Origin of the sequence: Chryseobacterium sp. FP211-J200, from assembly GCF_001643375.1 — a bacterium.
Lineage (GTDB): Bacteria > Bacteroidota > Bacteroidia > Flavobacteriales > Weeksellaceae > Epilithonimonas > Epilithonimonas ginsengisoli.
The window spans coordinates 57,672-114,456 of record NZ_LSHB01000022.1 but is presented as its reverse complement, the minus strand read 5'-3'; the positions used below and the strand labels follow the sequence as shown (position 1 = coordinate 114,456).

Sequence of the window (56,785 nt, the reverse complement as noted above, 5' to 3'; positions counted from 1 at the left end):
ACCATTTCAGAACCAGGTATACCCCGGTTCGGAACCACCTTTAGCCGGTTGGTTAAGTGGTCTTGGGTGCTTCGGAACCGGCTGCGACCACTTGCATAACCACCTTCAACCATTTCAGAACCAGGTAACCCCCGGTTCGGAACCACCCTTATCCGGTTGGTCAAGTGGTCTTGGGTGCTTCGGAACCAGCTGCAACCACTTGCATAACCACCCTAGACCATTTCAGAACCAGGTAACCCCCGGTTCGGAACCACCCCTCCCCCCCTTCGGAACCACCCCTTTGGGAATTTAAAATACATGGTGTCGCCTTGCCAGAAGCGGATTTAGAATGTTTAATGATTTTAATCTGGAAATTGACATACGTTCAATAAAATATTATCCTCTGCTTATTCACAAATTTAAAATCCCGTAGGGATAACCTGTTAATAGAAAATAGAAAATGCCAGCAATCAAAGCTTCGTAGGAGCGAACTGTGAATTAATATTTAGTAACAGGCCACTCCTACGGAGTTCTTCTCAAATTACAAATCAATTTCTATTAACAGAACGTTCCTACGGAACTAATCAATCGGGAATCTGCACATCCAAATCTTCATATGTATTGAAAATGAAATTTTACAAACGGATTCATAATATAATGATGTTAATTTGAAAACGTTAGGGCTTCAACAAAATATTAACCTCTACTTATCGTAATTTGAAATCCCGTAGGGATAACCTGTTAATAGAAAACAAAAATAGGTAACAATCAAAGCTTCGTAGGAGCGACCTGTTAATCAACATCAATTTCTATTTTTATTAACAGTATGTTCATCAATTCCAAATATTCCCATTTATTGGAATTTAAAATTTGCAAATGGATTAGGCATGTTTAACGATTTAAACCGAAAAAAATTTGGTGTTACAACAAAAAGAAACTTGATCTTTTTGCGACTTAAAACACATTTAAATTCAATTCCAATTTGCGACTTTGCGATAAAAACCACACCATTAATTAATCCAAATTCATATTCCAATTCGATTTAATTTTCCGTAATTTTGTGGGTCTCATTTTTACTATGGCTACAACAACCGACATCGATATCAAGAAATTTCTTTTCGTTAAAAACGCGCACCTTAACAACCTGAAACACATAGATGTTCTCATCCCGAAGAACAAACTGATTGTGATCACAGGCGTCTCGGGAAGTGGAAAATCTTCACTAGCTTTCGACACCATTTATGCCGAAGGACAGAGGCGTTATGTGGAAAGTTTGAGTTCCTATGCGCGTCAGTTTTTGGGGAAATTAGAAAAACCAAAAATTGATGATATCAAAGGTTTGGCGCCGTCGATTGCGATTCAGCAAAAGGTGATCTCTTCCAATCCGCGCTCTACGGTTGGAACTTCTACAGAGATCTACGATTATATGAAATTGTTCTTTGCGCGCGTCGGCAGAACTTATTCCCCGATTTCCGGCGAAGAAGTGAAGAAAGACAGCGTGACGGATGTGATAGATTTCATTAAAAATTCAAAGAAAGATTCGACATTCTTGCTTTTGGCTCCTTTGGCATTTGATGCTGAAGATTTTGCGGAACAATTGAAAACCTTGAAAGTTTCCGGTTTCACAAGATTGGAAGTCAATGGAAATGTTGCTGGAATTGAGGATTTGGAAAGTTTCGGATTTGTGCCTGAGAAAGAGATGAAGATTAATTTGGTCATAGACAGATTCAGTTATGAGGAAGATGAGAGTTTCCTTCAGAGATTGGCGGATTCTATCCAAATGGCTTTCTACGAAGGTCACGGCTACTGTTCTCTGAAAAATACAGACACAGAAAAAGTAAGGGATTTCTCGAATAAATTTGAATTGGACGGCATTGTTTTCAATGAGCCGACTGTTCATTATTTCAGTTTCAACAATCCTTACGGCGCTTGCCCGACTTGTGAAGGTTACGGAAAAGTGATTGGAATTGATGAAGACCTGGTGATTCCGAACAAAAATCTATCGCTTCACGAGGATGCAGTCGCGTCTTGGCGTGGCGAAAGTATGAGCGAATGGAAAAAGGATTTCATCAAAAAGAACAAAGACTTCCCTATTCATAAGCCTTACCACCAATTGACCAAAGAACAGAAACAGTTACTTTGGAGAGGCGACAAAACGAAAACCTTTCCGAGCATCGATAACTTTTTCAAAATGCTGGAGGAAAATCTTTATAAAATCCAGTACCGCGTAATGCTTTCGCGCTACCGTGGGAAAACACTTTGTCCGACTTGCGAAGGCTTAAGATTAAGAGAAGAAACGAGTTGGGTAAAAATCGACGGACACAATATTCAGTCGTTCATCGAATTGCCTTTGGATGAATTTCTCCCCTTAATCAAAACTTTAAAACTCAACGAGCACGACAGAGAAATCGCCAAACGATTGACCTACGAAATCGAAACCCGACTGGAGTTTTTGACGAAAGTTGGTCTGGGCTATTTAACCTTAAACAGAACTTCGAACACACTTTCAGGTGGAGAAAGTCAGAGAATTAATCTGGCAACCAGTTTGGGAAGTTCATTGGTAGGTTCGATTTATATTTTGGATGAGCCAAGTATTGGTTTACATTCAAGAGACACAGAAAATCTGATTGGCGTTTTGAAACAGCTTCGAGACTTAGGAAATACCGTAATTGTTGTAGAACACGATGAAGACGTGATGAAAGCAGCCGACCACATCATTGATATTGGTCCGGAAGCTGGTTATCTCGGTGGTGATTTGGTTTTCAACGGAAGCTATGACGAGATGATGAAATCCGATACGCTGACTGCAAAATATCTGAGTGGCGAAATGGAAATCGAAGTGCCTAAAAAGCGTAGAAAAACTAAAGAATATATCGCAATAAAAGGCGCTCGTCAAAACAATCTGAAGAACATTGACGTGAATGTTCCATTGGAATGCTTGACTGTCATCACAGGTGTTTCCGGAAGTGGAAAATCAACTTTGATGAAGGAAGTGATGACGAACGCGATTCAAATCCAACTCGGAATGGGTGGAAAAAAAGCGGATTATGATTCTGTGGAATTCCCTTCAAAATTGATTCAAAATATCGAATTAATTGACCAAAATCCGATTGGAAAATCGTCCCGTTCCAATCCAGTGACTTACTTGAAAGCCTACGACGACATTCGTGACCTTTTTGCGAAACAAAAATCCGCGAAAGTTCAAGGTTTGAAACCGAAACATTTCTCCTTCAATGTGGATGGCGGACGTTGCGACGAATGTAAAGGCGACGGTGTTATCACAGTTTCAATGCAGTTTATGGCAGACATCGAGCTAGAATGTGAGCATTGCCACGGTACACGTTTCAAGAAAGAAATCCTTGAAATCAAATACGACGAAAAGAACATCTCGGACATCCTTCATATGACGGTTGATGAGGCTTTGGAATTCTTCTCAGAAAACCACGAAGAAAAAATTGCGACCAAAATAAAACCTTTGCAGGACGTTGGTTTGGGTTACCTACAACTCGGCCAATCCTCTTCTACCCTTTCCGGCGGTGAGGCGCAGAGGGTGAAGTTGGCATCATTCCTTGTGAAAGGTGTGACGACCGACAAAACGCTTTTCGTCTTTGATGAACCTTCGACAGGATTGCATTTCCACGACATCAAGAAATTATTGAAATCGCTTCAGGCATTGATAGAATTAGGACATTCGGTTGTTGTAATTGAGCATCAGCCGGATATCATTAAAGTAGCAGATTACATCATCGACATCGGTCCAAATGCCGGAAAATACGGTGGCGAAGTTGTTTTTGCAGGAACGCCGGAGGACTTGGTTAAGGTTAAAGAGTCTGCTACGGCGAAGTATATTGCGGAGAAATTGTAAATAGATTTATCAAAAACTAATAACCAAATATAATTATGACCGTAAAAGAAGCTATTCTAAAAAGTTTAGAAGATTTAATAGTTCCAGTATATAATGTAGAAGTTTACAATCATATTGTTGAAAAAAACTATTACGAATTTTTGAAAGGAAAAACACCCGCTTCTACAGTTTCTGCACAATTGGGAGACTTTATAAGAGATGGAGATTCCAGAATAAAAAGAATAAAAAAATCTAATGGTATTTATCATTATTATTTAACTAAAAATGAACAACAAATTGGAATTGAAATTTTAAATGATGAAAATGAAGTTGATATTTCAAATACAGTTGAACCAAAAATATTGAAGACAAAAGTTTATGAAGAAAGAGATTTGCATAAACTTCTTAGTAGTTATTTAAAAAATACCGAAACCTTTTCTAAAACAATTTTCCACGAACAATCTAATGGAAAAGATAGCAATCAAATTTGGACACATCCAGATATGGTTGGAATTAAGTTCTTGAATTTACAAACCAAAGTCAGTCAGAATTTTCTAAAATCTATCAATCGTGTTGATACTTTTAAATTAAGTTCATACGAATTGAAGAGAGAAATAAACAGTGATAGCGAACTTAAAAAAGCTTATTTCCAAGCAGTTTCCAATTCAAGTTGGGCAAATTACGGCTTTCTGGTTGCTTTTGAATTTAGCGATAGTTTATACGAAGAAATGGCTAGACTTAATCAATCTTTCGGAATTGGAATTATTGAATTAAATGCAAATCCTTATCAAAGTAAAATTATTTTTCCTGCTGTTTTTAGAGATTTAGATTTCAAAACAATTGATAAACTTTGCAAAATGAATAAAGAATTTGAAAATTTTATTGAACAGACAGAAAAACTTTTAACTGCCAGCGAAAAATATATTTCAGGTGCAGAAAAAGAACTTAATGAATTTTGTGATAAATACTTTTCAAATGATTCTGAGATTGAAAAATATTGCAAAGACAAGAATATTCCTTTTGAAAAATAATATGTTCTCAAAAATAATGAATCTACAATCAATCAAAACCGAACAAGATTACAATCAAGCTTTGCAAAGGCTTGAAGATATTTTCGATGCAAAACCAGACACAAAAGATGGTGATGAACTGGAAGCACTAGCCAATTTGATTGAAGAGTACGAAAACGAAAATTTTCCTATTGAAGCTCCAAATGATTAAATATAATAGACTTATCCACAAAAAAATGTGGATAACTACGAAACTTTAACATTCAGTTTACATTTCGTATTGTTTTTCTTTCTAAATTTACATTATAAGATTAAGGAAATCGTTATGAAAACTTACTTATTTTCAATCAGAATCATTCAAACTAAATTTGATATAAAAATCAAAGGATAGCATCGTCAGCTATCCTTTTTTATTGTTGTTTAACTAAAAAAATGAGATGTCTTTATCTACTGAGCCGGCTCCTAAAGGGTCGGTTCTTTTATTTCGTTAAATAAAAAAAGACTGTCTCTTTCGAAACAGTATTCTCCTTTTCACTTTTAAAATCTATTATTTAGCAGCATTTACGCTGATGCCAATTTCAATGTCTTTGCTGATCATCCATTCCGCTGGGTCCGTTTCATCAGTCCCGAATTTGATTCCCCAATCTGTTCTGTTCACAGTAAATTTAGCTTCTACAGCCGCTTTACCTTCAGTGACAGTTACTTTTGCTGGGAAAGAAACGTTCAAAGTTTTTCCTAGCAAAGTCAAGTTTCCGCTTACTGTTTTGTTAGAACCTGCTACAGCATCTTTTGGAAGTTCACCCGCCAAATCCGCCACAGAAGTGATTTTGAAGTCAGAAGTTGGATTTTTGGTCACGTTGAAAAAATCTTCATTTTTCAAGTGTGCTTCCAGGTCAGCCGGTTTCTTGTCAGCTTCGGTCACGGACGCTGGGTCCACTTTCAAAGTCGTCATATCGATTACGAAATCTCCAGAAGTCACTGCGTTGTCCGCAACTGTCAACTCACCAGATTTCAAGTTCAAAGTTCCCCATCTTGGTGCGAAACCACCTTTGTGGAAAGCTTTCCAGTTCACGTTGGACGTTGCCAAATCCACTTTGTAAGCGTCTCCGGTTTTCGCCGCTACTTCTTGCGCATCTTTCACAGTTTCTTTTTTGTCATTACAAGCAGTGAACATTAAGGCTGCTCCTGCAAATGCCAATACGGTTAATTTTTTCATAGAAAATTATTTTGATTAAACTTTTTTAGTGCAGCAAAAATAAGACCTTAAACAGAGAACAGACGTTGATGTACATCAAGAAACGCAGCAATATCAATATTTGGGCAGCTTTATCCGCCTTCCACTCCCAATCTTTTTTGCTCACGGTTTCAGTTAAATTGAACACGAAGTACACGCAAAAAAGGATTTCCGTTCAAGTCGGGCTGCGATTTCGGTGATGAAATTTTAACACATTACTTCTATTTAAAAATAAAAACACTAAAAACCATAAACAATTGATTATCAACAATAATTAATTTAATTATAATTAAAATAAAAATAATCATCGGCATCAAATTTGATTCTAAGTTTTAACTTAATTAACATTTTTTAACAACTTTAAATTCCATTATCTACAATGAAAAAAACTTTTGCGGAAAAATCAAATCTGTTGGTTTTTCTTGGGACTGCTGCCATCATCACTACAGCAGTATTTTTTTTGAAATCCTGTACCAAAAAATCAGAAAAAGAACAGGCACAACTTTCAAAAGACATCAATTCAGAAAAAATCGTCCCCAACTCAGCAAAAGTTATTTCAGCAAAACCCGACGTTCCCGACGACCCGAATAAGCGTTATATCTATTTAACCTTCGATGATGGACCAAACAGAGGAACAAGCAACCTTTTGAAAATCACAAACAAATATCAAATTCCCATCACAGCTTTTGTTGTTGGAAAACACTCGTACGACAGCAAAACCCAATCAAAAGAATTGAAAGAACTGGAAAATGACAAGCTGGTTGAGATTGCCAATCACAGCTACACGCACGCTTTGAACCGATATTCTGAATTCTACAAAAAACCCGAAAATGTAATTCACGATTTTGACAGAGCAAGAGACAGCCTGAAATTCAAAAATAAATACGCCAGAACACCCGGACGAAACATCTGGAGAACTGCAAACATCAATAATACCGACATCAAAACTTCAAAATTAGCAGCAGACGAATTACAACAAGCCGGCTATGTTTTGGTTGGCTGGGATTTGGAATGGAAACCAACGAACGCGATGAAACTGAAAGGCACTCACAAGGAAATGACAAAACGTGTGGACAGCATCTTCTTCAACGATCTGGAAAAGACTTCCCGACATTTGGTTTTTCTGACGCACGACCAATATCTTCAGGACGATGATTCGGTTCGGGAATTGGATTTGTTCATCTCAGATTTGCAAAACAGCAACCGTTTTGAGTTCCGGAAAATCTCGGAATATCCAAATATTAATGATATTTTGAAGTAATTTTTTAAACCACAAAGACACAAAGACTTCACTAAGTTCACTATTGCATAATTCTTAATGTCAACAACAGAAAAAATTATTTGTGTACTTCGTGAAAAAACTTTGTGTCTTTGTCGTTAATCCCTATTCAAACTCTTTGGAAACGCCCAACCCAAACAAAGCAAAATCATAGATTGCCGGGTCAGCTGAATTATATTTTCGAAGAATCAAATCCAATTCTTCTACAGCTTTCCAATCGTTTTGTTTTCGGGTCAAGATACCTAATTTTCTGGAAATATTTGCCGTATGAACATCCAAAGGAACAGATAAAAACTTTGGGTCAATATTTCCCCAGATGCCAAAATCAACGCCTTTTTTATCTTTCCGAACCATCCAGCGCAAAAACATTATCAACCTTTTGGAAGCCGAATTTTTGTAAGGCGAACTCACGTGTTTCTGTCCACGGTGTTTTTGGGAAATGAATTGATTTCGGAATCGTTCAATCGAATGATAGAAATTGGTTTCATCTTCATTGATAAGAAAAGCATCTTCGAGACTTTCAAACTGAGAATAAATACGTCGGAAATTCCTTAGAAAGAAAATAAAATCTTCGTGGTTGAAAGTTCTGTGAATCGCCTTCTGTGGAATTTTATCCAGATCAGACTCTGTGAAATTCATTACAAAATCGTAAGGTGAATTTCCCATCAGTTCCATCATTTTATTCGCGTCATTGATGATAGATTTTCGATTTCCCCAAGCGATACTTGCGGATAAAAAACCAGCAATCTCAATATCCTGCTTCAAAGAAAAGCGATGCGGAATCTGGATTGGGTCATCAGTTATAAAATCCGGTGAATTGTAGAATTCTGCTTTTTCATTGAGCAAATCGAAGATGTCTTTTTCTTTCAAATTCATTCTACAAAAATACGGATTAGTTTTATCGCAAAGTCGCAAGAATTTATTGATAAAAGCACAAAAAAGTCGCAAACTTTCCGACTAGAAAACATTTGCGACTTAAAATAGTATTTTTTAAAAATAAATGCGCCTTTGCGATAAAAATTTAAAGAAAATTACCTCCCAATCACTTCTGTAATTGGACTTCCGATGTTTCCACTTGGGAATTCGATGTGAAGTAAGGCGGAAACGGTTGGCGCAATATCGGTCATATTATAATCTTTATTGCTCTCGCCGTGCTTGATTCCCCAACCCATAAAAATCAATGGAATGTGAGAATCGTAGGAATTCCAAACACTGTGCGTCGTTCCTTTTTTGGCGTAGGTTGGAAGCATACCGTCGTGGGAAACGATTTGGATATCGCCACTTCTCTGCCAGTTATAACCGTTGATAGCTCTGGTTTTTATCGGCTCCGGAATTGCTAACGAACCTATTTTCTTCAAATCAACGGCGTACAAAACTCTTGGGTCTTTGTTCAAATTGTTGATGATCGTGCTTTTGATATCATCTTCGTCCAGGTTTTTTTCTTTAATCAAACTTTGATTTAAGTAAATTTGATAATTGTCGATTCCCAAGATAACTTTTGAACTCGCATATTTATTTTCTAATTCTGCGCCTAGATTTTTTTCCATTCCGTCATCGTAGAAACCACCTAGGATTTTGTTGGCTCTCAAAAAACCTTCTGCATTGGCACCGCCGTGGTCAGCTGACAAGAAAACCAGATAATTGTTCTTCCCAACTTTCTCATCCAACATTTTGAAAAACGTTGCCAAATCTTTGTCCAATCTGATGTAAGTATCTTCCACCTCGATGGAATTTGGGCCGTAAGAATGTCCAACATAATCCGTCGAAGCCAGGTTGATTGCAAGGAAATCTGTCTCAGTTCCTTTTCCTAAAGTATAATTATCCAAAGCCGCCTCAGCAAACTTTAAAGTCAACGTATTTCCGAAAGGCGTGGTTCTGATGACACCTTTTTTCGTTGCGTAATCCGTCAATAGATTTTTGTATGGAAAAACGGGGTCTTTCGCAGTCCCAACCGGATATTCCCATTCCACATTATCGACTGTACTTTCTGTATATTCAGCAATTGGCAAAGATGTTTCCCAGCCGTTCGCCAACAATTTTTCAGGCACTTTCTGACCATTGAAATCTGTTACCCATTTCGGAAGTTCATTCATATAATAAGAACTCGTGATGAAGTTCCCAGATGAATCATCAAACCAAAAAGCGCCAGTTGGATTGTGACCAGCAGGTAAAATAGAAGCTCTGTCTTTCAAAGAAACACCAACCACTTTTGATTTGAAGTTGCTTGCAATTCGCAATTGGTCTGTCATTGTTGTTGACCAAAGGTTTTTCGGAGAGTGACTTCCGATTTTTTTGTTGTCTGAACCAACCGGATTTACGCTGTCATCTGTTGTACAATAGACATTTTTTCCGGTTTCTTTATCTGTCCAGTCGTTCCCCGCAATACCGTGAATGGAAGGAACCGAACCTGTATAAATGGAAGTGTGACCAATCGCCGTAACCGTCGGGATGTACGGAATATGAACATTATTAAGAGAATAACCTTCGCCCAAAAGCCTTTTGAAACCGCCTTTCCCAAACTTTTTTTCGAAGCGGTAGAGATAATCCCAACGCATCTGGTCAACAACCAATCCTACAACTAGTTTTGGTCTTTCTCCTGAATTGATTTTTGTTTTCTGAGCATTTACATTTCCGAATGTAGCAAAAGCTAAAACGAAAATCTGAATTTTTCTGAACATTGAATTTTACTTTTTATTAAGCCCAAATTTACGGCTTTCAAAAGTTTTGGGATGTGAAATTTGTATTAAAGTTTTTTAGATCGCGAAAATTAAACGCAAAGTTCGCAAAGATTTTTTTGAGTTTATTCAAACTATTTTTAAGGTTCGCAAAGACGTAAAACTCATCAAAGATCTTGATTCTAAATAAAATCAAAAAAAAGAACGAGCTAATTCGCCCGTTCTCATTAATTATATAAATTTAAAAAAGCTAACCGACAAAAGCTATTGCCAATCGCTATTTTTTATTTGCTTCCTCCCGAGTTTTTCTCGACATCGGTTTTGGTGTTCTCTTTTACTTTTTGATTTCCGAAACGCTTGACAAATGTGAGCGAGAATCCGTACCAATCCCATTTGTTATAGTTTTGGAAAGTCCCGATCTGACTAAAAGTTGTGGTGTCCATCGTTGGTCTTTTGAAAATATTCATCAATTGCAAACTTGTCTCGATCTGAGAAACCGGGAAAATCTTGGTCACTGAAATATTATGGAAGAAATTGTATTGATTTGCGACCGAGTTTCCATAATTCTGGTTATCAATACTCATCCACGCACTAATGTTGATGTTTTTATTAAACAAATTGGTGTAAGACAAATTGGTAGATCCCGAGAAGAAATTGAGGTAATTATTTGCGCCCTCCAACTTATTTCTGGTATTGAAGTCACTGTTATCTGTGTAAGACCAACCTAAACTTAGATTCACATTCAGTTTATTTTTGATAAAATTCTGATTGGTGTTTGCAGAAAGATAAAATTTTTCCACTTTTCCTTTGAAGTTGTCTGGAAATGAGATGGTTTTTACAAGTCCATTTTGAGTTTCCTGACTATAGCTGGTCCAGTAATCCTGATCCGTAAAAGTGTATCTCGCAGATAGGAAATATTTTTTATGAATCCCAAATTTCAATCCAATTCTGTCACTTGGATTTGGTAAAAGATTGACATTTCCTCTGTAAAAAAATCCATTATTACCAGGCATTTCAAAATCATTAAACTCAGAATACCAAGGTCTCCAAAGATTGTGATTATAAGTTAAACTCAAATCATAATTCGTTGTGAAGGCATATTTCACCAACAAATTTGGTAACAAAGTTCCATAAGATTCTCTCCTTGTTTCATTTCCGTTCTGATGAATTTTGTAGTCGATCAGTTCGTAACGAAGTCCAATTCGGGTTTCCAGTTTTTCAAAAAATGTTTTGCTAAAATTGGCGTAAAGAGAATTTAGATTTTCCGTGTACTGAAATTGATTGACGTTTTCCAACAGACTATTATTAGAGATCACACGATAATCATTTGGAATCACATTATTGTTGAAGTTTGCCTTTCCACCGACTTCAAAACTTCCACCTTTTCCCAAGGGCGATGTGTAATCTACTTTCACAAAATAGTTTCGGTTTTGATTGTAATTTTCAAAATGTCGAAGTTCGCTAATTGTGTTTGTTGCGTTATTTCTCGTAAAATCTGTCGTGCCTTTTTCCGAATCATAATTAATCCCGAGATTGACATCCAAGATCTTATTTTTCTCCTTATCATAATATTTATAGAACAAATTGGTTCCCAAAGTATTACTATTTGTACGACCCAGATTATCTTGAGAAAAAGAATTCAACAAAACATCATTTAGATAATTATTTTCAAAAGAATTGGATTCTGAAGTACGATTTCCTCGGAAATATTCCACAACGAGGCCAATATTATTTTTGTCGTTCAGTTCAAGTTCTGAGGTTGATGACAACGAAGGATTTTTACCAGCGTAAGCACTTTTAGAATCAATCGTGCTTATTGAATTATCTGCGTAAAAAGTATTCTTGCTGGAACTTTCACTAATAAAAACATTATCACTGTAACTTCCTGTAAATGTCTGCGTGAAGTTCTTTTTATGATAATTGAGATTCAAACTTCCATACTGGTTATTTTTCGTATTCTGAGTGTTGGTAAGGGAAATACTGCCTTTCATTCCTTCATCATCTCTTTTTTTCAGAACGATATTAATAACTGCCCCGGTCGCTTCGTATCTTGAAGACGGACTGGTGATGACCTCGATCTTCATTAAGTTATCTGCCGGAATTGTTTTAAGATATTCCTTCAGTTCTTTTCCCGTGAAAACCGATTTTCTGTCATTGATGTAAACCGTCACAGATTCGCCCTCCGCTTTTACATTATCATTGTTATCGATGCTTACCAAAGGTGTCATTCGCACAATATCCCAAGTTGTATTTCCTGCAAGGATAGAACTGTTTGCCACATTGAAAACCGTTCTGTCCGCTTTGCTTTCGACGGTTGGTTTTCTGGCTATCAAGGTTACAGATTCAATTTCTTTGGACTTGATGGTGTCGCTTGTAGATTGTGCGAAAACTAAGGTTCCCGCCAATAATCCCAATGAGGATATGAGTAATTTCATTAACTAGTTTTTGTATTAGACAACCGAATCATTCTAAATGTTACATCCGAATCGAATTTTTATTAAATTTGAAAAAACATAGATCATAATGAATCCGAAAGTTGATGACCATGCAGAAACTCAAAGCTTTGGAAAGATGAGATGAATGCGCTGCGAGCCATTATCCTGAATTGTAAGCTGGCTGAGGATTTCAAATGGGGAAAACCGTGTTATTCTTTCGACGGAAAAAACGTTGTTCTCATTCAAGGTTTCAAAGACTATTTTGCGCTTTTGTTTTTCAAAGGTGGAATTATGAAAGATCCAAAGCAACTCCTCATAAAAATGGGAGAAAACACACAAACCGGAAGACAAATGAGTTTTGAAAATGTTCAGGATATTCTTGATAAAAAAGAAATCATCAAAGATTACATTTTCGATGCCATTGAAATCGAAAAATCTGGTGAGAAGGTTGAAATCAAAAAAGAAGCAACGCCAATTCCGGAAGAATTTCAAATTAAACTTAAAGAAAATCCAAAACTCAATTCTGCTTTCGAAGCTTTGACACCGGGAAGACAACGTGCATATCTGATATATTTTTCTGCGCCGAAACAATCCAAAACCAGAGAATCCAGAATCGAAAAATCCATCCCGAATATTCTGGACGGCAAAGGAATGAACGATTAAAACTTACCACTATGAAAAATAAATTATCATCGCAACTACAAGAAGAATTAATCAAAACTTTGAAAATTCGTTTTGAGAAAAATCCAAATCGTCATGAGAATATCAAATGGGAAAATGTTCAGAAAAAACTGGAATCCAATCCCGAAAAACTCTGGTCACTGCACGAAATGGAAAGAACTGAAGGCGAACCAGATGTTATTTTTTATGATAAAAAAACAGACGAATATTTATTCATTGATTGTTCCGCGGAAAGTCCAAAAGGCAGACGAAGCCTTTGCTATGACAGAAAAGCATTGGATTCCAGAAAGGAAAATAAACCTGCCAATAGTGCAATGGATTTGGCCAATGAAATCGGAATCGAGATTTTGGACGAAGAACAATACAGAGAATTACAGACTTTCGGAAACTTTGATTTGAAAACGTCGAGCTGGGTGAAAACGCCTGATGAAATTCGAAATTTAGGAGGTGCGGTTTTCTGTGACAAGCGTTACAACACCGTTTTCCTTTACCACAATGGCGCAGATTCTTATTACGCAGCAAGAGGTTTTCGAGGTTTTTTGAAAATTTAATTTTCATTAATGAAAAAGCCAATCGAATTTAATTATTCCGATTTTGATTTCGTGAAAAATATTGCGCTTTCATTTCCTGACACCGAGGAAAGTGTTTCTCACGAAGGAACGCCATCTGTCAAAGTTCGTAGAAAACTGATGTGCCGGATTCACGACAATGGCGAATTCATCCCAATCAGAATTGGTTTCGAATCAAGAGATTTTTATATGGAAACCTATCCACAGATTTTTCATTTGCCTGAGCATTTCAAAAATTATCCTTACGTCTGTATGTGGAAGGATTGGCACGACAGGAAATTGGTAACAGAAGTTCTGGAAATCTGCTGGCGTTCTTTAGCTACGAAAAAGCAGATCAAGGATTTCGAGGCTGCAAATTCCTTAGATTAAATTTTTAAGCACAATCCTTGCAAACGCCGGTCAAAACACAATTCACACTTTCCACTTTATAATTTGCTGGCAAAGAAAACTGAACCGGAACAGGCAGACATTCAATCGTCTGGCAAACTGTGCATCTGAAATGAAAATGGTTGTCCGCTAATTTTTTCTCCTCACATTTGATGCAAACGGCGAAATATTGTTTCCCATCTTCCGCTACAATCCTATGGAGAATTCCGTCTTCACAAAACCGATTCAAGACACGATAAATCGTAGCTCTATCGATTTCCATTTTGATTTTTCCTTCGATGGCATCTTGGCTCATCGCCTTTCCAGTGTTTGTCAGTAGATTGAGAACGGCTTCTTTTGCAGGTGTGTTTCTTCTTCTCATTTTTACTAATGCGATTATGTTGCAATAATAGAAATTAATCTTAACTTTGGCAAGAATTAAACAAGAAAATTAATTATAAAAATGGAAAATCAATACGATGTGATTATACTTGGAGGCAGTTACGCAGGACTTTCTGCAGCGATGTCATTGGGAAGGTCATTAAGAAAAGTTTTGGTCATAGACAGTGGAAAACCTTGTAACGAACAAACTCCGCATTCTCATAATTTCCTGACACAGGACGGAAAAACGCCGAAAGAAATTTCAACCATCGCCAAAGAACAAGTCGAAAAATATTCTACAATTGAGTTCTATGAAGGTTTTGCAACATCAGGAATTAAAACAGAAAATGGCTTCGAAATCACTACCGAAAACGGCGACAATTTTGAATCCAAAAAACTGATTTTCGCAACAGGAATTATAGATGAAATTCCGAATATTAAAGGCTTCAAAGAATGCTGGGGAATTTCATTGATCCATTGTCCGTATTGCCACGGTTATGAATTTCAAAATAAGAAAACGGGAATTATTGCCAATGGCGACCGTGGTTTTCACATTGCTTCTTTGGTAAATAATTTGACAGAAGATCTAACGATTTTCACAAGAGGAAAAGCTAATTTCACAGATGAACAATTCGAAAAACTAAAACAAAATAATATCGAAATCATAGAAACCGAAATCGAAGAATTAAGACATCAAAACGGAATGGTCGAAAGCTTGATTTTATCCGATGGCAAAGTTTTGAACTTCGAAGCTGTTTATGGTGCATTTCCATTCAAACAACATTCCGACATCGCTGAATCCTTAGGTTGTGAAATGACGGAAATGGGTCACATCAAAATCGACCAATTTCAGAAAACGAATGTTACAGGACTTTTGGCTTGCGGTGACAATTCTAGTCCGATGCGTTCTGTTGCCAATGCGGTTTATACAGGAAATCTTGCTGGCGCGATGGTGAATGCGGAGTTGGTTGGGGGGAGGTTTTAGATTAAAAGTTTGGTTTACGGTTTTCCGTAAAGTTTTCATATCGAATAGTTTTATATTTGAATAAAAATTTTATGGCTTTAACAAGAACAACTCAGCAAGAAGAAACTCTAATAGTAGAAATGAACTTTGAAGAAACTTTTGCAACAATAAAAAACGCATATTCAACTGTTGGGAAAATTCAAAGTTTTCAAGAAAAATTTGGACGATTAACAGGCTCAATTGGCAGTGGAGTTTTAAATATGAATAAAGCTGATGTTACTATAAATATAAAAAAAATAGGAGACTCAACTTCAGAGATAAAAATAATTGCTTCAGCTCAAGAAGGTTTAATTTCACAGAATACTTGTGGTAAAGCAATAACAAGAACCTTAGATGCAATTGAATAAATTATGGCTACTGGAGACAAACAAAAATTGATTACAGAATTAATACAAACAGTTCTAAATCAAAAGGCTGAAACTAATATTAAATTTGATTGGTTTGTAAATAAACATCTACAAAAAGATTTTTCAATTTATTTTCCAATTATTGAAAATATATTTGAAAAGTTAAAAGGTGACACATTAGGTAGTGACAGCAAAAAAATCAGTAAACTACAATCTGATGCTTACTTTGGTGGAAACCTCAATTTTCTATTTGAATTTGATGAATTCCAACATTTTTCTTCATTTAGAAGACAAACATTTGAATTTTATCCACAAAATTTAAAATTGAATTTCAGTCGTGAACAGTGGATAACATTTTGCGAGATAAACACACTAAGAGCAGACAAGTACAGGCAATCAAAACAAACGAAAGATTTTAGTTTTGTTGGAGGGAGAACTGCTCAAAGAGCTTATTTAGACTGTTTTAGAGATTTATTTCCACAAATAAACGGATTAAATCCAACTTTAAGATTTAATGAATTTGAAGTTAACGGCATAGATAGAAATAATTTAGATAACTGCAAAAAAATCGAAAAATTACTTTTAATAAAGCTTGGATAATTTTTTATATAAAACCAAAAATAACCCGTCCCGAAAAATTTCGGGACGGGTTATTTTTATATCAAACTCTAAAGCTTAAAACTTCAGATCTCCGTTCACGTCTCTTACAGCTTTTGCAGCCTCAGCAAACTTCGCTTTTTCTTCTTCTGTCAATGTGATGTTTACGATTTTCTCAACACCATCTTTTCCAATGATTGCCGGAACACCAAGACAGATGTCGCTTTCGCCATATTCTCCGTCAAGCATCAATGAACAAGGAATCATTTTCTTTTGGTCGCAAAGGATGGATTGAACCATCACAGAAACTGCCGCGCCTGGTGCATACCAAGCTGAAGTTCCCAATAATTTTGTCAAGGTTGCACCTCCAATTTTAGTTTCTTCGATCACGTTAGCTTTTTGCTCATCGCTCAAGAATTCTGAAACTGGAACACCATTTCTTGTAGCTTTGCTGAAAAGTGGCAACATTCCTGTGTCAGAATGCGCTGCGATCACCATTCCATCAACGTCAGAGATTGGAGACTCCAATGCTTCTGCCAATCTGTACTTGAATCTTGCAGAATCCAAAGCACCACCCATTCCGATGATTCTTTCTTTTGGAAGTCCAGATGTTTTGTGAACCAAATAAGCCATTGTATCCATCGGGTTAGAAACCACAATGATGATAACGTCCGGCGAATGTTTTACCAAGTTTTGAGTCACTTCTTTTACGATTCCAGCGTTGATTCCGATCAATTCCTCTCTCGTCATTCCCGGTTTTCTTGGGATTCCAGAAGTGATCACTGCTACTTTGGAACCTGCTGTCTTGGAATAATCTCCAGTTGTTCCGGTAATTTTGGTATCAAAACCGTTAAGAGAAGCCGTTTGCATCAGGTCCATTGCTTTTCCTTCTGCGAAACCTTCTTTGATGTCCACCAAAACAACTTCTGCTGCAAAATCTTTCATTGCGATGTATTCTGCACAACTAGCTCCTACTGCGCCTGCGCCAACTACGGTAACTTTCATATTTGATTATTTAATGTTTAAAATTTTATTTTTGTATTGTTCGTAAATATAATAAAACATACAAAGTCTTGAAGAAATTTAATTCTAATATTTGTCATATTTTAATGAAAGATTGCGGAGAAAGTATGATTATCAGCATTTCGGACAATATAACCTTACCATATGATACAATTTATGACATAATATTAAAAGCCGTTCTTTAATGTGATTCCTATTTCGTAAATTTGCTCTGAAAAAAATTGAAAATATGTCAGAAAACAACATAAAATCTATTGCAGTTCTGACTTCCGGAGGCGATGCTCCCGGGATGAATGCTGCACTTAGAGCTGTTGTACGAACAGCAAATCACTACAATATAGACTGTTACGGTATCCGAGAAGGCTACAATGGTCTTATTGCAGGTGATATCATAAAGATGGGACCTCGTTCTGTCAAAAATATTATCAATCAAGGCGGAACTATTCTGAAGTCTGCCAGATCAAAAGAATTCATGACGCCGGAAGGCAGAAAAAAAGCTTACGACCAGTGTGTTAAATTAGGCGTAGATGCATTGGTATGTATCGGTGGAGACGGAAGTTTCACAGGTGCAAAGGTTTTCAATGAAGAGTATGGAATCAAAGTAATAGGCGTTCCCGGAACCATTGACAACGATATCTTTGGCACAGACAAAACAATCGGTTATGACACTGCCCTTAATACAGCGATGGATTCTATCGACAAGATCCGTGATACAGCAACTTCCCACAACAGAGTTTTCTTTGTAGAAGTAATGGGGCGTGATGCTGGTTTTATTGCTTTGAACAGCGGTATTGCAACTGGTGCTCTCGATATTTTAATTCCGGAAAGAAAAGACAGCTTGGAAGACCTCTTCAACACTTTCAGAACAGCTGAAAAAGTAGGTAAATCATCCAGCATCGTGGTTGTAGCGGAAGGAGAAGAACTTGGAAACATTTATGATCTTGCAAAAGCGACCAAAGGCGAATTTCCTAATTATGACATCCGTGTTACCATCTTGGGACACATCCAAAGAGGTGGATCCCCTAGCTGCGCAGACAGAGTGCTTGCAAGCCACCTAGGTTATGGTGCTGTGATTGGCCTAATGGAAGGACAGAACAAAGTAATGGTCGGAATGCAATCGAATAAAATCGTCTACACACCAATAGAAGAAGCCATCAAAAAACATAACGAAATAGATAAGGACCTATTGAAAATAGCTGAGATTTTGGCTATGTAATTCCTTATTTTTTCGTAAATTTATAATAACAAAAAAACCTTAATATTTTAAATAATATGTCAACAATTAAAGTAGGAATCAACGGATTCGGGAGAATCGGACGTTTGGTATTCAGAGCAATGACTGAAAGAGAAAACATCGAAGTTGTAGGTATCAATGACCTTATCGATGCAGAATACATGGCTTACATGCTAAAGTACGATTCAGTTCACGGAACGTTCAAAGGAGAAGTATCAGTTCAAGGTAACAACCTAGTGGTAAACGGAAAAACAATCCGTGTAACTGCTGAGAAAGATCCTAACAACCTAAAATGGAATGAAGTAGGTGCAGAATATATCGTAGAATCTACAGGTTTATTCTTATCTAAAGAAACTGCACAAGCTCATATCAACGCTGGAGCTAAGAAAGTGATCCTTTCTGCACCACCAAAAGATGACACACCAATGTTTGTAATGGGTGTAAACCACAAAGAATTGACTAGCGACATCGCTATCTTCTCAAACGCATCTTGTACTACAAACTGTCTTGCACCTCTTGCAAAAGTGATCCACGATAACTTTGGTATCGCAGAAGGTCTTATGACAACTGTACACGCTACAACTGCAACTCAGAAAACTGTAGATGGACCATCTGCAAAAGACTGGAGAGGTGGTAGATCGGCATTGAACAACATTATCCCTTCTTCTACAGGTGCTGCAAAAGCGGTAGGAAAAGTGATCCCTTCTCTTAACGGGAAATTGACTGGAATGTCTTTCAGAGTTCCAACTGCTGACGTTTCTGTAGTGGATCTAACTGTAAAATTGGACAAACCAACTTCTTACGAAGAGATCTGTGCAGCTATCAAAACTGCATCTGAAGGTGACCTAAAAGGTATCCTAGGATACACAGAAGATGCTGTAGTTTCTCAGGATTTCGTAAGCGATTCTAGAACTTCTATCTTTGATAAAGAGGCTGGAATCATGTTGAACCCAACTTTCGTGAAATTGGTATCTTGGTACGATAACGAATGGGGCTATTCTAACAAATTGGCAGATATGCTTGTACATTCAGCTTCTTTGTAGTCTGAAGCTTTTTGATAAAATTAAAACCTCTGAGATTTCAGAGGTTTTTTTATTTATTTATTTTTGGCATCAGTGTTATTCAATAATGAATTTGTGACTGTGAATTTTTCCTTTATCATCGGTCAGTTCCAGAATGTAAATTCCTTTTTTAAGATAACTTACATCGATTGTATTATTATCTTTTTTAAATTCTTTCGCAAGTAATCTTTTCCCGGATAAATCATAAATCTCAAATTTAATCAAGTTCAAATCACTTGAGATAAACAACTTTTCGGATGTTGGATTTGGATAGATCTTAACTTTTCTTACATCAATACTATTCGTATCAAGATGGATATCCTCACCTCCGATTATTCTTGTAATTCTATTTCTACCAATCCCATTATACACTGTAAAATCTCCGACCGCAATATATTTTTCGTCTTGAGATATCAATTTGTAAATTGGCTTGTTAGCACCGGTTAAAGTTCTACTAAATGATTCGTCTAAAGTTCCATCTGCGTTGAGTCTTGCAATGTAATTTCGTGTAATGTTATTGTATTTGGTAAAGCTTCCACCAATTAATATTTTACCATTTTCCTGTAAAACGATGCTTTCGACAACCGCATTTGTACCAACAGTCGATACAAAGCTTGCATCTCTACTTCCATCAGCATTGACTCTTGCTATTCTTGTAGAAGTCACGCCATTCAATGTTGTGAAATTACCTCCAATGACAATTTTACCATCGTTTTGAATGAGCATATTGTTTACAATGCCGTTTGCCCCAGTTCCCACTGAGAAAGAACTATCCAGAGTTCCATCGGAATTGATTCTGGCCAATCTATTTCTAGCAATTCCATCATAAGTGGTAAAATTGCCCGAGATTACAATCTTGTTGTCATTTTGCAATTTCATGGAATAGATTGAATTATTTGCGCCGCTCAACGGCTGGAAACTTGTATCTATTGTTCCATCCATATTCAATCTGATGATACGATTGAAAGTTTTGGTATTGAAAACTGTAAAATCTCCACAAATTAAAATCTTTCCATCTGGCTGGATGAGAATATCTCTCACAACGTCCGTCGGTCCATAGCCAATATTAAAATCACTGTCCAGTGAGCCTGAAGAATTGAGCCTTGCCAAATAAGATTTTTGAGCTGTATTGAAGGTTGTGAAATTACCACCGATGATGATCTTATGATCACTTTGTGACGCAACAGTTCTGATCAATTGGTCTGCACCGGTTCCTGTTTGTAAAGTGGTATCAACATTACCATCTTGGTCAATTCTTGCAATTCTGTTATTCAAAATATCATTAAAACTATTAAAGTTTCCTACAATGACCATTTTCTGATCCGCCTGTACTGCAACATCTCTTATCTGTCCATCAGCCGCATTTCCAGGATTGAAGTTACCATCGAGTGTCCCATCTTCATCAAGCATGACGAGATAATGTCTGACTTTATTATTAAACAACGTATAACTTCCGCCTATCAACAATTTACCATCAGGCTGCTGCTGGAAACTAGTGACACTAGAACCAAATCCCTTACCAGGATTGAAGCTTGAATCGATTGTTCCATTCGCATTGACCCTCACAATATAGTTTCTCAATGTTCCGGCATATGCTGTAAAATCTCCACCCAACAACAATGTTCCATCTTCCAGGTTCAGGATGTTTCTTACAACATTGTTTGCACCAGATCCGGTGGTAAAGGTTTCATCAAGACTTCCATCTTCATTCAATTTTACAATCCCGTTTTTGGTTACATTATTGTATTTCGTGAATTTTCCACCCACAAATATTTTTCCATCGTTTGAAAGCTGAATGATATAAGCACTATTATTGAAACCAGAAGTCACAAAAGAATCGTCGATGCTCGCATCAGAATTAAGTCTCACAATATAATTCTGAGAAACAGAATTGTAAGAGATGAAATTTCCACCAGCAATGATCTTTCCATCTCCTTGAACAACGACCGAATAGACATGAGAATTAAAACCAGCACTCGAATCAAATGTTGTATCAAGACTTCCGTTAGCATTTAGTCGAGCGATATATCGTCTTGTTACTCCATTAAATTTTGTAAATTGACCACCAATGATGATCTTCCCATCATCCTGTACCGCAACACATTCCACAACACCATCTGCGCCAGTTCCAATTACAAAAGTGGCATCTGTGGTCCCATTTGGATTTAGCCTTACAATTCTGTTCTTCGTAACTCCATTGAAAATTGTGAAACTACCACAGACAAGGATCTTTCCATCTGGTTGGGCAACAAAAGATGACACATAGTCGTTCGCTCCAGAACCAATTAGAAAGGTATTATCAAAACTTCCGTCTTTATTGATCCTTGCCAATGACTTCGCCGAACTTGAATTATAGGTCGTAAAATCCCCACCTATCAGAAACTTACCGTCTGGCTGAAGTATAATATCTTTCACATAATCGTTGGCACCCTCGTCTATTCCGAAGCCTACATCCGATGGGTTGAAAGATGCATCAGCACTACCAGGCTGCGCGTGAATAAAAATTAATGCAAATAAAAATATAATTGATAAAGCTTGCATCATTCATAAAAAATATCAGCAAATTTAACTGATATTTTAGATAATAAGCCAAATTTTTTATTAATACAACTTTAAAGTTTCCATTAAAAATGGATATTATAAGGAACAAAAAAAATTAGGCATTCATAATTAAAATGATTATTTTTGAGAATAATTTTTTGAAATAATGAGTAGTACCGACGATAAGAAAAAAGCACTGCAACTGGTGCTGGAAAAACTAGATAAAACCTACGGAAAAGGAACCGTGATGACCTTGGGCGAAGATTCTGTGGACCACACGATAGAAGTAATTCCTTCCGGTTCATTAGGGATTGACCTTGCTTTGGGAGTTGGTGGGTATCCAAGAGGACGAGTGATCGAAATCTACGGGCCAGAATCTTCCGGTAAAACAACATTGACCTTGCATGCTATTGCAGAAGCACAAAAAACTGGAGGAATTGCTGCCTTTATAGATGCTGAGCATGCATTCGACAGAAGCTACGCTGCAAAATTGGGTGTGGATCTGGAAAACCTGATCATTTCTCAACCGGACAATGGTGAGCAAGCTTTGGAAATTGCTGATAACCTGATCAGATCAGGCGCAATTGACATCGTTGTAATAGATTCTGTTGCGGCTTTGACGCCTAAAGCGGAGATCGAAGGTGAAATGGGAGATTCCAAAATGGGTCTTCATGCAAGATTGATGTCACAGGCTCTAAGAAAACTAACAGGTTCTATCTCAAGAACAAAATGTACAGTGATTTTCATCAACCAGCTGCGTGAAAAGATTGGAGTAATGTTCGGAAATCCTGAAACGACGACTGGAGGTAATGCATTGAAGTTCTACGCTTCTGTGAGAATTGATATCAGAAAAGCAAGTGCACCAATCAAAAATGGCGACGAAGCTGTTGGAAGCCGCGTGAAAGTAAAAATTGTGAAAAACAAAGTAGCACCACCTTTCAAAATGGCAGAATTCGATATCATGTACGGTGAAGGTATTTCTAAATCCGGAGAAATCCTGGACACGGCGGTAGACTTGGCAGTGGTGAAAAAAAGTGGATCTTGGTTCAGTTATGAAGATACAAAACTTGGACAAGGCCGTGATGCTGTGAAAGACGTCTTGAAAGACAATCCTGAGCTTTCTGAAGAGATCGAAGGAAAAATAAGAGAGATCATCAAAAACAAATAACATCTAACTTATATAAAACAAAAGGCTGTGAAATTTCACAGCCTTTGTTTTTTTTATTTGAAGAAGTAAGTTAGTCCTAAACTTAAAACCTGTTCTGATTTTTTCTTTTGGGTATCAGGATCCATCGTCCAAGCTTCTACAAGATTGGGATAAGCATTTGATAGACCGATGTCATATTTGAATGCAATTTCCAACTGTCTTTTATAACTGTATCCAATACCTGCCCCGATTCCAAAATTAAAAGAATTGGCCTTTCCATTGATATTCGGATATTCCGGGTTTATAACATCTGGATCATAATATTCTCTTCCTACAGGCACATTTTTAACTTTTTGACTGATCAAGAAATTAAATCTCGGTCCGATCAAACCGTAAAATTCTGATTCTGCTTCAGAAAAGTACGCTTTAAAATTGAAAGGAACACTCAAATAGTTATTGGCATAAACACCATCATAAGACGGACTTCCTTTCGCATCTTTAGATTTCCCTGTTTCACCAGCTCCAAAGTACAAAGCCTCTGCCTGAATATAAAACTGCTCTCCTGTACCAATTGGTACTTGCGCTGTAACTCCACCTAAGACAGAAAATCTCGGTCCGGAAGGATTGTGGGCATTTCTAACTCTGGAATAGGTTCCTCCAGCAACAATACCAAATTCTGTTGACCTGAAATCCACCTGTGCTTGTGATAAAAACGAAGCTAAAATTAGAGATGCAAAAAGTATTTTTTTCATAAATGTGTTTTAAAATATTTTTCTTGTTCAAATTTAAATAAAAAAAATGAGAAGCCCAGTCTGAGCTTCTCAAAATATATTTAATAAAAGATCGTAGCCAATTACAATTATGCTAGAACTTTCGCTACAGTTACTCCTATCTCTGCTGGAGAATCTACAACGTGAATTCCGTTTTCTGCCATGATAGCCATTTTCGCCTGTGCAGTATCATCATCTCCTCCTACGATTGCACCTGCGTGACCCATTGTTCTTCCTTTCGGAGCAGTTTGTCCTGCGATGAAACCTACAACTGGTTTTGTAGAACCACTCGCTTTGTACCATCTTGCAGCTTCTGCTTCCAAAGATCCACCGATCTCACCGATCATTACAACCGCTTCAGTTTCTGGATCGTTGATGAACAATTCCAAAGCTTCTTTTGTAGTCGTTCCAATGATTGGATCTCCACCAATTCCGATAGCTGTAGAAACGCCGAAACCAGCTTTCACAACTTGATCAGCAGCTTCGTAAGTTAAAGTTCCAGATTTTGAAACGATCCCCACTTTTCCTTTTTTGAAAACAAAACCAGGCATAATTCCGATTTTAGCTTCGTCTGAAGTGATGATACCGGGACAGTTTGGACCGATCAAACGAACGTCTCTGTCTTGGATATAATCCTTAACCTTTACCATATCAGCAACAGGAATCCCTTCTGTGATACATACAATAACTTTGATACCTGCCTCAGCAGCTTCCATTACAGCATCTGCAGCAAATGCAGGCGGAACGAAAATAATACTCACATTAGCTCCTGCTTTCTCTACAGCTTCTGCCACAGAATTGAAAACTGGCTTACCAAGGTGCTCAGAACCTCCTTTTCCTGGAGTTACACCACCAACAACGTTGGTTCCGTAATCGATCATTTGACCTGCGTGGAAAGTACCTTCGTTACCTGTAAATCCTTGTACGATAACTTTAGAATCTTTGTTTACTAATACTGACATTTTTTATTGTAATTTATTGATTTTATAAAACTTTGTTACTCGCAAAAATAACGATAATAATCCAAAAATTTCTTGTAATCAATAATTTTTTAGATTAATAAAATATGATTTACTTCAGATTTTTGATTTTGACTTCTTTTCTAAGATAATCCCTGAACTCTTCTGCAATGGGTCCGAAGTAGGTTCCTTTTTTAAGATTTCTGTTGACACCACTTTTTGCAAGTAGAACTGTGCCGCTTTCCACACGTACGCCAGAAGCCATTCCTACTTGTCCCCAGATCGTTACTTCATCCTCGATGATACAGCAGCCTGCAATTCCCGTTTGAGAAGCAATCAGACATCTTTTACCAATGATCGTGTCGTGACCAATCTGGATCTGATTGTCCAAAATACTGCCTTCTCCAATGATCGTCGGATCCGTCACGCCTCTATCGATCGTACAACCGTTTCCGATCTCTACATTATTTTCGATGATGACATTTCCGACCGAAATCAGTCTGTCGAAATTTCTGTTGAGTTTTCTGTAATAAAAAGCGTCACCGCCTAAAACTGTGTTGGCTTGGATAATGACATTATCACCGATGATGGTTCTGTCTCCTATCACAACATTTGGAAAAATGTGGCAGTTCTTCCCTATTTTCACATCATTTCCAATGACGACTGAAGGATGAATGAAAGTTCCATCTCCAACTTCCAGGTCGTGAAGTTCTTCTTTGAAGTTTGAGATCCTTGTGAAGTGTGTATTGATCTTGTTAAAATCCCTGAATGGATCATCGGAGACCAAAAGTGCTTTTCCGACTGGGCACTCTACTTCTTTATCAATTAAGATGATCGTCGCAGCAGAATTGAGTGCTTTGTCGTAATATTTTGGATGATTTACAAAAACAATTTCTCCGGCTTTCACCATGTGAATTTCATTGGTCCCGAGAACTGGGAAATCTTCTGCGCCGATATATTTTGCATCGATGATATCTGCAATGGTCTTGAGTTGTTGTGGCTGGTTGAATGTCATAGTTTGATATTAGAATTTAGACATTTGATTTTAGATCGCGATCCGAAATGATAGAGATAGTTCCATCTCTGTAGATCGCTTGCAGCCCGACTTGAGTGGAGCTCTTTTTCTTTTTTGACTTGGACAAAGCCTGGGAAAAGAAAAAAGCGGGAACGGAAGGCGGATAAAGCTGCCCTAATAATTATTTGGTTTAAAATAAAAAATGGAAGTGTGAAGATCAACTTCAGACTTCCATCCTGTATTTTGTTTTATTTTACTCTTTCAAGGTAAGAACCGTCTTCTGTACTGATCTTGATCTTGTCGCCTGGCTCGATGAACAATGGAACCATTACTCTAGCGCCAGTTTCTACGATCGCATTTTTGAGTGCGTTGGTCGCTGTGTTTCCTTTCACACCTGGATCAGCTTCGATCACTTCCAGGTAAACGGATTGTGGAAGCTCAGCAGATAGTGGCGTTTCGTCCGCTTCTTTCAAGATGATTGTAACTTCTTCTCCCGCTTTCATCAAGTTGGAGTTCTCAATCATTTCTTTGTTAAGATAAAGCTGAGAAAAATCCTCGTTGTTCATAAAGTGGAATCCATTCTCATCATCATATAGATATTGGAATTTTCTTGTGATCACCTTTACCTCGTCGATCTTGTGACCTGCGGAGAATGTATTGTCCAACACTTTTCCATTGGTTACAGATTTTAATTTTGTTCTTACGAAAGCAGGACCTTTGCCTGGTTTTACGTGTAGAAATTCGATTACTTTGAAAATATCATTGCTGTATTCTATGCAAAGTCCTTTTCTTATATCGTTGCTTGTTGCCATTAGTTATATATGTTGTCTATTTATTAAAAATTATATTTAAAACATCAACCACTCTATCACGTTTGGTTTCTTTATATTTCATCTTTCCAAATGGTGTTTGAATGGTATTTTCAACAGATTTAAAATCTATTTTTTCCTTGAAACCGTTGTTTCTCTCGTAAATCTGATGAAGACTTTGATTGATAAATAAATTGGTTTGTTTTGAAAAATTACTGTTCGAATTTAAATTTTGAAGTAAAAAAACAGGTTTCAAATTTGCAATTTCATTTTTGAACTCTACTGTATTATTCAAGTCTTTAATTTGCCCAAAAGCAAAATTAAAAGAAAACAGAAGAAAAGCAAATATTGAAAATATTTTTCTCAATTACTCTTTGTTTGATCCGTATCCTTTTACAATACCTCTAGGAGAATTCTGAATGAATGTGATGATCTCATCTCTCTCCATTGTTGGAAGCATTTCTTTCTCAATGAATTCGATGGCCTGAGTGGTGTTCATCTTCATTTGGAAAACGGCTCTATAGATCTTTTGGATCTCGAAGATCTTGTCATTGGTAAAACCTCTTCTTCTAAGACCAACCGAGTTGATCCCTGCATAAGAAATAGGCTCTCTTGCTACTTTGACGTAAGGTGGAATATCTTTTCTGATCAAAGAACCACCTGAGATCATCACGTGTTTTCCGATCTTTCCAAATTGCTGAACGGCAGAAAGCCCACCCATGACAACAAAATCTCCAATCTCTACGTGACCTGCAATCCCGCAACCATTTGCAATGATCACATTATCACCAACGATGCAATCGTGCGCGATGTGTGAAGTTGCCATGATCAAACAGTTGTTTCCAACTTTGGTATATCCTAAAGCTTTTGTCCCTCTATTGATCGTTACGCATTCTCTAAGCGTAGTTCCGTCTCCAATGATTACCTGCGTGTCTTCGCCATCAAATTTGAGATCTTGCGGAACGGCACCAATTACTGTTCCCGGGAAAATCTTACAATTTTTACCAATCTTCACGTTCTCCATAATGGTAACGTTTGGACCAATCCAAGTGTCTGAACCTACGGTTACATTGGCACCAATGGTTGTAAAAGGTTCTATCGTGACGTTTTTCCCAATCTTTGCGCGAGGATCTACTGCTGTAAGCTGATGAATCATAGATTAATTTTTAGTTTTTGCAACTTGGGCCATCAGTTCAGCTTCTACAACTACACTGTCGCCAACATAACCGTAACCCTGCATATGCACAATTCCTCTTCTGATCGGCTCTATCAATTCAATTTTGAATATCAGCTGATCGCCAGGAACGACTTTTTTCTTGAATTTCACATTATCCATCTTCACAAAGTAAGTGGAATAATTTTCCGGATCTGGAACATTTGCCAAGACCAAGATCCCACCAACCTGAGCCATAGCCTCGATCTGCAAAACACCTGGCATGACTGGTTCTTTCGGGAAGTGACCTACGAAAAATGGTTCGTTCATAGAAACATTCTTCAGTCCAACCACATGGGTTTCTGACAATTGTAAGATCTTATCTACCAAAAGAAACGGTGGTCTGTGTGGTAACAACTTCATGATACCATTGATATCAAAAACAGGTTCTGCCTTCAGATCAAAATCAGGAACGTTTTTTCTTTTTTGCAATTTGTATTGTCTATTAAGTTTTTTTGCGAACTGTGTGTTTACGAAATGTCCAGGTTTATTAGCGATCACTCTACCTTTGATCCTAACACCAACCAATGCCAAATCACCGATCACATCCAATAATTTGTGACGAGCGGCCTCATTTGGAAAATTAAGTGTAAGATTATCTAATATCCCGTTTGGACGGATAGAAACCTCGTCTTTTCCGAAAGCTAATTTAAGTTTTTCTGTAGTTTCCGGCGTTAATTCTTTATCAACATAAACGATAGCATTGCTGATATCGCCTCCTTTTATCAAATTGGCATCCAAAAGTTGCTCCAACTCATGCAAGAAACTGAATGTTCTGGCAGGTGCAATTTCATCCTTAAACTCGGAAAGATTTTTCATACTGGCATTTTGAGTTCCCAGAACTTTGGTCCCAAAATCTACCATCGTTGTAATCTCGTAATCGTCCGCAGGGATCACTGTGATCTCCGAACCTGTAGAAGGGTCGATGTAATTCATCACTTCCTTCACGACAAGATATTCTCTTGCCAATTCCTGTTCTGTAACACCAACATTTTCTATGGCCTCCACAAAATATTTGGAAGAGCCATCCAAAATTGGAGGTTCTGCACTATTCATTTCCAGAAAAACATTATCAACATCCATTCCTACCAGAGCAGCTAAAAGGTGCTCGCAAGTGTGGATCTTGACGCCTAACTTTTCCAGAGTAGTTCCTCTTTCTGTAGTGGTTACATAATTGACGTCAGCCTCTACCTGAGGATGACCTTCTAGATCTGTTCTTACAAATACGAACCCGGTGTTTTCCTTAGCCGGTTTGATCGTAAGATTAACTTCTCTACCTGTGTGAAGACCGATACCCGAAAGTTTGATCTCTTCTCTGATTGTTTTTTGTTTATCACTCATTGTAATAGTTTTGAGGCGGGAAGAACTGTGTCTTGGCTCCTGATACCTTTACTCTGATTTTTTATTTTCTAAATCGTTTATTCTCTTGACTATGTCTGTAAAATTACGGAAATGTACGTAATTTCTTCTGTAATCACTATAGTTGATCGCAGGCGAACCGTAAAGTGTTTCTCCATCTTTTGCAGAGGAGTTCACGCCACTTTGCGCCTGAATCTTAACCTGATTTCCAATTTTGATGTGACCAACAATTCCTACCTGTCCGCCAATCTGATTCCAATCACCAATAACTGTGGAGCCTGCAATCCCCGCTTGTGAAGCAATTACATTGTTCTCACCGATAATCACATTGTGTGCAATCTGAATCAAATTATCAATCTTAGTTCCTTTTCCTATCATTGTAGAACCAATAGTTGCACGGTCTATACTACAATTGGAACCTATTTCTACATCATTACCAATAATGACATTTCCTAACTGTGGAATTTTCTTAAAACCATCTGCCGTCGGCTGGAAACCAAATCCATCGCCACCAACTACAGTGTTGGAATGGATCACACAATTATCACCTACAATACAATAATCATATATTCTTGCACCGCTGTCAATTTTGCAATTCTTTCCAATCTTCACACCTTTTCCGATGTAAACGTGAGGATAGATCTGTGTTCCGTCTCCGATATTTGCTTTTTCTGAAACATAAGTGAATGCGCCGACGTAAACATCTTCACCTACTTGTGCGGTCTCGTGGAAGAATGACCCAGGTTCTATCCCAGTTCTTCTGCCTTGCATTTCCTGATAGAGATTCATCAATACCTGGAAGGACAAATAGGCATCTTCCACAGCAATAATCACGGGTTTATATTCTTTATCTTCAATTAATAAGCTTTCTGAAACAATCAGAACTGCGCATTCTGTGTCAGCCAGAAACTCCATAAATCTGGATTGTCCAATGAAAGACAAATGTCCCTTCTGTCCATTCTCAATAGGAGAAACGCCTGTAATGACCGTTTCGGGATTTCCGATGATTTTCCCGTTTATAAAATTTGCAATTTGTTGCGCAGTAAATTCCATAGTTTGCAAAGATAAATATTTTATTAATTATCCATTAATTTTTTATGACGAATCAAAAGTTCATTTTACTTTAAATTAATTTCGACTTTCATAAAAATAATGAATTATAAAATCTCTCTCGGGAAATAAACAATGTATTTCGTGGTCGCATTTTCCATACAACCAAACAAAATCTGATTTTCGGACTCTTCCAACTTGAAGGTATCACCTGTCTTATTCATAAGGTAAATCGGCTGTTTTTCAGTATCATAAGGCAGAAGCGTTCTGGAAATCTGGCCAACCAATTCTTCTGCATTATCAATATTAAAATATTGATTGGTCTTATCAATTTTTTCTTGGATAAATTCTTCAGAAAATGGTTTTGATGAAATGATACTTTTCGGAAAATCTCTATAAATTACCACTTTGCAAAGTTTGGATAAGATAAAATCAGGATTCTCTGTCCATTCTTTTATCGCCTGGAAAACATCCATATCATCCAACATTGTGAATCTTCTGATGTCTTCTTCCGTGGCTTCATCAAATTTATTTTTAATCAAAAAATATTTCAAATTTGATGGTGCATCCAATTCCAAATTCTGAGAAACCAAATATTTGGCTCTGTTAAGAATCTGAACCAAAACGTGTTCCGCCAATGCCGCTGTTTTGTGGTAATAGACCTGCCAATACATAAACATTCTGGCAGTCAGATAATTTTCGATTGAATAAATCCCCTTCGCATCAATGACCAATTTTTCATTGCTGACGTTCATCATTGAGATAATTCTTTCCACATTCACGTCGCCTTCGGAAACGCCTGTGTAAAAACTGTCACGTTTCAAATAATCCATCCTGTCAACATCCAACTGCGAGGAAATTAATTGATTGAAAAACATTCGTTTATATTTCCCCTGGAACATTTCAATCGCTAAATCCAATTTTCCATCGAATTCTTCATTCAATCTGGTCATTAACAAAATAGAAATCTTCTCGTGGTGCCAATCGTCCATCAACCTGTTTTCCAAGGCATGGGAAAAAGGACCGTGGCCAATATCGTGCATCAAAATTGCCAACATCGCCGCTTCCTCTTCTTTTTTTGAGATTTTGATTCCCTTGAGCTTCAACGTTTCCAATGCTTTGAACATCAGATTCATCGCGCCAAGAGCGTGGTGAAATCTGGTATGTTTTGCGCCGGGAAAAATTAATGATAGTAAACCGGTTTGGGAAATGCGTCTTAGTCTTTGAAAATAAGGATGTTCTATGACGTCAAACAGAATCTCGTGTGGAATTTTGATAAAGCCGTGAACGGGGTCGTTGATGATTTTGAGTTTGTTCTGCACCGGTTATAATTGATAAATGATTATTGATGAATGATACAAAAATAGGGAAATTGAATGATTTTTTTTGAAAATTAAAATGAATGTAAAACTTTATGAAAGAATCGGAGATTTTAACTTTTTGAAAAATATTTTTAAATTAGCAAAAATCTAAAAACAATCTTGTGAAAAAACTCATCAGTCTATTATCTATTACTTATATCATTTGGATTACATTCTATTGCGCAAGTAACATCTCCGCCAATCATTAAAAATCCTTTGCGAACTTCTGGAGGATTAACGGTAAGTTCAAAAAAAGATATTCTTCTGGAAAAGGAAATAGTCAATCTTTCAAAATTTAAGACTCTTAATTTGCAAAAAATCACACTGAAAGATTTGTCAGATAATACGACCGAAACTTCCTTGGGAATGATGATGGAATACGAAACTTTTGACCGCATTTCCAAAAAGACCTTGACCGTTGAGAAAAGGGAACTTCCAAAAATAATTCAGTCTTTAGAAAATCTAGCTCAAAAAGAAAATGAGAAAACTGTTGATTCCGAAAAGAAGTACAAAATTACGTTGATGAACAATATTGAGATTGGCGCAGTTTACAAGGAAAGTTTGAAAACTTGGGTCAATTACTACATATTTCCAACAGAATATTACAGCCACAGCGTAAATGAATTTAGCAAAGATGAGCTTAAGGATTTAATCAAACTTTTGAGAAATGCTGAAAAAGAATTGTAATTATCAAACCAAAATCCGCAAACTCTTGGGCAAAACCTTGATAGAAATCGGGGATTTTATCTTTTTGAATTCGCCGTCGATGTGCCAGTTTCTGGTGTTGACTTCGAAATCTATTTCTGAAACCGGAAGATACGTCACGTAATCGTCGTCCTTCAATCGTTTTGTGAACATCCTGAAAGCGAAAAATGGAGAATAGGTCAAAGGAAACTTCTTGACCAAAACCAAATCTACCAAACCATCACTTTTACTCGCCATCGGTGCAATGTATGCGTTGTTTCCGAACTGACGCGTGTTTGCAACATTTACCATTAAATAAGTTCCGTTGTACGGTTCAAATTTAGAATCGGAAAACTTGATCGTGATCGGTTTGTAATTGAAAAAAGTCTCGATGGAAACTTTGATGTAATTTTTGAAACCGCGATTGGTCTTTTCAAATTCTTTCACGACTTTTCCGTCAAAACCAGTTCCTGAAACGTTGATGGAAAAATGTTCGTTCACCATAAACGTATCGATTTCTTGGAATTTCTCATTTTTAATTTTATCTAATAATAAGGAGATATTTTTGCTGAAATTGGTTTCGTTGGAAAAGCCATTTCCTGAACCAGCTGGAAAAACGGCTAAAATCTTTTCTGAATGAATGAGTTTTTTTGCAACCGTAGAAATCGTCCCATCACCTCCAACTGCGACGAAAACATCAACATTATTCCAATTCTTATCAATGAAATCATCTGTATCTTTCAGAGATTTTGAAACCAGAAAAAGAAGATCTTCAACCTTTTTTGAAAGCTCGTCCAAAAAAGGCTGGTAATTTTTTTTCGCTGAAAATGGATTGATGATGAAGGCTACGTTCATAGGTTCAAAAGTAAAAATACTCTGAGGATTTCAGAGTATTTTGTTTATTTATTTTTAATGGAATTTTTATTTTATATGGCTTCGAGAACTTCAGCCTGACAATATATCAAACTTTTTCCTTAAAGGACATTATATTCTTTTATTATCAGCTTTCCAGTTTTTGATATTTTCTTTGATTTTTGAAGCTGACCAATCGTTTTCACTTGCTTTACTCATTAATTCAACTAAATCTTCGTCTTCTGAAAATCTGAGTGCAAAGATTTGAGAATCGGAAAATTGGTAAGGTAGACTTTCAAGTCTAGTGCCTGTCAAAGTGAAATATCGAAACTTAAATTCATTAATAATAATCCTATCCTGCAATCCCAATGCGTAATGCTGACGAAGCATAAATGACAAAACAATCATTAAGATAACAACGGCAGAAATTGCGCTCCAAATCCTAACAAAACCGCTATTATGATCAATATTAATAAACACTTGAAACAAAGAGATCACAAGTAATACTATAGAAATCGGATAAAAGATAAAGTGATGAAGCGGATAATATTTCTTGTAATTTTTCAGGTTTTGACTGCTCATTTTATTTGATTTTATATTGCTGGATAAATTCTGGTTTCAACTGGTCTTTGATGTCTTTGAAATTTAAAGTAATATAAACTACACCCGCTGCATACGCCGTAATCTCGTACTGATTGTAAACGAATGTGATTTTGTTCTGGTCAAAAAAGAAGTTGTTGTTAAGTTCAATTTTATCAACCAAAAGCATTTCTTTTTGCTCAGGTTCATCAAAATGATTTTGAAGAATCTTGTTCCAATTGACATCTGTCGGATTTTTGAAAATATCGTTTTGCGAAATCACTTTGTTATTTTTCAAATCAAACGTTTTATAACTTTCAAAATAATAGCCGTGTGCACCACCAGAATATCCGTCTCCGAAATATTGCAAAGTCAAAATATCGTTGTCATGGGAAACCAGCTTCATAGCAGAAGATTCTTCCCAAGTTTGTTTGGACTCTGGCATATAATCTTGAGATTCGTCTTTTTTCAAAGATGCCACTTTAAACTCCTCCAAAACGCTGGTCAAAGTCTTTTTAGAATAATCCTCGGATGTGATGTTGGCAGGTTTGTAAATACTGTCCAAAATGGTTTTGTTGGTGATATTTGGAAAGAGCAAAATTTGTTTTTCAAATGACAAAGTCAGGGTTTTTGCAACTTGAACTGAGTCTTGAACTCTTAAGGAATCGATGGCGAATTCTTTTTTGGTTTCTATGCAATCGGATTTCGTGTTGGAAACTTTTGTGTTTTCTGTTTTATTACAAGACGAAAGTAGAACTCCGAAAGATAAAATTGCGATTAAGTTTTTCATAACTATTTATTTTTAAATTATAAATTATTTGACAAAACGTATTTGAAGACCCAAACCCGCAGCCCGACTTGAACGGAAATCCTTTTTTGCTATACTTAACTTCAATTTATTCTGAAAACGTGAGCAAAAAAGATTGGGAGTGGAAGGCGGATAAAGCTGCCCTAAAAATCATATCAAACAATGTCCGGAAATACCTAACAAAAAACCTTCCAAAATTGGAAGGTTTGATTTATAAAAATGATTTAAACATCAATTCTTGCGTAAACCGCATTTTTCTCGATAAACTCTCTTCTTGGTGGAACCTCATCGCCCATCAACATTGAGAAAGTTGAATCTGCTTCTACAGCATTTTCAATCGTTACTTGTTTTAGGATTCTGTTTTCCGGGTTCAGGGTTGTTTCCCAAAGTTGTTCAGGATTCATCTCTCCAAGACCTTTATAACGCTGAACCTCAACACCTTTTCCGTCCGGACCCAATTCCAAAGTGAATTGTTCACGCTCTTTCTCGTTGTAAGCATAGATTTTCTTGTTTCCTTTCTTCAAAAGATACAAAGGCGGTTGCGCGATATAAATATATCCATTCTCAATCATCTCGTTCATAAAACGGAAGAAGAATGTCAAAATCAAAGTGGAGATGTGAGAACCATCGATATCCGCATCGGTCATAATGACAATTTTGTGGTATCTTAGTTTACTCATATTCAGAGCTTTGGAATCTTCTTCTGTTCCGACAGAAACACCAAGCGCTGTGTAGATATTCTTGATCTCCTCGTTGTCATAAACTTTGTGAAGCATTGATTTCTCAACATTCAAAATCTTACCTCTCAAAGGCAAAATCGCCTGGAAATGACGGTCACGACCTTGCTTAGCCGTTCCACCTGCAGAATCTCCCTCTACAAGGAACAATTCTGATTCAGCTGGGTCTTTGGAAGAACAATCGGACAGTTTCCCTGGCAATCCAGAACCACCCATTGGTGATTTTCTCTGAACCATTTCTCTCGCTTTCTTCGCTGCCTGTCTTGCTTTCGCTGCCAAAACAACTTTCTGAACAATGATTTTCGCTTCGTTAGGATTTTCCTCAAGGAAATTAGTTAGCATTTCGCCAACGATTTTATCAACCGCTCCGGAAACTTCGGAGTTACCTAATTTGGTTTTGGTCTGACCTTCGAACTGAGGTTCCATTACTTTTACCGAAACTACAGCAGTCAATCCTTCACGGAAATCGTCACCTGTAATCTCTACTTTTTCTTTTGCAGGAATTCCTAGGTCATCCGCATATTTTTTAAGCGTTCTTGTCAAGGCTCTTCTAAAACCTGCCAAGTGCGTTCCACCCTCGTGGGTATTGATATTGTTAACATAAGAGTGCAAATTCTCTGTAAACGACGTGTTGTAACGCATCGCCACTTCTACAGGAATCCCTTCTCTTTCGCTTTCCATAAAAATCACGTTCTCCATAATGGATTCGCGGTTTCCATCAATGTATTCTACGAATTCTCTAAGACCACCTTCCGAATGGAAAACTTCTGAATTGAAACTTCCGTCCTCGTTTGGATGTCTCTCATCAATCAAAGTAATCGTAATCCCTTTGTTAAGGAAAGACAACTCTCTAAGTCTGTTCGCCAAGGTATCATAGTTGTAAACCAATTCCTGGAAAATAGTTCCATCCGGCTGGAAGAAAACCTCGGTTCCTCTTTCAGCTGTCGTTCCGATTTCAGCCACGTCTGCCAAAGCTTTTCCTTCAGAATATTTTTGTTGATATAGTTTTCCATTACGGCTAACAGTTGCTATCAACAAAGTAGAAAGTGCATTCACACAAGAAACCCCAACGCCGTGAAGACCACCGGAAACTTTGTAAGAATCTTTATCGAATTTACCACCAGCTCCAATTTTGGTCATTACCACCTCAAGTGCAGATTTCTGTTCTTTCTCGTGAAAATCAACTGGAATCCCACGGCCGTTATCTTTTACAGAAATGCTTTCACCTTCGTGAATAGTCACTTTAATCGTGTCGCAATAGCCTGCCAGCGCCTCATCGATAGAGTTGTCCACTACTTCATAAACCAAATGGTGAAGACCTCTCACACCAACGTCACCGATGTACATTGATGGTCTCAATCTCACGTGTTCCATTCCTTCCAGGGCCTGGATGCTACTCGCTGTATATTCTTTTTGACTCATATTTTTTATATTAAAGACATAAGACTCAATCTTTCAAATAGTTAGCTTGAGAATATTTCTTTTTAATTTGTTAAATTCTTTTGTTAAAATGCTTACAAATATCGTGATTTTTTTCGAGATATGAAAGGATTAAATTGAGACTGAAAGGAGAAGTTTTTAACAAGGAAGCTTGGGAATTGTGTGAGGTTTTAAATGAAAAAAATCGAACCGTGAGAGTTCGATTTCTTATAACTCCAAAGAATTAGTGATTCAAACCTGAGGATATTCTATTTTTTGCCCAAATGCTGTATTCTGTCTCTTTTCCTTTCGATTCAACATACTCAAGACCTAACATTTCCAAATCTCCTAAGGCAAAACCATATTCCATAAGTATCGTTTTTGCATAAGGAGAATTTTTCAACTCATCAACCCTATGCAACCAATCATTATACCTGTAAGCACCTCCAAAACCATAATGATGAAAATCATTTTTATCTTTAAATAATAATAATTCATTAAATAATTCTCTCGTAAGCTCAATGGTCTCTTTTATATCTTGCTTATTCTTATTACTAAAATTTTCAGCTTCAGAAAAACTATTATTAATTATATCATTATCTAGATTAGAATTATTATTATCTCCACTAAAAGTAAACACAAAAAATAAGATAATTGCTACCGCAACAAGAACAGTTTTCTCTAAAGGACTAAGAGACCAACTTTTTTGATTATCAGAAAACTTATATTCAGAATCAATATTTTTTATTTTATTTTCCTTTAGAATTTCTTTTTTATGGATTGCCATTTTTTCTGAAAGCAATTTGAAAAATTTATTTACCACAAAACCTTCTCCATATGAAACTCCATCCAAATTGTTTACCTCAGTTGTAATACTATTTTTACGAATAATTGTTTCACATTGCAAATTTTGACGTCCATAAATGTAAGTCCACTGTATTTTCGAATTTTTTACAGAAACAATTACACCACCATTTTGCTCAATTAATTGTTGAATGACAGCTTCTAAATTTTCTAGCTTACCTTCTATTACAAAAGTCTTTTTTACCATAGTCAAATTGAAAATACTAATTTAATACAACAACTAAAATAAACTTTACGGTTTTCCATAATTCATAAAAAAATCGAGCTAAAAAAGCCCGACTAATAAAATTAACATACTATAAACAGTTCTAATCACCCAAAAACTCATCCACCTTCTGCGCACATTTCCTTCCCTCAGCAATTGCCCAAACAACCAAACTCTGCCCTTTTCTCGCATCGCCACAAGAGAAATATTTTGTTTGATTGGTCTTGAATTCTTTATCGTTTCCGATGAGATTTCCTTTCGGGTCAAGCTTGATATCCAAATCTTCCACCAAACCTTTGTGCTCAACGTGCGTGTAACCTAAAGCGATGAAAGCGAGGTCACAATCGACAACAAATTCTGAATTCGGTTTTTCTGTGTAGAGATTCCATTTTCCGTCAGCATCTTTTGTCCATTCCGCTTCTACGAGACGAATTCCAGTAAGGTTTCCATTTTCATCTTTCACAAATTCTTTGGAATTGACGGACCATTTTCTATCTACTCCTTCCTCGTGAGAAGACGTGATGTGCAAAGTCATCGGCATTGTTGGCCAAGGCATTGTTGCGTCACGTACGGTTGGTTGCATTGGTTTGTAATAGATTTGATACACGACTTCCGCGCCTTGACGGTTTGAAGTTCCGATACAATCCGAACCAGTATCGCCACCGCCAATTACAACGACTTTTTTACCTTTTGCATCAATATCTTTTTCATTAAACTGAATTCCACTGACTTTTTTATTGCTTTGAGAAAGATAATCCATCGCAAAATGAACACCTATTGCATCACGATTCGGAATCATCAATTCCCTCGGAACCGTACTTCCCAAAGCGAGAACAACTGCATCGAAATTCCGATTGAGTTCTTCCACAGAATAATTGACACCGACATTGACATTCGTTTTAAATTCAACTCCTTCTTCTTTCATCCATTGAACACGGCGTTCTACGATATTTTTATCCAGTTTGAAATCCGGAATTCCAAACCTTAATAAGCCACCAATTTCAGGGTCACGTTCAAAAACCGTGACTTGATGTCCCATTTGATTTAATTGATAAGCCGAAGCTAAACCTGCAGGCCCAGAGCCAACAACCGCCACTTTTTTCTCCGTTCTGAATTTCGGAATAATTGGTTTAGCAAATCCTTTCTCGAAGGCAATTTCGATGATATTTTTTTCAACTTCTTCTATCGCAACCGGAAGACTATTGATTCCCAAAACGCAAGCACCTTCACAAGGCGCTGGACAAATTCTTCCAGTAAATTCAGGGAAATTGTTGGTCGAAATTAACAATTGATAAGCCTTTTCCCATTGCTCCTTATAAACCGCCTCATTGAATTCCGGAATCATATTCCCAAGCGGGCAACCACTTTGACAAAACGGAACGCCACAATCCATACAGCGCGCCGATTGCTTATGAAGATAATCTTCGGAAATCGGTTTGTAAAATTCTTTATAATGCTGAATCCTTTCTTCCACAGGAAGTTTCTTCGGCAACTCTCTATCGTACAATAAAAATCCGTCTGCTTTTCCCATTATTTCAATTCATTTATTTTATTTTCAATCGCTTTTTTATAATCTCTCGGGTAAACCTTAATAATATGTTTCAGATTATTTTCGAAGTCACTTAACAAGTATGAAGCAAGTTCACTATTTGTCATTTCGAAATGTTCTTTAATCAAATCATTAACAATCGATTTATCACCTTCCGTAATTTCCTCCAGATTCGCCATATCAGGGTTAAAATTCTCTTCCAACGAACGCTCAATATCCCAAACATAGGCAATTCCACCACTCATTCCTGCCCCAAAATTCCTTCCGACGCCACCAAGAATCAACACCGTTCCGCCAGTCATATATTCGCAACCGTGGTCACCGACGCCTTCTACAACGGCAGTTGCACCGGAATTCCGAACCGCAAAACGTTCACCTGCCATTCCGGAAACAAAGATTTTCCCCGAAGTCGCACCGTATAAAGCGACATTTCCGATGATGCTATTTTCGTGCGCTTTGATGACAGATTCTTTATCGTGATAAATTGCCAGTTTAGCTCCCGAAAGTCCTTTTCCGAAATAATCATTCGCATCGCCTTCGAGAATCATCGTGATTCCCTTGTTGCAAAATGCACCGAAACTTTGTCCAGCTGTTCCTTTAAAATTGAATTTCAGAGAATCCTCAGGCATTCCTTCTGAATGATATTTTTTGGTCAATTCGTGAGAGAGAATTGTTCCGACAGTTCTGTCCGTATTTTTAATATTAAAATTAGCTTCCGCAGTTCCATTTTCTTCAATCGCCAACTTTGAAGCTTCCAACATTTTCCAGGAAAGCGAATCGTCGATTCCGTGGTCTTGAGTTTCATTTTTAATAATTGGTAAATCCGTTTCAGGCTTGAAAAGAATTGGACTTAAATCAATGTTTTTATGTTTCCAGAATGAGATATCTTTTTTCGTGGTCAAACATTGGGATTGCCCTACCATTTCGTCAATCGTTCTAAATCCTAAGCTTGCCATTATCTCTCTAACTTCCATCGCCAGAAAAGTAAAATAACTAACCAAATGCTCCGGCTTGCCTTTGAACTTTTTCCGAAGCTCTTCATTCTGAGTTGCGATACCAACTGGACAAGTATTGAGATGACATTTTCGCATCAAAATACAACCTTCCACAATCAGTGCAGATGTGGAAATCCCCCATTCTTCTGCACCGAGTAAAGTTGCGATGACGATATCGCGTCCAGTTTTAACCTGACCATCAACTTGAACAGTGACGCGCTGGCGAAGTTTATTTTTAATTAAAGTCTGTTGCGTTTCCGCCAATCCCAATTCCCAAGGCAAACCTGTATGTCTTGTCGAACTCAAAGGAGAAGCACCAGTTCCGCCATCATAACCAGAAATTAGAATGTGGTCGGCTTTTGCTTTTGCAACACCCGAAGCAATTGTTCCTACGCCCGCTTTTGAAACCAATTTGACTGAAATTCTTGCGTGGCGATTGGCATTTTTCAAGTCAAAAATCAATTGCGCCAAATCCTCAATCGAGTAAATATCGTGATGCGGTGGTGGCGAAATCAACCCAACGCCTGGCGTAGAATGTCGGGTTTTTCCAATCCATTCATCCACTTTGAATCCTGGCAATTGTCCACCTTCGCCCGGCTTTGCACCTTGCGCCATTTTGATTTGAATCTCTTCAGCCTCGGCTAAATATCTCGCCGTAACTCCAAATCTACCAGAAGCAACTTGTTTAATTGCCGAACGCATATCATCTCCATTTTCATTAATGGTATAACGATTTTCATCTTCGCCACCTTCACCCGTATTGCTTTTTGCACCAATTCTGTTCATTGCAATCGCGAGTGTTGTATGAGCTTCCCAGGAAATCGAACCAAAAGACATTGCGCCAGTTGCAAAACGTTTCAAAATATTTTCTAAAGGTTCAACTTCTTCAATCGAAATGGCTTCCCGGTCATTTTTGAAATCCATCAAACCTCTTAACAATGAAGCTTTCTCGGATAATTGATTGACAGTTCTTGAATATTTTTTGAATAAATCATAACGGTCAGTCCAAGTGGCCTGTTGCAAAAGATGGACAGATTGCGGATTGAACTGGTGATATTCATTTTCCGGTTTCCATTGATAGATTCCGCCTGGCTCCAATACTTTTTGTGGAAGTTTTGTCCCAAAAGCATTAAAATGTTTTACCAAAGCTTCTTTGGCAATTTCGTCAAAACCAACGCCATTGATTCTGGAAATCGCGCCAGTAAAGCAAGTATTAACAACAGCTTTATCAATACCAATGATTTCAAAAATCTGCGCACCGTGATAAGATTGCAAAGTTGAAATACCCATTTTGGAAAATATTTTCAACAATCCATCACCGACCGCTTTTTTGTAATTGTATTTTAATTGGTCAAGGTCAGTTTCTTTACCAAATTCATTCTTATGAAACATCTCTCTAATGCTCGCCAAAGCCAAATAAGGATTGATAGCTGTAGCCCCGAATCCCAGCAAAGCTGCAAAATGATGAACTTCCCAAACATCGCCCACTTCCATCACCAAACCAACTTTTCTGCGAACACCCTTACGAATCAAATGATGATGAACAGCCGAACAAGCCAAAAGTGAAGGAATCGTCGCGTGACCAGAATCCATCGAACGGTCCGAAAGCACAATCACTTCAAAACCGTCGTCAACAGCATCTGTTGCGTAACGGCAAATCCTGTCAATCGCTTTTCTTAGATTTCCATCTTTTCCGTCAGCTTTGAAATACGTATAAATTGTTTTCGACTGGAATTTTCCTGTATCAACGCTTCGAAGTTTCTCTAATTGTTCATTATTAAGAATCGGGTTGTCCAGTTTTATAGAATGGGCAAAGTTTTTATCCTCCTGCAAAAGATTTCCGCTTCCGCCGATAATCGTCGTGAGAGACATTACCAACTTTTCACGGATCGGGTCAATTGGTGGATTTGTAACCTGAGCAAATAATTGTTTGAAATAAGAACTGAGATGTTGCTGTTTTTCACTTAGAACAGCCAATGGTGCATCGAAACCCATGGAGCCAATCGGTTCTTTTCCGAGTTCTGCCATTTCTTTGATAACAACATCCAAATCTTCTCTGGAATAGCCGAATGCTTTTTGATATCGAAAAATATCTTCCGACTGTAACTTATTGAAACGAATTTTAGGACTTGGTAATTCGTTGATATTGATATTCATTTTATCAAGCCAATCTCGGTAAGGTTGTGAGGTACAGATCTCTTTCTTCAGTTCTTCATCGCTGACAATCTCGCCTTTTTTCATATCAACCAAGAACATTTTTCCAGGTTGGAGACGACCTCTTTTAATTACTTTTTGAGGATCAACAGGCAAAGCACCAGATTCTGAAGCCATAATCACGCGATCATCCGAGGTCACACAATATCTTGAAGGCCGAAGTCCATTTCTATCCAAAGTGGCGCCGATAATATCGCCATCAGTAAACGAGATGGAAGCCGGACCATCCCAAGGCTCCATCATACAGGCGTGGAATTCGTAAAAATCTTTTTTGTAAGGATCCATTTGGTCGTGACCATCCCAAGCTTCCGGAATCAACATCATCATCGTATGTGGCAACGATCTTCCTGAGTGATAAAGCAACTCGACCATATTGTCCAAATAAGAAGAATCCGATTGGCCAGGTTTTGTGATCGGCAAGATCATATCCATTTCCTGTGCTGTGAAATTGGGACTTTCGAATGTTTTTTCGGAAGAACGAAGCCAATTGAGATTTCCGCCAATCGTATTGATCTCGCCATTATGCGCTAGAAATCGGAAAGGCTGCGCCAAACTCCAAGTAGGATTTGTGTTTGTAGCAAAACGGGAATGCACCATTCCAAAAGCGGAACGAAGTCTCGGATCCGTGAGGTCTTTGAAATAATTTCGAATCTGGACAGAACGCAATTGTCCTTTATATATCAATTTTTTGCAAGAGAATGAAGCGACATAGAAACCAATCGGATCATTGCTGGTCACGCTCATGATTTGATGCGAAATGTAATTTTTGAAAACAAAGAGTTTTCTTTCCAAATCTTTTTCAGTTTCCGTATCGTACGGGCGTTCGACAAAAAGCATTTCCATTACAGGCTCGACACTTTTCGCTAAATCTCCAAGATCCAAATTATTGACAGGAACCGGACGATAACCTAAAATTTTAAGACCTTGTTTTTCGGCAGATTGCTCTATAATTTCTTTACATTCCTGTCTAATGAAATTGTTCTGTGGAAAGAAAAGCATTCCGAGTCCATAATGACCTGGCTCGGGAAGGTCGATTCCGTAATTGAGTGCTTCATCGTAGAGTAGCTCGTGCGGAATTTGAAGTTGGATCCCCGCGCCATCACCAGTATTACTTTCGTAACCTGTTGCGCCACGATGCTCCATATTTTCCAGCATTGTAATTGCGTCGCTGACGATTTTGAAACTTTTGACACCTTTGATATTAGCCACAAAACCAACTCCGCACGAATCGAATTCTGTTTCGGGTAAATAAACTCCTTGATTTTTTGGATTTGAATTTTGAGAAATTTCCTTAGCTCTTTTCATCTTCATTCTTTTTGGATACTATCAAATTTAATGAAAAAAGAAAGAAAAATGATTTTAAATTACCAATTCAGTAATTATATAAAACATAATTAGAATAAAAATCAATAAAATAACATAATTTTTATCAATAGTTTACATTAATTTAATATTAAACTATGATTTGTTAAAATTAAATTAACATTGGAATTAATTAAACACTTGAAAATCAATGCATAAAATTAAAATCTATTTTTAGATTAAGTAAAACTTAGATATAGAATCCACAGAAATAGAATTAGTTCAGAAAAACTATTTTAATTCAAACATACCCTATCAAATACGAAGTAAAAATTTTATAAATTAATTTATTTAAGAAATCACTGTAATTTTACAATAGTAGATACTAAATAAAACAGAAATTGAAACCTTAATACAATGATGTTGCGAAAACGACTAAAATTATTAATTCGTTACACAAATTAAAATATTAATACTTAATTAATAAAAAACCCTACTTTTAAAAGTAGGGTCATCAATATTTTTAAGAAATCATTAAACTAATTTCATCCACAAAACGTCATCAATCTTATCCACTTTCACCAAGTTATTCTTAGTTAAAGTTTTAGAAGCCTTGTCCCATTTCTTTCCGGACAATTGAGAACGAGTTTTCACTTCGTTAAGTTCAAATGGCGCTTCTTGAGAGCCTAGAACTTCTAGTATTACTTTTTCATCTTCTCCCAACTCTACTTTTGGAACCACTTTTTCTGGCCTCATTTGAGGGAAGAAAAGAACTTCCTGGATGGATGGATTATTGGTGAGGAACATGATCAATCTGTCCATCCCGATTCCCATTCCTGAAGTTGGCGGCATTCCGTATTCCAAAGCTCTCAAGAAATCCTCATCGATGAATTGCCCAGCTTCATCATCGCCTTTTTCGGCTAATTTCAATTGATCTTCGAAACGTTCTCTTTGATCGATCGGATCATTCAATTCAGAATAAGCATTTGCGATTTCTTTACCGCAAACCATAAGTTCGAAACGTTCCGTCAAACCATCCTGACTTCTGTGTTTTTTGGTCAAAGGTGACATTTCTACTGGATAATCGGTAATGAAAGTTGGCTGAATAAAGTTGCCTTCACATTTTTCACCAAAGATCTCATCGATCAATTTCCCTTTACCCATTGTTTCATCAACTTCAATTCCGATAGATTTTGCGAAGTCGAATAATTCCTGCTCAGACTTTCCAGTGATATCAAAACCGGTATATTTTTGGATAGCTTCTGTCATAGAAACTCTTGCATAAGGTGCTTTGAAATCAATTTCTTGGTCACCAAATTTGGCTTTCGTAGTTCCGTTCACTGCAATTGCGCAATGCTCTATCATTCTTTCTGTGAAATCCATCATCCAGTAATAATCTTTGTAGGCAACATAGATTTCCATCACTGTAAATTCCGGGTTGTGCGTTCTGTCCATCCCTTCATTTCTGAAGTTTTTTGAGAATTCGTAAACACCGTCAAATCCGCCGACAATGAGTCTTTTCAGATATAATTCGTTAGCAATTCTTAGGTACAAAGGAATATCTAAAGCATTGTGATGCGTAATAAAAGGTCTTGCCGCAGCACCGCCAGGAATAGCCTGTAAAACAGGAGTTTCAACTTCAATATAACCAGCATCGTTGAAAAACTGACGCATTGCAGTGTACATTTTTGTTCTCTTAACGAAAGTTTCTTTAACGTTAGGATTCACGATCAGATCTACATAACGCTGTCTGTAACGCAATTCTGCATCGTTGAACGCATCGTGCACTACGCCATTTTCGTCAGTTCTTGGCTGAGGAAGTGGACGAAGTGTCTTGGTCAAGATCTGAAAATTGGTCACCTTAACAGTCATCTCACCAACTTGTGTGTTGAACAATTCACCTTCCACGCCGATGATGTCACCGATGTCAAGAAGATGTTTGTAAACCTCGTTGTATAAAGTTTTGTCTTCACCAGTACAGATCTCGTCCCGGTTAAAATAAACCTGGATCTTGCCTTCGGAATCCTGCAATTCTGCAAAACTTGCCTTTCCCTGAATTCTTCTGGACATCAATCTCCCAGCAATCACTACCTTTTTCCCTTCTTGGAAATTCTGTTTTATAGATTTTGTGGAATCGGTGATTTTGTATTCAGCGGCCGGGAACGCATCTATTCCCAGGTCGGTCAGTTTTTGCAATTTTTCGCGACGGATAATTTCCTGTTCTGATAATGACATTTTAATTCAATTTTTTGGAATTGCAAAAATAGTGATTTTAAAATGTTTATGGAAGTTAAATTTTGGATGAACCACAAAAGGCACAAAAGAAAACTTATTGGATTTTTTTGAACGCAAAGTCCGCTAAGTTTTTTTTGAACTTATTGAAACTATTTTGAGTTTTTTTGCGTGCACCATACGTTTCACTTACGGCTGCTGAGATTAAACCCTTGGGGTTTTGAAGCGGAATGACAAAATTGGATGTTATGCAAACTGGTGATTTGTACCGAAAACTGCAGCCCGACTTGAGTGGAAATCCTTTTTTGCGGCTGGAAAAGCTAGGGCAAAAAGATTGGGAACGGAAGGCGGAAAAGCTGCCCAAATTTTTTTATTAATCTAAAACCAATCTTTCCTTCTTTCTGTCGGGACAAATGACCAAGCCAAGATCCGGCTGATCTTTTGACCTTGTGCCATATCGATGGTTTTGAATTCTGGGACATTCAGGTTTTTAAGCAAAGTTGTCAGCTGGTGGAGGTTGTCTTTTTTGGAAACCAAAGTGGTAAACCACAAAACCTGCGACTTGAACTGGATACTTTCGTTGATCATTTTCTTGATGAAAGCCTCCTCGCCACCTTCGCACCAAAGCTCTGACTGGTTTCCGCCGAAGTTGAGAATTGGTTTCTGAACTTTGTTGTTTCTAAGATTTTTGGTTTTTCTGCGATTGCCTTGCAATGCGTCTTCGGCAGATTCATGGAAAGGCGGATTGCACATTGAGAATGTGAATTTGTCTTCTTGCGAAAGTATATTTTTAAAGATAAAATCAGAATCTGGTTGGAATTTCAAATGAATATTTTCTGATAAATCTGGATTGCTGTCCAAAATCTTCTGTGCGTTTTCCAGAGAATCCTTGTTAATATCGGTTCCCAAAATTCCCCAACCGTACGAACTATTCGCAATCAAGGGATAAACGAGATTGGCGCCAGTTCCTATATCCAAACCTTTCACTGAATTTCCTGTTGGAATCTCGCCATTTTCTTCGGCTAATAAATCTGCCAAATAATGGATGTAGTCTGCGCGACCAGGAATCGGCGGACAAAGATTACCCTCCGGAATGTCCCAATCTTTGACATTGTAATATTTCAAAAGTAAGGCTTTGTTGAGTAATTTCACGGCTTGTGGAAGACTGAAATTAATCGTCAACGTATCGTAATCATTTTTGAAAACGTAATGTTTGAGTTCGGGAACTGCGACAATCAATTCTTCGAAGTCGTAAGAATTTCGGTGGATATTTCTGGGGTGAAGGCTGGATTTTTCGGTCATTATTTTGAAGATAAAATGTATTGCGCCATAAACTTCGCATTCTCCTTACTGAATCCGTGCGCTGGCATTGGAACATCGCCCCAAACGCCAGAACTTCCTTTAATGATTTTGTCTGCCAGCATTTCTACATTTTCTGGTGTATTCTCATATTTCTCAGCCACTTCTTTGTAAGATGGCCCAATCAACCTTTCGTCCAATTTGTGACAGCCAAGACAATCAGAACCTTCTATCAGAGATTTCCCTTCTGCGATCGGGTCGGTAACCACTTTTGGTTTTGGATTTTCTTCTTCAACAATGACATTTTTATTTCCTGAGTTTTCATTTTTGGAGCACGAGAATATTATAAAAGATAACATTACTATAAAAGTCCTTTTCATTTTCAAATTTTGTCCAAATATAAATAAAAAAGACATCCTTTGCAGGATGTCTTTGTATGATAATTATTAAGGAAACAACTATTTTTTGATGATCACCTTTTCACTGAAATCAACACCAAGCCCTGAACCTTTCACGAGATAAACCCCGTTTGGCAACGAACTAACATTAATTACACTATTATCCGAAAGATTAAGATTATCTTCCAAAACTAATTTTCCAGAAGCATCATAAATCTTGACTAAAGTTTTTCCTAAAGTAGTTGAGCCACTTTTGATATGAATTTCGTTTTTAGCAGGATTTGGATAAACAACGAATTTATCTTTCTGAACGTCAGCAACCGCAAGGTTACAATCTGCAGGAACTGTGAAATCCTCAACCTGATCATTCATACCTGTTCCCGTTCCAATAATGGATCCAGCAGAAGCGTTGACACCTAAACCTCTTTTTGCAAAGACATTCCATATTAAACATCTATCCGCACCCCCAGTCGTAGCCTGGTCTGCAGCAATGATCGCATCTCTACCTTTTACAAATGTCGGATTACAACCTTGTAATTTAAGACCATCCATCACCAACTGAAGTACACGTCCGCTTCCTGAGCTAGGTGCAGCTACTACGTCTGATGCATAACCGTATTTCTCTACCATTTTCCAATGTAGGTCCCAAAGCATGGTTGCCCATACAAAACCAACTGAATGGACGTTGACATAAGTAACACCACTCGAAACATAGGTCATTCCGTTTGTATTACCATAGGTATAACCATTAATTTCTGTATCTGGAGAATATTGAACAGGCCTGATACCACCCCCATTGGTCTGCTCATCAATAGCAAAAGTTCCAATCCCTCTTGGCACACCTGCATTATCACCAGGACGATTGGTCAACATCAATGCAAAGAAATCTGACCATCCTTCGCCCATTTGCTCATTATCAGAACTTGTACTAAGGCAAGAATATCCATTACCTGTATTTCTGTTGGAGATACCGTGAGCATACTCGTGGGCAACAATCCCGTTATCCAAACTACCATCCACCCAGATACTTTCGTCTTTGATATTCACATTAACGACAGTGCTTGCAGCCAACTTTGACTTTATCAATTCACCTTCCACATTTTCCATGAGAACACCCGGAATTGTTATGGATGCATCTGTACCACCCATATTACCAACTGCAGGAGAATTGGTTGCATTATATACAATCACACCAATAGCTCCTTTATTTTGTGCATTTTTAAATTTGACCACAAAATCACAGTCTCCTCGTTCTATCAATGCAATCTTGCCTGTCAGGTTAGTATTACTAAGTGTTGTACAGCCTTTTACAGGATCAACAAGAGCAACATCTGCAGTTACAGGACTTGTAGAAATAGCTGGCCCGAATTCTGAATTAATACCGACAACAGGATTTCTCCCAACTAGATCAGAAGGAGAATTGTATGATATATAGCTTTGAGATTTGGGTCCCCAAAGATACATCTGCATTCTTGGTACACCTCCATCTGCCGGGGTAGAGAAATTGGCATTATCTGTTCCTCCACCATCGCGAGCTTCTGCTCTTACGTAGTCATTACCTGCACCACCTTTTCCAAAATTATTCATTTGAAAATTTCTTGCAGATTCTGTAAATCCATACTTATAAAAGATATCATGCATCTTATTGTTCATATAGAAGAGCTGAGTGATTGCGCCATTCGTATATTGTGCTGGCGGCGTATTGATATCCAAAGGAAAATCAAAAACCCTGCTGCTACCACCTTCGGCTACATCACCTACAGAATTTGTATTGTTGTAATCTGTGTAGGCATAAGCATTGTTACCTCTGGTGTAAGTATAGTGGTTTGTTCCATCAGAATGCCAACCTTCTGGCGAGGAATCCAATAACCAAGGATTTGACACCACTGTTCTTTCTCCAAATGTTGGCGCTTCTATTGGCAATTCAAAAACTCTGTACGATGCATTGTCGGGTGCTAATATTTTGTTATCGGTCTGTGACAATGCCGTTTTCTGTTCAGCTTTAATGTTAGCAATTCTTTCTGGACTTGTGTAAGAATGGGTATCAAATTTACAAGACACTAAAAGATTGTTTTTTTCCAAGATCTCACCATTGCTTGCGTTTACAAGCACATTCCAATAGTTACTGCTGTCTGCCTCTTCAAAGTTAAGTTCGTAAGCCAATATCAATTGGTTATCTTTCTGATAATAAACGACCTTGCTTTGGATGCTATTTTCCGTACCAGCTTCGAAGGTATATTTTCTGCTGTTTTTAAGCTTCAGGTTTTTTAGCATAGAATCAAATGCGGCTGAACTTGATATTCCCGCATTTTTTGAACTAACTTTTGCAGAGGAAACATCAGAAAAATTGTCTGATAAATAAGCAACCTTATTATCTTTTACCAGTGCAGATGAAATCGCATTGAAAACAGGAATCCCATCATAAGTCTGTTGTACATTGACAACAGTTCCTTTCAAACTTTCTGACTTATCAGAATTCATTACCTTTATCTCAGTTGCTGTGAACTTATTATATTTTTGATTTGCAGAGATATAACCTTTGACAACAGACTCATAATTCTGAGCCTGAATAAATGAGAACGCAAAAAAAGCGGCAATTGTAATTCCGCGATTGAGAGAGTTGATCTTCTTCATATTTACTATTTTTATTAAACAAGCTACTAATTTAGCTATTTCATAATGAATAACACTACCAAACATCATAAACCTTAATAATAAATTATCATTATTCGAATATTATTATGTATAATACAGAAAAATATCCTGTAATAAAATCCAAAATGTAATTCGTATTTTTGCACCATGGTTAAAATTGGCAACATAGAACTTCCAGATTTTCCGCTTTTGCTGGCGCCGATGGAAGACGTAAGTGATCCACCTTTCAGAAAACTTTGCAAAATGCATGGTGCTGACTTGATGTACTCGGAATTTATCTCTTCAGAAGGCTTGATCCGTGATGCGATCAAGAGTCGAAAAAAGTTGGACATCTTCGATTACGAAAGACCTGTCGGAATTCAGATCTTTGGTGGTGACGAGGAAGCAATGGCCATGTCGGCAAGAATTGTGGAAACTGTTGAGCCAGATATCGTGGACATCAATTATGGTTGCCCAGTGAAAAAAGTAGTTTGCAAAGGTGCCGGAGCCGGAGTCTTGAAAGATATTGACCTGATGGTCCGACTGACGAAAGCGGTTGTAAATTCTACCCATTTGCCAGTGACCGTGAAAACCAGATTGGGTTGGGATACGGATTCTATCAACATCGATGAAGTTGCCGAAAGACTACAGGATGTGGGGATCAAAGCTTTGACCATCCACGCCAGAACCCGTTCTCAAATGTACAAAGGCGAGGCCGATTGGGAACACATCTCAAGAATCAAAAACAATCCGAACATAGAGATCCCGATCTTTGGAAACGGTGACATAGACTCTCCCGAAAAAGCCTTGGAATATAAAAACAAATATAACTGCGACGGCATCATGATCGGTCGTGGCGCCATTGGCTATCCTTGGATCTTCAACGAGGTCAAGCATTTTTTTGAAACTGGCGAGATCCTACCAGAACCTACGATTTCCGAGAGATTGGAAGCGGTGAAAAACCACGCGCTTTGGTCCGTAGAATGGAAAGGCGAACGACCTGGAATCGTGGAAATGAGACAGCATTACAGCAACTATTTCCGCGGAATTCCTCATTTCAAAGAATTTAAGACCAAGTTCCTCCAAGCTTTGACACTTGAACAAATTGATGAGATCATCGAGGAAACCAAGCATTTCTATTTGGAAAATGTAATTTAAAATCAAAATATCAACAGAGAAATCCAATGTTCTTTTTAATATTTTTAATCGCATTCGTTTGGATCTTGTTCTGTTTATTCAGCGGAAACTACATTAACATACTTGGTATTCCAGTAGTTTTTGCCGTTTATTATATCAATGAAATGGGAATAGACCGTCTGTTTCCATTGATGCTGGTTCCATTCATTTTTCTGTTGGTAATAGATATTTTTGTCTGGCGAGAACAATTCCTAAAACCAAAATTCTGGCGAAGGATAGAATACATCCCAAGTATCTCTATTGTCATCTTCCTGATTGCGTATTATTTTATCTTCGAACCCGACTTCTACACCGAAAAAACAGAGGACATGTTAGGATTTATACTCGTTTCCATCTTTATGTTGGCTGGCGCATTTGGTATGACAAAAATGTTTATCACCGATCTATTTTATTTTTTGATCAATAGATTAAAAACGTTTGAGAGACATGTCGTGACAAAGCAGATCGATAAAGTAAAAACGGCCTACGAAAGCAAAACGGTTATCTATTATATTCATTTGCAGGGCGGCGAAAGAGTAAGAGTCAATTTATTATGTGTTCTCTACCTCCATTTTTTCTCAAAAAACAAAACCGTCGAATTTACCTTCAAGCGTGGGTTCTTAGGTTTGGAATATTGTGATCGACTTCCCAAAATAATTAATTGACATCGTTTTGTAACTTTTCACCATCTCCAATCAACTTATTAAAGCAAGAAAATTAAAAATGAAAAAGTTAGTACTTCTCTCCATCCTTATCTCTGGCGTTTCGCAAGCTCAGTTTTTTGAAAATGCGAAAACCACTAGAATTGATACTCTAAAAGGTTCTAATACAGAATTCCGAGACTTTTGGGATGTTAAAAAATATGATATTGTTCTGGAGCCCAACTTCGACACAAAAAGCATCAAAGGTAGCAACAAGATCAGCTTGACCATTGAGAAAGATGTAAAAAACCCCACTTTCCAGATCGACCTGCAAAAGCCGATGAAAGCTGATAAGATCACCGCAAGCTTTCCTATGACTGACAAAAAAGTGGATGGTGATTTCATTTTCCTATCCACCAAAAAGAATTTCAAAAAAGGAGAAACCTACACCATTGACATCGATTATTCAGGAAATCCTTTGATAGCGAAACACGCACCTTGGGACGGCGGATGGATCTTCAACAAAGATAAAAATGGAAATCCTTGGATGACGGTCGCAGACGAAGGTATTGGCGCAAGTATTTGGTTGCCTGTAAAAGATATCTGGAGTGATGAGCCAAACAATGGGATCACCTTCAAGATCATCACACCGAAAGATTTGGTTGGAGTTGCAAACGGACGATTAATTAAACAAGAAAATGTTGGCGACAAAAAATCATGGACCTGGGAAGTGAAAAACCCGATCAACGATTATTCCATCATCCCATCCATCGGAAAATATGTCAACTTCAAAGATACCTTCGATGGTGAAGAGGGAAAACTAGACCTTGACTACTGGGTTTTGGATTACAATCTTGACAAAGCGAAGAAACAGTTTGAACAAGTACAAGCAATGATGAAAGCCTTTGAGCATTGGTTTGGACCTTATCCTTTTTATAAGGATTCTTACAAATTGGTAGAATCTCCGCATCTTGGGATGGAACATCAAAGTAATGTGGCATACGGAAACAAATATCAAAATGGCTACCTAGGCAGAGACCTTTCCGGAACTGGAATTGGCCTGAAATGGGATTACATCATCATCCACGAGACTGGACACGAATGGTTTGCGAACAACATCACGGCAAAAGACCAAGCGGATATGTGGATCCACGAGAGTTTTACGACCTATTCCGAAACCTTATTTGTAGATCATCTTTTCGGGAAAGCTGATGGCAATCAATATCTGCAGGGAATTCGAAAGAATATCCAAAACGACAAACCGATCATTGGGACTTACGGAGTCAGAAACGAAGGCAGTGGCGATATGTATCCAAAAGGTGCCAATATGTTGCATACGATTCGCCAGGTGATCAATAATGATGAGAAATTCCGTCAGATCTTGAGAGGACTTAATAAAGATTTCTATCATCAGACGGTCACTACAGAACAGATAGAAAAATATTTCTCAGAAAAATCGGGAATTGACCTTTCAACTATTTTCACCCAATATTTGAGAACCATCAAGATCCCAACTTTGGAATACAAACAGACCGGAAATCAGTTGACCTATAAATGGACCAACGTCATTCCCGATTTGAAGTTGCCAATCAGACTTGCAGACGGACAAGAACTGAAACCAACAGAACAATCGCAAACTGTGACTTTGAGATCTGATAAACCTGTGGCTTTTGATAAAAATTATTATATCGAAGTAAAGCAAGTTCAGTAAGAATTACTTAAATTTATTTAATAGAACCATTTCAAATATCTTTGGAATGGTTTTATATTTAATGAGAATTAAAAATTCAAAAAAGACATGAGAAATAAATTCATCTTTTGGGGAATTGTCGTTTTAATAGTGACCTGGACGACAGCTTTGCTCTTAAAAAACCATTTATGGATTCCAATTTTATTGACATTCTTATATATTTTAGGAATCTACAACACGTATCAAACGAAACATGCGATCCTGAGAAACTTCCCTGTACTCGGTTATTTCCGATATATCTTTGAGGAAATATCACCAGAGATCCAACAGTATTTTATAGAAAGAGAAACCGATGGAAAACCTTTTCCTAGACATCAAAGATCTGCAGCTTACCGACGTTCGAAAAATGTTGGCGACACCGTCCCATTTGGAACTCAGCTCGAGATCAACCACCGCAAATATGAAGGCATCAAACACTCCATCTACGCCAAACATCCGAAAGAAGAATTGCCGAGAGTGACCATAGGCGGACAAGATTGCAAGCAACCTTACAATGCTTCGCTTTTCAACATTTCCGCCATGAGCTTTGGTGCCTTGAGTGATCGTGCCCAGCAGGCTCTTAACCGTGGCGCCAAAAAAGGCAATTTCTATCACAATACAGGCGAAGGTGGTATCTCGCCACACCACTTGGAAGGTGGCGACCTTTGCTGGCAAATTGGAACGGGTTATTTTGGATGTCGTGATGACCATGGTAACTTCAACCCGGAGTTGTTCACCAAATATTCGAATCTTGAGAATGTCAAAATGATCGAGATCAAATTATCCCAAGGCGCTAAACCTGGTCACGGCGGCGTTTTGCCAGGCGTGAAAAACACACCGGAAATTGCAGCAATTCGCCATGTAAAACCTGGTGTCACTATTCTTTCGCCACCTTCCCACAGCGCGTTTTCCAATGCTGAAGGTTTGTTACGATTTGTCCATCAATTACGTGAATTATCTGGCGGAAAACCAACAGGCTTCAAACTTTGTATTGGTGACACCAAAGAGTTCGAAGAGATTTGCGAGCAGATGAACATTCTGAATATCTATCCAGACTTCATCACCGTAGATGGTGCAGAAGGCGGAACCGGAGCGGCGCCACCAGAATTTTCTGACGGTGTTGGGATGCCTTTGGAACCTGCTTTGATCTTCGTCAATAGAACACTGATCAATTATGAAGTTCGAGATAAATTAAGGATCATTGCCAGCGGAAAAGTGTTGACCTCATTGGATATCCTGCGAGCCGTTGCAATGGGTGCGGATCTTTGTAACAATGCGAGAGGATTTATGTTCTCACTCGGTTGCATCCAAGCTTTGAGATGCAATACCAACACTTGCCCAACAGGCGTGGCTACACAGGATAAAATGCTGATCAAAGGTCTTGACACCAATGACAAAACAGAACGTGTCTATCAATTCCATAAAAACACTTTGCACACTTGCAACGAATTGATTGCTGCGGCCGGACGAGAAACCTATGACCAAGTGGATGCCTCCATGTTTATGCGTGGTGATGAATTTGAACATCTATCCGACACTTATTTTCCGGATATTTTGGAGAATGTAAGGAAGAGATAATTTGTAGTTATCAACTTAATAAAAAATAAAAGACCTATTCAAATTTGAATAGGTCTTTTATTTTTTAAGAGTATTAATTTTACTCCCACTCAATCGTTGCCGGTGGTTTTGAACTAATATCGTAAGCTACTCTATTGATTCCACGAACTTCATTGATGATCCTGCTAGAAACCGTATCTAGGAATTCGTAAGGCAATCTGCTCCAAGTTGCGGTCATAAAGTCGATGGTGTTTGCAGAACGAACGACCGCTGTATATTCATAAGTTCTCTCGTCGCCCATTACGCCGACAGATTTTACTGGAAGCAGAACCACGAACGCTTGAGATACTTTTTCGTAAAGGTCATTTTTGTACAATTCCTCGATGAAAATATCGTCCGCTTCTTGTAGAATTTTTACTTTTTCTGCATCAACTTCACCCAAAACTCGGATTCCTAAACCTGGTCCTGGGAACGGATGTCTGTAAACCAACTCGTGCGGAATACCCAATTCCTCTCCTACTTTTCTCACCTCATCTTTGAACAATTCTCTCAATGGTTCCAACAATTCGAATTCCATTTCTTCCGGAAGTCCACCCACATTGTGATGGGATTTGATGACAGCCGAAGGCCCTTTTACAGATTGAGATTCGATGACATCTGGGTAGATTGTTCCTTGTGCTAAGAATTTGGCACCTTCGATTTTTTTGGATTCTTCATCGAAAACGTGAACGAACTCGTTACCGATGATTTTTCTTTTTTGTTCTGGGTCATCTACACCAGCCAATTTGGATAAGAATCTTTCGGAAGCTTCCACCAATTTGATGTTCATATGGAAATGTTTTCCATAATTTTCCATCACTTTTTTGTCTTCATCTTTTCTCAAAAGGCCAGTGTCCACGAAGATGCAATTCAGTTGGTCACCAATTGCTTTATGGATTAAAACTGCAG

The 56,785-nt window shown here is 37.6% G+C and carries 46 protein-coding genes (1 of these 46 running past the window's edge); 18 read left to right on the top strand and 28 right to left on the bottom strand.

Going from position 1 to position 56,785, the window contains the following annotated elements:
• Positions 1-1,057 precede the first annotated feature (1,057 nt).
• From uvrA to AXA65_RS07955, 3 genes are read left to right on the top strand one after another with little or no spacing between them, the layout of a single operon-like run.
• Positions 1,058-3,844 (top strand): excinuclease ABC subunit UvrA, encoded by a 2,787-nt coding sequence (uvrA, locus tag AXA65_RS07965; RefSeq protein WP_063969588.1) that lies wholly within the window; start codon positions 1,058-1,060, stop codon positions 3,842-3,844.
• A 35-nt stretch (positions 3,845-3,879) separates the two neighbouring features.
• Entirely contained in the window at positions 3,880-4,854 is a 975-nt protein-coding gene (locus tag AXA65_RS07960) for a hypothetical protein (protein WP_063969587.1), read from the top strand.
• A 16-nt stretch (positions 4,855-4,870) separates the two neighbouring features.
• Positions 4,871-5,044, top strand: a complete 174-nt coding sequence (locus AXA65_RS07955) for a transcriptional regulator (protein WP_086048126.1) — start codon at positions 4,871-4,873, stop codon at positions 5,042-5,044.
• Positions 5,045-5,380: 336 nt separating this feature from the next.
• Here AXA65_RS07955 and AXA65_RS07950 read toward each other — a convergent pair whose 3' ends face one another.
• Entirely contained in the window at positions 5,381-6,049 is a 669-nt protein-coding gene (locus AXA65_RS07950) for a YceI family protein (protein ID WP_063969586.1), read from the bottom strand.
• Positions 6,050-6,446: 397 nt separating this feature from the next.
• On the opposite strand from AXA65_RS07950, the gene AXA65_RS07945 reads away from it, so the two are divergent.
• The gene (locus AXA65_RS07945) at positions 6,447-7,328 is read left to right on the top strand and encodes a polysaccharide deacetylase family protein (protein WP_063969585.1); all 882 of its coding nucleotides are present in this window, start codon (positions 6,447-6,449) and stop codon (positions 7,326-7,328) included.
• 123 nt (positions 7,329-7,451) lie between these two features.
• Here the strand turns inward: AXA65_RS07945 and AXA65_RS07940 are convergent, their stop codons facing one another.
• From AXA65_RS07940 to AXA65_RS07930, 3 genes are all read right to left on the bottom strand, one after another.
• Positions 7,452-8,222 carry a TIGR02757 family protein gene (locus AXA65_RS07940; protein WP_063969584.1) on the bottom strand — a complete coding sequence of 257 codons (771 nt, stop codon included), beginning with the start codon at positions 8,220-8,222 and terminating at the stop codon, positions 7,452-7,454.
• A gap of 155 nt (positions 8,223-8,377) precedes the next feature.
• Positions 8,378-10,024, bottom strand: a complete 1,647-nt coding sequence (pafA, locus tag AXA65_RS07935) for an alkaline phosphatase PafA (protein ID WP_063969583.1) — start codon at positions 10,022-10,024, stop codon at positions 8,378-8,380.
• Between the two features lie 281 nt (positions 10,025-10,305).
• Positions 10,306-12,456, bottom strand: coding sequence for an outer membrane beta-barrel protein (locus tag AXA65_RS07930; protein ID WP_063969582.1), 2,151 nt, complete (start codon positions 12,454-12,456; stop codon positions 10,306-10,308).
• 141 nt (positions 12,457-12,597) lie between these two features.
• Here AXA65_RS07930 and AXA65_RS07925 point away from each other — a divergent pair, with 141 nt between their 5' ends.
• Genes AXA65_RS07925 through AXA65_RS07915 form a run of 3 tightly spaced genes read left to right on the top strand, consistent with a single transcriptional unit; the run spans position 12,598 to position 14,075 of the window.
• Entirely contained in the window at positions 12,598-13,119 is a 522-nt protein-coding gene (locus tag AXA65_RS07925; protein WP_086048121.1) for a YdeI/OmpD-associated family protein, read from the top strand.
• A gap of 11 nt (positions 13,120-13,130) precedes the next feature.
• Positions 13,131-13,688: a DUF4256 domain-containing protein gene (locus tag AXA65_RS07920; protein ID WP_063969581.1), complete on the top strand. Its 558-nt coding sequence runs from the start codon at positions 13,131-13,133 to the stop codon at positions 13,686-13,688.
• Positions 13,689-13,697: 9 nt separating this feature from the next.
• Positions 13,698-14,075 (top strand): hypothetical protein, encoded by a 378-nt coding sequence (locus AXA65_RS07915; protein ID WP_063969580.1) that lies wholly within the window; start codon positions 13,698-13,700, stop codon positions 14,073-14,075.
• Between the two features lie 4 nt (positions 14,076-14,079).
• On the opposite strand, the gene AXA65_RS07910 is transcribed toward AXA65_RS07915, so the two are convergent.
• A complete protein-coding gene (locus tag AXA65_RS07910) occupies positions 14,080-14,454 on the bottom strand; it encodes a Fur family transcriptional regulator (protein WP_063969579.1) in 375 nt (124 codons plus the stop codon).
• Positions 14,455-14,535: 81 nt separating this feature from the next.
• Here AXA65_RS07910 and AXA65_RS07905 point away from each other — a divergent pair, with 81 nt between their 5' ends.
• The 3 genes from AXA65_RS07905 (at position 14,536) to AXA65_RS07895 (ending at position 16,424) form a co-directional block, all read left to right on the top strand.
• Positions 14,536-15,438: an NAD(P)/FAD-dependent oxidoreductase gene (locus AXA65_RS07905; protein WP_185114317.1), complete on the top strand. Its 903-nt coding sequence runs from the start codon at positions 14,536-14,538 to the stop codon at positions 15,436-15,438.
• A gap of 71 nt (positions 15,439-15,509) precedes the next feature.
• Entirely contained in the window at positions 15,510-15,824 is a 315-nt protein-coding gene (locus AXA65_RS07900) for a hypothetical protein (protein ID WP_063969577.1), read from the top strand.
• A 3-nt stretch (positions 15,825-15,827) separates the two neighbouring features.
• Positions 15,828-16,424 carry a hypothetical protein gene (locus AXA65_RS07895; protein ID WP_063969576.1) on the top strand — a complete coding sequence of 199 codons (597 nt, stop codon included), beginning with the start codon at positions 15,828-15,830 and terminating at the stop codon, positions 16,422-16,424.
• Between the two features lie 75 nt (positions 16,425-16,499).
• Here AXA65_RS07895 and AXA65_RS07890 read toward each other — a convergent pair whose 3' ends face one another.
• Positions 16,500-17,426 (bottom strand): malate dehydrogenase, encoded by a 927-nt coding sequence (locus AXA65_RS07890; RefSeq protein WP_063969575.1) that lies wholly within the window; start codon positions 17,424-17,426, stop codon positions 16,500-16,502.
• A 247-nt stretch (positions 17,427-17,673) separates the two neighbouring features.
• Between AXA65_RS07890 and pfkA the strand changes: the two genes are divergently transcribed.
• Together pfkA and gap are read left to right on the top strand one after the other, a co-directional pair.
• A complete protein-coding gene (gene pfkA / locus AXA65_RS07885; RefSeq protein WP_063969574.1) occupies positions 17,674-18,660 on the top strand; it encodes a 6-phosphofructokinase in 987 nt (328 codons plus the stop codon).
• A gap of 56 nt (positions 18,661-18,716) precedes the next feature.
• Entirely contained in the window at positions 18,717-19,721 is a 1,005-nt protein-coding gene (gene gap / locus AXA65_RS07880; RefSeq protein WP_034964956.1) for a type I glyceraldehyde-3-phosphate dehydrogenase, read from the top strand.
• Between the two features lie 75 nt (positions 19,722-19,796).
• Here gap and AXA65_RS07875 read toward each other — a convergent pair whose 3' ends face one another.
• A complete protein-coding gene (locus AXA65_RS07875; protein ID WP_086048120.1) occupies positions 19,797-22,283 on the bottom strand; it encodes a T9SS type A sorting domain-containing protein in 2,487 nt (828 codons plus the stop codon).
• Between the two features lie 163 nt (positions 22,284-22,446).
• On the opposite strand from AXA65_RS07875, the gene recA reads away from it, so the two are divergent.
• The gene (recA, locus tag AXA65_RS07870) at positions 22,447-23,448 is read left to right on the top strand and encodes a recombinase RecA (protein ID WP_063969572.1); all 1,002 of its coding nucleotides are present in this window, start codon (positions 22,447-22,449) and stop codon (positions 23,446-23,448) included.
• A 53-nt stretch (positions 23,449-23,501) separates the two neighbouring features.
• Here recA and AXA65_RS07865 read toward each other — a convergent pair whose 3' ends face one another.
• The 9 genes from AXA65_RS07865 to AXA65_RS07825 form a co-directional block, all read right to left on the bottom strand.
• Positions 23,502-24,179 carry a porin family protein gene (locus tag AXA65_RS07865; protein WP_063969571.1) on the bottom strand — a complete coding sequence of 226 codons (678 nt, stop codon included), beginning with the start codon at positions 24,177-24,179 and terminating at the stop codon, positions 23,502-23,504.
• A 107-nt stretch (positions 24,180-24,286) separates the two neighbouring features.
• Complete coding sequence (gene sucD / locus AXA65_RS07860; RefSeq protein WP_034964951.1) at positions 24,287-25,159, bottom strand: succinate--CoA ligase subunit alpha; 873 nt, start codon at positions 25,157-25,159, stop codon at positions 24,287-24,289.
• A 109-nt stretch (positions 25,160-25,268) separates the two neighbouring features.
• On the bottom strand, positions 25,269-26,171 hold the full coding sequence (locus AXA65_RS07855; RefSeq protein WP_063969570.1) for an LpxD N-terminal domain-containing protein: 903 nt from the start codon (positions 26,169-26,171) through the stop codon (positions 25,269-25,271).
• Positions 26,172-26,419: 248 nt separating this feature from the next.
• Positions 26,420-26,983: an elongation factor P gene (gene efp, locus AXA65_RS07850; RefSeq protein WP_063969569.1), complete on the bottom strand. Its 564-nt coding sequence runs from the start codon at positions 26,981-26,983 to the stop codon at positions 26,420-26,422.
• Between the two features lie 16 nt (positions 26,984-26,999).
• Complete coding sequence (locus AXA65_RS07845; RefSeq protein WP_063969568.1) at positions 27,000-27,347, bottom strand: hypothetical protein; 348 nt, start codon at positions 27,345-27,347, stop codon at positions 27,000-27,002.
• Positions 27,348-28,136, bottom strand: coding sequence for an acyl-ACP--UDP-N-acetylglucosamine O-acyltransferase (lpxA, locus tag AXA65_RS07840; RefSeq protein ID WP_063969567.1), 789 nt, complete (start codon positions 28,134-28,136; stop codon positions 27,348-27,350).
• A gap of 3 nt (positions 28,137-28,139) precedes the next feature.
• Positions 28,140-29,534: a bifunctional UDP-3-O-[3-hydroxymyristoyl] N-acetylglucosamine deacetylase/3-hydroxyacyl-ACP dehydratase gene (locus tag AXA65_RS07835; protein ID WP_063969566.1), complete on the bottom strand. Its 1,395-nt coding sequence runs from the start codon at positions 29,532-29,534 to the stop codon at positions 28,140-28,142.
• A 48-nt stretch (positions 29,535-29,582) separates the two neighbouring features.
• Positions 29,583-30,605, bottom strand: a complete 1,023-nt coding sequence (gene lpxD, locus AXA65_RS07830) for a UDP-3-O-(3-hydroxymyristoyl)glucosamine N-acyltransferase (RefSeq protein ID WP_063969565.1) — start codon at positions 30,603-30,605, stop codon at positions 29,583-29,585.
• Positions 30,606-30,709: 104 nt separating this feature from the next.
• Positions 30,710-31,924 carry an HD domain-containing protein gene (locus AXA65_RS07825; protein ID WP_063969564.1) on the bottom strand — a complete coding sequence of 405 codons (1,215 nt, stop codon included), beginning with the start codon at positions 31,922-31,924 and terminating at the stop codon, positions 30,710-30,712.
• Between the two features lie 348 nt (positions 31,925-32,272).
• On the opposite strand from AXA65_RS07825, the gene AXA65_RS07820 reads away from it, so the two are divergent.
• Positions 32,273-32,650, top strand: coding sequence for a hypothetical protein (locus AXA65_RS07820; RefSeq protein WP_131797790.1), 378 nt, complete (start codon positions 32,273-32,275; stop codon positions 32,648-32,650).
• Between the two features lie 3 nt (positions 32,651-32,653).
• On the opposite strand, the gene AXA65_RS07815 is transcribed toward AXA65_RS07820, so the two are convergent.
• From AXA65_RS07815 to AXA65_RS07765, 11 genes are all read right to left on the bottom strand, one after another.
• A complete protein-coding gene (locus tag AXA65_RS07815) occupies positions 32,654-33,502 on the bottom strand; it encodes a diacylglycerol/lipid kinase family protein (protein WP_063969562.1) in 849 nt (282 codons plus the stop codon).
• Between the two features lie 129 nt (positions 33,503-33,631).
• Positions 33,632-34,081: a DUF6526 family protein gene (locus AXA65_RS07810; protein ID WP_063969561.1), complete on the bottom strand. Its 450-nt coding sequence runs from the start codon at positions 34,079-34,081 to the stop codon at positions 33,632-33,634.
• Between the two features lies 1 nt (position 34,082).
• Complete coding sequence (locus AXA65_RS07805; RefSeq protein ID WP_063969560.1) at positions 34,083-34,868, bottom strand: RsiV family protein; 786 nt, start codon at positions 34,866-34,868, stop codon at positions 34,083-34,085.
• 242 nt (positions 34,869-35,110) lie between these two features.
• A complete protein-coding gene (gyrB, locus tag AXA65_RS07800; protein ID WP_063969559.1) occupies positions 35,111-37,045 on the bottom strand; it encodes a DNA topoisomerase (ATP-hydrolyzing) subunit B in 1,935 nt (644 codons plus the stop codon).
• 241 nt (positions 37,046-37,286) lie between these two features.
• Positions 37,287-38,093, bottom strand: a complete 807-nt coding sequence (locus tag AXA65_RS07795; RefSeq protein ID WP_063969558.1) for a hypothetical protein — start codon at positions 38,091-38,093, stop codon at positions 37,287-37,289.
• Positions 38,094-38,214: 121 nt separating this feature from the next.
• Complete coding sequence (locus AXA65_RS07790; RefSeq protein ID WP_063969557.1) at positions 38,215-39,642, bottom strand: glutamate synthase subunit beta; 1,428 nt, start codon at positions 39,640-39,642, stop codon at positions 38,215-38,217.
• Entirely contained in the window at positions 39,642-44,174 is a 4,533-nt protein-coding gene (gene gltB / locus AXA65_RS07785; protein ID WP_063969593.1) for a glutamate synthase large subunit, read from the bottom strand. Before gltB ends, AXA65_RS07790 begins: the two co-directional genes overlap by 1 nt.
• 531 nt (positions 44,175-44,705) lie before the next feature.
• On the bottom strand, positions 44,706-46,406 hold the full coding sequence (gene lysS, locus AXA65_RS07780) for a lysine--tRNA ligase (protein WP_063969556.1): 1,701 nt from the start codon (positions 46,404-46,406) through the stop codon (positions 44,706-44,708).
• Positions 46,407-46,781: 375 nt separating this feature from the next.
• The gene (gene rlmF, locus AXA65_RS07775; protein WP_063969555.1) at positions 46,782-47,705 is read right to left on the bottom strand and encodes a 23S rRNA (adenine(1618)-N(6))-methyltransferase RlmF; all 924 of its coding nucleotides are present in this window, start codon (positions 47,703-47,705) and stop codon (positions 46,782-46,784) included.
• A complete protein-coding gene (locus AXA65_RS07770) occupies positions 47,705-48,082 on the bottom strand; it encodes a c-type cytochrome (protein ID WP_063969554.1) in 378 nt (125 codons plus the stop codon). Before AXA65_RS07770 ends, rlmF begins: the two co-directional genes overlap by 1 nt.
• 78 nt (positions 48,083-48,160) lie before the next feature.
• Positions 48,161-50,734, bottom strand: coding sequence for a T9SS-dependent M36 family metallopeptidase (locus AXA65_RS07765; RefSeq protein ID WP_063969553.1), 2,574 nt, complete (start codon positions 50,732-50,734; stop codon positions 48,161-48,163).
• A 168-nt stretch (positions 50,735-50,902) separates the two neighbouring features.
• Here AXA65_RS07765 and dusB point away from each other — a divergent pair, with 168 nt between their 5' ends.
• The 4 genes from dusB (at position 50,903) to AXA65_RS07745 (ending at position 55,858) form a co-directional block, all read left to right on the top strand.
• Complete coding sequence (gene dusB, locus AXA65_RS07760; protein ID WP_063969552.1) at positions 50,903-51,892, top strand: tRNA dihydrouridine synthase DusB; 990 nt, start codon at positions 50,903-50,905, stop codon at positions 51,890-51,892.
• A 26-nt stretch (positions 51,893-51,918) separates the two neighbouring features.
• Complete coding sequence (locus AXA65_RS07755) at positions 51,919-52,575, top strand: hypothetical protein (protein ID WP_063969551.1); 657 nt, start codon at positions 51,919-51,921, stop codon at positions 52,573-52,575.
• Positions 52,576-52,633: 58 nt separating this feature from the next.
• The gene (locus tag AXA65_RS07750) at positions 52,634-54,262 is read left to right on the top strand and encodes a M1 family metallopeptidase (RefSeq protein ID WP_063969550.1); all 1,629 of its coding nucleotides are present in this window, start codon (positions 52,634-52,636) and stop codon (positions 54,260-54,262) included.
• An 87-nt stretch (positions 54,263-54,349) separates the two neighbouring features.
• On the top strand, positions 54,350-55,858 hold the full coding sequence (locus AXA65_RS07745) for an FMN-binding glutamate synthase family protein (protein WP_063969549.1): 1,509 nt from the start codon (positions 54,350-54,352) through the stop codon (positions 55,856-55,858).
• A gap of 79 nt (positions 55,859-55,937) precedes the next feature.
• On the opposite strand, the gene guaA is transcribed toward AXA65_RS07745, so the two are convergent.
• A protein-coding gene (gene guaA / locus AXA65_RS07740) for a glutamine-hydrolyzing GMP synthase (RefSeq protein WP_063969548.1) crosses the window boundary here: on the bottom strand, positions 55,938-56,785 show its 3' portion. It continues 682 nt past the right edge of the window; 848 of the gene's 1,530 nt are visible here — the last part of the coding sequence; the start codon falls outside the window, past its right edge; the stop codon is at positions 55,938-55,940.

Coding starts and splice junctions, on each gene's coding strand:
- uvrA (WP_063969588.1), top strand. CDS start 1,058: ATGGCTACAACAACCGACATCGATATCAAGAAATTTCTTTTCGTTAAA.
- AXA65_RS07960 (WP_063969587.1), top strand. CDS start 3,880: ATGACCGTAAAAGAAGCTATTCTAAAAAGTTTAGAAGATTTAATAGTT.
- AXA65_RS07955 (WP_086048126.1), top strand. CDS start 4,871: ATGAATCTACAATCAATCAAAACCGAACAAGATTACAATCAAGCTTTG.
- AXA65_RS07950 (WP_063969586.1), bottom strand. CDS start 6,049: ATGAAAAAATTAACCGTATTGGCATTTGCAGGAGCAGCCTTAATGTTC.
- AXA65_RS07945 (WP_063969585.1), top strand. CDS start 6,447: ATGAAAAAAACTTTTGCGGAAAAATCAAATCTGTTGGTTTTTCTTGGG.
- AXA65_RS07940 (WP_063969584.1), bottom strand. CDS start 8,222: ATGAATTTGAAAGAAAAAGACATCTTCGATTTGCTCAATGAAAAAGCA.
- pafA (WP_063969583.1), bottom strand. CDS start 10,024: ATGTTCAGAAAAATTCAGATTTTCGTTTTAGCTTTTGCTACATTCGGA.
- AXA65_RS07930 (WP_063969582.1), bottom strand. CDS start 12,456: ATGAAATTACTCATATCCTCATTGGGATTATTGGCGGGAACCTTAGTT.
- AXA65_RS07925 (WP_086048121.1), top strand. CDS start 12,598: ATGAATGCGCTGCGAGCCATTATCCTGAATTGTAAGCTGGCTGAGGAT.
- AXA65_RS07920 (WP_063969581.1), top strand. CDS start 13,131: ATGAAAAATAAATTATCATCGCAACTACAAGAAGAATTAATCAAAACT.
- AXA65_RS07915 (WP_063969580.1), top strand. CDS start 13,698: ATGAAAAAGCCAATCGAATTTAATTATTCCGATTTTGATTTCGTGAAA.
- AXA65_RS07910 (WP_063969579.1), bottom strand. CDS start 14,454: ATGAGAAGAAGAAACACACCTGCAAAAGAAGCCGTTCTCAATCTACTG.
- AXA65_RS07905 (WP_185114317.1), top strand. CDS start 14,536: ATGGAAAATCAATACGATGTGATTATACTTGGAGGCAGTTACGCAGGA.
- AXA65_RS07900 (WP_063969577.1), top strand. CDS start 15,510: ATGGCTTTAACAAGAACAACTCAGCAAGAAGAAACTCTAATAGTAGAA.
- AXA65_RS07895 (WP_063969576.1), top strand. CDS start 15,828: ATGGCTACTGGAGACAAACAAAAATTGATTACAGAATTAATACAAACA.
- AXA65_RS07890 (WP_063969575.1), bottom strand. CDS start 17,426: ATGAAAGTTACCGTAGTTGGCGCAGGCGCAGTAGGAGCTAGTTGTGCA.
- pfkA (WP_063969574.1), top strand. CDS start 17,674: ATGTCAGAAAACAACATAAAATCTATTGCAGTTCTGACTTCCGGAGGC.
- gap (WP_034964956.1), top strand. CDS start 18,717: ATGTCAACAATTAAAGTAGGAATCAACGGATTCGGGAGAATCGGACGT.
- AXA65_RS07875 (WP_086048120.1), bottom strand. CDS start 22,283: ATGATGCAAGCTTTATCAATTATATTTTTATTTGCATTAATTTTTATT.
- recA (WP_063969572.1), top strand. CDS start 22,447: ATGAGTAGTACCGACGATAAGAAAAAAGCACTGCAACTGGTGCTGGAA.
- AXA65_RS07865 (WP_063969571.1), bottom strand. CDS start 24,179: ATGAAAAAAATACTTTTTGCATCTCTAATTTTAGCTTCGTTTTTATCA.
- sucD (WP_034964951.1), bottom strand. CDS start 25,159: ATGTCAGTATTAGTAAACAAAGATTCTAAAGTTATCGTACAAGGATTT.
- AXA65_RS07855 (WP_063969570.1), bottom strand. CDS start 26,171: ATGACATTCAACCAGCCACAACAACTCAAGACCATTGCAGATATCATC.
- efp (WP_063969569.1), bottom strand. CDS start 26,983: ATGGCAACAAGCAACGATATAAGAAAAGGACTTTGCATAGAATACAGC.
- lpxA (WP_063969567.1), bottom strand. CDS start 28,136: ATGATTCATCAGCTTACAGCAGTAGATCCTCGCGCAAAGATTGGGAAA.
- AXA65_RS07835 (WP_063969566.1), bottom strand. CDS start 29,534: ATGAGTGATAAACAAAAAACAATCAGAGAAGAGATCAAACTTTCGGGT.
- lpxD (WP_063969565.1), bottom strand. CDS start 30,605: ATGGAATTTACTGCGCAACAAATTGCAAATTTTATAAACGGGAAAATC.
- AXA65_RS07815 (WP_063969562.1), bottom strand. CDS start 33,502: ATGAACGTAGCCTTCATCATCAATCCATTTTCAGCGAAAAAAAATTAC.
- AXA65_RS07810 (WP_063969561.1), bottom strand. CDS start 34,081: ATGAGCAGTCAAAACCTGAAAAATTACAAGAAATATTATCCGCTTCAT.
- AXA65_RS07805 (WP_063969560.1), bottom strand. CDS start 34,868: ATGAAAAACTTAATCGCAATTTTATCTTTCGGAGTTCTACTTTCGTCT.
- gyrB (WP_063969559.1), bottom strand. CDS start 37,045: ATGAGTCAAAAAGAATATACAGCGAGTAGCATCCAGGCCCTGGAAGGA.
- AXA65_RS07795 (WP_063969558.1), bottom strand. CDS start 38,093: ATGGTAAAAAAGACTTTTGTAATAGAAGGTAAGCTAGAAAATTTAGAA.
- AXA65_RS07790 (WP_063969557.1), bottom strand. CDS start 39,642: ATGGGAAAAGCAGACGGATTTTTATTGTACGATAGAGAGTTGCCGAAG.
- gltB (WP_063969593.1), bottom strand. CDS start 44,174: ATGAAAAGAGCTAAGGAAATTTCTCAAAATTCAAATCCAAAAAATCAA.
- lysS (WP_063969556.1), bottom strand. CDS start 46,406: ATGTCATTATCAGAACAGGAAATTATCCGTCGCGAAAAATTGCAAAAA.
- rlmF (WP_063969555.1), bottom strand. CDS start 47,705: ATGACCGAAAAATCCAGCCTTCACCCCAGAAATATCCACCGAAATTCT.
- AXA65_RS07770 (WP_063969554.1), bottom strand. CDS start 48,082: ATGAAAAGGACTTTTATAGTAATGTTATCTTTTATAATATTCTCGTGC.
- AXA65_RS07765 (WP_063969553.1), bottom strand. CDS start 50,734: ATGAAGAAGATCAACTCTCTCAATCGCGGAATTACAATTGCCGCTTTT.
- dusB (WP_063969552.1), top strand. CDS start 50,903: ATGGTTAAAATTGGCAACATAGAACTTCCAGATTTTCCGCTTTTGCTG.
- AXA65_RS07755 (WP_063969551.1), top strand. CDS start 51,919: ATGTTCTTTTTAATATTTTTAATCGCATTCGTTTGGATCTTGTTCTGT.
- AXA65_RS07750 (WP_063969550.1), top strand. CDS start 52,634: ATGAAAAAGTTAGTACTTCTCTCCATCCTTATCTCTGGCGTTTCGCAA.
- AXA65_RS07745 (WP_063969549.1), top strand. CDS start 54,350: ATGAGAAATAAATTCATCTTTTGGGGAATTGTCGTTTTAATAGTGACC.